48 protein-coding genes (2 of these 48 cut by a window edge) are annotated in these 57,671 nt (G+C 43.6%); 21 read left to right on the top strand and 27 right to left on the bottom strand.

The window, feature by feature from the left end; translation table 11 throughout:
* A protein-coding gene (locus G460_RS0117675) for a hypothetical protein (RefSeq protein WP_026956606.1) crosses the window boundary here: on the bottom strand, positions 1-1,552 show its 5' portion. The gene continues 65 nt to the left of window position 1, outside the view; 1,552 of the gene's 1,617 nt are visible here — the first part of the coding sequence; it begins with the start codon at positions 1,550-1,552; its stop codon lies beyond the left edge, outside the window.
* The gene (locus G460_RS0117670; RefSeq protein ID WP_026956605.1) at positions 1,549-1,947 is read right to left on the bottom strand and encodes an EVE domain-containing protein; all 399 of its coding nucleotides are present in this window, start codon (positions 1,945-1,947) and stop codon (positions 1,549-1,551) included. Before G460_RS0117670 ends, G460_RS0117675 begins: the two co-directional genes overlap by 4 nt.
* Before the next feature lie 144 nt (positions 1,948-2,091).
* On the opposite strand from G460_RS0117670, the gene G460_RS0117665 reads away from it, so the two are divergent.
* The 3 genes from G460_RS0117665 (at position 2,092) to G460_RS0117655 (ending at position 4,683) form a co-directional block, all read left to right on the top strand.
* Entirely contained in the window at positions 2,092-3,783 is a 1,692-nt protein-coding gene (locus G460_RS0117665; RefSeq protein ID WP_026956604.1) for a DNA polymerase/3'-5' exonuclease PolX, read from the top strand.
* Between the two features lie 76 nt (positions 3,784-3,859).
* The gene (locus tag G460_RS0117660; RefSeq protein ID WP_026956603.1) at positions 3,860-4,147 is read left to right on the top strand and encodes a hypothetical protein; all 288 of its coding nucleotides are present in this window, start codon (positions 3,860-3,862) and stop codon (positions 4,145-4,147) included.
* Positions 4,148-4,209: 62 nt separating this feature from the next.
* Entirely contained in the window at positions 4,210-4,683 is a 474-nt protein-coding gene (locus G460_RS0117655; protein WP_026956602.1) for a hypothetical protein, read from the top strand.
* Between the two features lie 63 nt (positions 4,684-4,746).
* Here G460_RS0117655 and G460_RS0117650 read toward each other — a convergent pair whose 3' ends face one another.
* The 4 genes from G460_RS0117650 to G460_RS0117635 form a co-directional block, all read right to left on the bottom strand.
* Positions 4,747-7,281, bottom strand: coding sequence for an ATP-dependent Clp protease ATP-binding subunit (locus tag G460_RS0117650; protein WP_026956601.1), 2,535 nt, complete (start codon positions 7,279-7,281; stop codon positions 4,747-4,749).
* An 80-nt stretch (positions 7,282-7,361) separates the two neighbouring features.
* Positions 7,362-7,985: a WbqC family protein gene (locus G460_RS0117645; protein ID WP_035464655.1), complete on the bottom strand. Its 624-nt coding sequence runs from the start codon at positions 7,983-7,985 to the stop codon at positions 7,362-7,364.
* Positions 7,986-8,079: 94 nt separating this feature from the next.
* Positions 8,080-8,709 carry an L-threonylcarbamoyladenylate synthase gene (locus tag G460_RS0117640; protein ID WP_026956599.1) on the bottom strand — a complete coding sequence of 210 codons (630 nt, stop codon included), beginning with the start codon at positions 8,707-8,709 and terminating at the stop codon, positions 8,080-8,082.
* Positions 8,710-8,720: 11 nt separating this feature from the next.
* The gene (locus G460_RS0117635) at positions 8,721-9,149 is read right to left on the bottom strand and encodes a (deoxy)nucleoside triphosphate pyrophosphohydrolase (RefSeq protein WP_035464722.1); all 429 of its coding nucleotides are present in this window, start codon (positions 9,147-9,149) and stop codon (positions 8,721-8,723) included.
* 70 nt (positions 9,150-9,219) lie between these two features.
* Here G460_RS0117635 and mltG point away from each other — a divergent pair, with 70 nt between their 5' ends.
* The 3 genes from mltG to G460_RS22110 are packed head-to-tail and all read left to right on the top strand — an operon-like array spanning position 9,220 to position 11,655.
* Positions 9,220-10,263 (top strand): endolytic transglycosylase MltG, encoded by a 1,044-nt coding sequence (gene mltG / locus G460_RS0117630; protein ID WP_026956597.1) that lies wholly within the window; start codon positions 9,220-9,222, stop codon positions 10,261-10,263.
* Between the two features lies 1 nt (position 10,264).
* The gene (locus tag G460_RS0117625; RefSeq protein WP_026956596.1) at positions 10,265-10,669 is read left to right on the top strand and encodes an acyl-CoA thioesterase; all 405 of its coding nucleotides are present in this window, start codon (positions 10,265-10,267) and stop codon (positions 10,667-10,669) included.
* A 14-nt stretch (positions 10,670-10,683) separates the two neighbouring features.
* Entirely contained in the window at positions 10,684-11,655 is a 972-nt protein-coding gene (locus G460_RS22110) for a YihY/virulence factor BrkB family protein (RefSeq protein ID WP_051316102.1), read from the top strand.
* Here the strand turns inward: G460_RS22110 and G460_RS0117615 are convergent.
* Positions 11,652-12,848 (bottom strand): DcaP family trimeric outer membrane transporter, encoded by a 1,197-nt coding sequence (locus tag G460_RS0117615; protein ID WP_026956595.1) that lies wholly within the window; start codon positions 12,846-12,848, stop codon positions 11,652-11,654. The two genes, G460_RS22110 and G460_RS0117615, sit on opposite strands and share 4 nt — an antisense overlap.
* A 115-nt stretch (positions 12,849-12,963) precedes the next feature.
* Positions 12,964-14,064: an SGNH/GDSL hydrolase family protein gene (locus tag G460_RS0117610; protein ID WP_026956594.1), complete on the bottom strand. Its 1,101-nt coding sequence runs from the start codon at positions 14,062-14,064 to the stop codon at positions 12,964-12,966.
* A 253-nt stretch (positions 14,065-14,317) separates the two neighbouring features.
* On the opposite strand from G460_RS0117610, the gene G460_RS0117605 reads away from it, so the two are divergent.
* The 4 genes from G460_RS0117605 (at position 14,318) to G460_RS0117590 (ending at position 23,858) form a co-directional block, all read left to right on the top strand.
* The gene (locus tag G460_RS0117605; RefSeq protein ID WP_026956593.1) at positions 14,318-16,993 is read left to right on the top strand and encodes a glycosyl hydrolase; all 2,676 of its coding nucleotides are present in this window, start codon (positions 14,318-14,320) and stop codon (positions 16,991-16,993) included.
* Between the two features lie 375 nt (positions 16,994-17,368).
* Positions 17,369-20,392 carry a SusC/RagA family TonB-linked outer membrane protein gene (locus tag G460_RS0117600; RefSeq protein WP_026956592.1) on the top strand — a complete coding sequence of 1,008 codons (3,024 nt, stop codon included), beginning with the start codon at positions 17,369-17,371 and terminating at the stop codon, positions 20,390-20,392.
* Positions 20,393-20,437: 45 nt separating this feature from the next.
* Positions 20,438-22,186, top strand: coding sequence for a RagB/SusD family nutrient uptake outer membrane protein (locus G460_RS0117595; protein ID WP_026956591.1), 1,749 nt, complete (start codon positions 20,438-20,440; stop codon positions 22,184-22,186).
* A 145-nt stretch (positions 22,187-22,331) separates the two neighbouring features.
* Positions 22,332-23,858, top strand: a complete 1,527-nt coding sequence (locus G460_RS0117590; RefSeq protein WP_026956590.1) for an FG-GAP repeat domain-containing protein — start codon at positions 22,332-22,334, stop codon at positions 23,856-23,858.
* Between the two features lie 4 nt (positions 23,859-23,862).
* Here G460_RS0117590 and G460_RS22105 read toward each other — a convergent pair whose 3' ends face one another.
* The 4 genes from G460_RS22105 to G460_RS0117570 all read right to left on the bottom strand — a co-directional run bounded on the left by G460_RS22105 (position 23,863) and on the right by G460_RS0117570 (position 29,832).
* A complete protein-coding gene (locus G460_RS22105; RefSeq protein WP_035464652.1) occupies positions 23,863-25,254 on the bottom strand; it encodes a sulfatase-like hydrolase/transferase in 1,392 nt (463 codons plus the stop codon).
* An 83-nt stretch (positions 25,255-25,337) separates the two neighbouring features.
* Positions 25,338-26,441 (bottom strand): DUF418 domain-containing protein, encoded by a 1,104-nt coding sequence (locus tag G460_RS0117580; RefSeq protein ID WP_084421414.1) that lies wholly within the window; start codon positions 26,439-26,441, stop codon positions 25,338-25,340.
* A gap of 195 nt (positions 26,442-26,636) precedes the next feature.
* Positions 26,637-29,162 (bottom strand): ABC transporter permease, encoded by a 2,526-nt coding sequence (locus tag G460_RS0117575; protein WP_026956588.1) that lies wholly within the window; start codon positions 29,160-29,162, stop codon positions 26,637-26,639.
* Positions 29,155-29,832, bottom strand: a complete 678-nt coding sequence (locus tag G460_RS0117570) for an ABC transporter ATP-binding protein (protein ID WP_026956587.1) — start codon at positions 29,830-29,832, stop codon at positions 29,155-29,157. The genes G460_RS0117575 and G460_RS0117570 overlap by 8 nt, the downstream gene beginning before the upstream one ends.
* Positions 29,833-30,045: 213 nt before the next feature.
* Between G460_RS0117570 and G460_RS0117565 the strand changes: the two genes are divergently transcribed.
* Positions 30,046-30,729 (top strand): arylesterase, encoded by a 684-nt coding sequence (locus G460_RS0117565; protein ID WP_035464715.1) that lies wholly within the window; start codon positions 30,046-30,048, stop codon positions 30,727-30,729.
* On the opposite strand, the gene G460_RS22100 is transcribed toward G460_RS0117565, so the two are convergent.
* The 4 genes from G460_RS22100 to G460_RS22085 are packed head-to-tail and all read right to left on the bottom strand — an operon-like array spanning position 30,690 to position 34,203.
* Positions 30,690-31,754 (bottom strand): ATP-grasp domain-containing protein, encoded by a 1,065-nt coding sequence (locus tag G460_RS22100; RefSeq protein WP_051316101.1) that lies wholly within the window; start codon positions 31,752-31,754, stop codon positions 30,690-30,692. The genes G460_RS0117565 and G460_RS22100 overlap by 40 nt on opposite strands.
* Positions 31,751-32,455: an LbetaH domain-containing protein gene (locus G460_RS22745; protein WP_051316100.1), complete on the bottom strand. Its 705-nt coding sequence runs from the start codon at positions 32,453-32,455 to the stop codon at positions 31,751-31,753. The genes G460_RS22100 and G460_RS22745 overlap by 4 nt, the downstream gene beginning before the upstream one ends.
* 26 nt (positions 32,456-32,481) lie before the next feature.
* Entirely contained in the window at positions 32,482-33,330 is an 849-nt protein-coding gene (locus G460_RS22740; RefSeq protein ID WP_051316099.1) for a glycosyltransferase family 2 protein, read from the bottom strand.
* 9 nt (positions 33,331-33,339) lie between these two features.
* Positions 33,340-34,203 (bottom strand): beta-keto acid cleavage family enzyme, encoded by an 864-nt coding sequence (locus G460_RS22085; RefSeq protein WP_051316098.1) that lies wholly within the window; start codon positions 34,201-34,203, stop codon positions 33,340-33,342.
* A 128-nt stretch (positions 34,204-34,331) separates the two neighbouring features.
* On the opposite strand from G460_RS22085, the gene G460_RS0117540 reads away from it, so the two are divergent.
* The 7 genes from G460_RS0117540 (at position 34,332) to G460_RS22080 (ending at position 44,200) form a co-directional block, all read left to right on the top strand.
* Positions 34,332-35,378, top strand: a complete 1,047-nt coding sequence (locus G460_RS0117540) for a sugar-transfer associated ATP-grasp domain-containing protein (RefSeq protein ID WP_026956585.1) — start codon at positions 34,332-34,334, stop codon at positions 35,376-35,378.
* Between the two features lie 182 nt (positions 35,379-35,560).
* Positions 35,561-37,306 carry a GMC family oxidoreductase gene (locus G460_RS0117535; protein ID WP_026956584.1) on the top strand — a complete coding sequence of 582 codons (1,746 nt, stop codon included), beginning with the start codon at positions 35,561-35,563 and terminating at the stop codon, positions 37,304-37,306.
* Between the two features lie 3 nt (positions 37,307-37,309).
* On the top strand, positions 37,310-38,017 hold the full coding sequence (locus G460_RS0117530; RefSeq protein WP_026956583.1) for a gluconate 2-dehydrogenase subunit 3 family protein: 708 nt from the start codon (positions 37,310-37,312) through the stop codon (positions 38,015-38,017).
* 89 nt (positions 38,018-38,106) lie between these two features.
* Complete coding sequence (locus G460_RS0117525) at positions 38,107-39,294, top strand: hypothetical protein (protein ID WP_035464649.1); 1,188 nt, start codon at positions 38,107-38,109, stop codon at positions 39,292-39,294.
* Entirely contained in the window at positions 39,291-40,424 is a 1,134-nt protein-coding gene (locus G460_RS0117520; protein WP_026956581.1) for a hypothetical protein, read from the top strand. Before G460_RS0117525 ends, G460_RS0117520 begins: the two co-directional genes overlap by 4 nt.
* Entirely contained in the window at positions 40,421-41,596 is a 1,176-nt protein-coding gene (locus tag G460_RS0117515; protein ID WP_026956580.1) for a hypothetical protein, read from the top strand. Before G460_RS0117520 ends, G460_RS0117515 begins: the two co-directional genes overlap by 4 nt.
* 93 nt (positions 41,597-41,689) lie before the next feature.
* Positions 41,690-44,200, top strand: coding sequence for a WD40/YVTN/BNR-like repeat-containing protein (locus G460_RS22080; protein WP_051316097.1), 2,511 nt, complete (start codon positions 41,690-41,692; stop codon positions 44,198-44,200).
* A 181-nt stretch (positions 44,201-44,381) separates the two neighbouring features.
* Here the strand turns inward: G460_RS22080 and G460_RS0117505 are convergent, their stop codons facing one another.
* The 11 genes from G460_RS0117505 to G460_RS0117455 form a co-directional block, all read right to left on the bottom strand.
* Positions 44,382-44,981: a porin family protein gene (locus tag G460_RS0117505; RefSeq protein ID WP_026956579.1), complete on the bottom strand. Its 600-nt coding sequence runs from the start codon at positions 44,979-44,981 to the stop codon at positions 44,382-44,384.
* A gap of 79 nt (positions 44,982-45,060) precedes the next feature.
* Positions 45,061-45,432, bottom strand: coding sequence for a response regulator (locus G460_RS0117500; RefSeq protein ID WP_026956578.1), 372 nt, complete (start codon positions 45,430-45,432; stop codon positions 45,061-45,063).
* A 118-nt stretch (positions 45,433-45,550) separates the two neighbouring features.
* Entirely contained in the window at positions 45,551-46,936 is a 1,386-nt protein-coding gene (locus G460_RS0117495) for a sodium-dependent transporter (RefSeq protein WP_026956577.1), read from the bottom strand.
* Between the two features lie 41 nt (positions 46,937-46,977).
* A complete protein-coding gene (locus G460_RS0117490) occupies positions 46,978-47,895 on the bottom strand; it encodes an SDR family oxidoreductase (RefSeq protein ID WP_026956576.1) in 918 nt (305 codons plus the stop codon).
* The gene (locus G460_RS0117485; protein ID WP_026956575.1) at positions 47,885-48,730 is read right to left on the bottom strand and encodes a peptidylprolyl isomerase; all 846 of its coding nucleotides are present in this window, start codon (positions 48,728-48,730) and stop codon (positions 47,885-47,887) included. The genes G460_RS0117490 and G460_RS0117485 overlap by 11 nt, the downstream gene beginning before the upstream one ends.
* Complete coding sequence (gene hemC / locus G460_RS0117480) at positions 48,727-49,662, bottom strand: hydroxymethylbilane synthase (protein WP_026956574.1); 936 nt, start codon at positions 49,660-49,662, stop codon at positions 48,727-48,729. The genes G460_RS0117485 and hemC overlap by 4 nt, the downstream gene beginning before the upstream one ends.
* Entirely contained in the window at positions 49,659-50,567 is a 909-nt protein-coding gene (rimK, locus tag G460_RS0117475; RefSeq protein ID WP_026956573.1) for a 30S ribosomal protein S6--L-glutamate ligase, read from the bottom strand. The genes hemC and rimK overlap by 4 nt, the downstream gene beginning before the upstream one ends.
* Before the next feature lie 5 nt (positions 50,568-50,572).
* Positions 50,573-51,007: an ATP-dependent zinc protease family protein gene (locus tag G460_RS0117470; protein ID WP_026956572.1), complete on the bottom strand. Its 435-nt coding sequence runs from the start codon at positions 51,005-51,007 to the stop codon at positions 50,573-50,575.
* A 1-nt stretch (position 51,008) separates the two neighbouring features.
* On the bottom strand, positions 51,009-52,151 hold the full coding sequence (locus G460_RS0117465) for a DNA polymerase III subunit (RefSeq protein ID WP_026956571.1): 1,143 nt from the start codon (positions 52,149-52,151) through the stop codon (positions 51,009-51,011).
* 8 nt (positions 52,152-52,159) lie between these two features.
* Complete coding sequence (locus G460_RS0117460) at positions 52,160-53,356, bottom strand: GlmU family protein (protein ID WP_026956570.1); 1,197 nt, start codon at positions 53,354-53,356, stop codon at positions 52,160-52,162.
* Positions 53,357-53,425: 69 nt separating this feature from the next.
* Positions 53,426-53,671 carry a type B 50S ribosomal protein L31 gene (locus G460_RS0117455; protein WP_026956569.1) on the bottom strand — a complete coding sequence of 82 codons (246 nt, stop codon included), beginning with the start codon at positions 53,669-53,671 and terminating at the stop codon, positions 53,426-53,428.
* 205 nt (positions 53,672-53,876) lie between these two features.
* On the opposite strand from G460_RS0117455, the gene G460_RS0117450 reads away from it, so the two are divergent.
* The 3 genes in view from G460_RS0117450 to G460_RS22075 are tightly spaced (at most 51 nt apart) and all read left to right on the top strand, a layout consistent with a single transcriptional unit that may run on beyond the window.
* A complete protein-coding gene (locus tag G460_RS0117450) occupies positions 53,877-55,601 on the top strand; it encodes a hypothetical protein (RefSeq protein WP_342667615.1) in 1,725 nt (574 codons plus the stop codon).
* A 51-nt stretch (positions 55,602-55,652) separates the two neighbouring features.
* On the top strand, positions 55,653-57,485 hold the full coding sequence (locus G460_RS0117445; RefSeq protein ID WP_026956567.1) for an ABC transporter ATP-binding protein: 1,833 nt from the start codon (positions 55,653-55,655) through the stop codon (positions 57,483-57,485).
* A 30-nt stretch (positions 57,486-57,515) separates the two neighbouring features.
* A protein-coding gene (locus G460_RS22075; RefSeq protein WP_051316096.1) for a hypothetical protein crosses the window boundary here: on the top strand, positions 57,516-57,671 show its 5' portion. 225 nt of this gene lie beyond the right edge of the window; the window shows 156 of its 381 coding nt (coding positions 1-156); its start codon is at positions 57,516-57,518; its stop codon lies beyond the right edge, outside the window.

The raw sequence follows: 57,671 nt of genomic DNA, 5'->3' as shown, positions 1-57,671 counted from the left end.
CCTCTCGGGTAGCTCCTATTCCATCTTCTTTTTGATACCTAATCCGCTGAGTACCACTCAGCAGATAGTAGCGATCATACCAGTGCACCATACTGAGAGTTTCGAGATTATTTTCTGCTATGCGTTCATTTTCATTGATTAGCTCAATATCAAACTGCATGTCATCGAAGACCTTCTCCCCATTTTTGAAGTAAGCCAAGCGAATCTTGTCATTCCTGACATAGGCATGATAAAATTCATCATCCACAATCGCCACATCTCCAAATGGAGTCCCCACCGAGGTATTGAGATTGTCAAGTGAGGCAGAATTATCCCAAATGACCTGCCCTTCAGTACCAATCTTGACAAAATGCGCAGAGATATAGCTGTACTCCGTGAGGATCGTGTAAGAGGTGGGCCCATTATATCTATTGGTAGAAAAAGGGTCTCCAGCCTGGGATGCGTTCATTCTTTCCCACCGATCATAGCGATAAAGGCTCGTCGGAGAATAGGGGCTATTCATCCTGCCTCTATTATTGACTATATTGAAATGGTCGAAATAAACATAGTATCCATCATCCGTTTCAATAGCCTTGCGAATCGAATAGACATTTTGAATACTGGGCACGCGATCTCGTTCTATTTCTTTGAGAATGGCTTGATCCTTTTTCTCTTTGGATCTCTCATTGAGATAGTTGAAAAAGTTAGGAAAATCCTCGAGCGTATACAACTTACTTTGATACTCCCCAAACTCATTGATATCCATCAGATACATGCCTTGATAGGCATCCCGTCTCTCCAATCCAAATGAGCCCACCACAGTCTGACCATATCCTCTCATGGGTAAAATCAAGGCCTCCATGATCTCCTGATCTGGATTTCCAAACTCATCAATCTTTACTTCCCGCAGCAGGTTCCCTGTCAAGTCATAGGTATTGATCAGGATTTCTCTTTCACGATATTGCCCTTTCCTGCTCAAAATCACTTCAAATGCTTCCAGCTCAGGCAGTTTTTGGATCTGAAGGATTTGGGTATTATTGCCATAGATCCCCTGCACCGTATGTAGACTTTTAGACTCCAAATCATAAACCTGCACAGCAGGTCTGGTGTCTGCTGCTCCCATAACGATCACACTATTCCCTTGAACCAGAAACTCAGCCAGCTCCATGGACAGCAAATTTTCTATCCCATATTCAAAGCCCTTCCTGGTATCAAGATTGATTTTGAGGATGTATTTATCAGCATTAAGTGCCGTTCCTTTTTGAAATAAAACATAGAGAAAACGACCATCTTGATCATAGCCAATCATATCAAAGCCCGACTTGACAGGAAGCTCCACGATCCCCTCAGTTTGCAGATTTTGATCACTGATGAAGTATTGAAAAACCCGATCTCCACTAAAAGCTCTTTGTGGAAGCGAGCGGAAGGATACAAGGCCCTCATCCAAACGGACTATTTCAAAAAGTGGGTCAAAATAATCTGACTCCACCTCAAACCGCTCTTCAAATTGGACCTGAGCAGATAGTGAATAAGCTCCAAAAGAGAATAAAAAAACTAATAGTAATCTTTTCATTGCGCCATTTTTTTGATCCAGTCAAATTCGCCTTTGCTCATCGGCAAGACAGAAAGCCTGCTTTGCTTTAGCATAGGCAAGTCAGCCAATTGGTCTTCCGCTTTGATCTGAGTCAGCGTCACTGGGTTGGCCAACTTTTCGGCAACACGCAGATTGACCGCCACCCAAGCTTCATCCTTTGGGTCGGCAAAGGCTGCAGCAGTTACTTGAGCGATGCCGACCACCGCTTTTTCTTTTCCACTATGATAAAACATCACCAAATCTCCGACTTCCATGGCTTTCAGGTAGTTTCTAGCCTGATAGTTTCTCACACCATCCCAGACATCTTCCCCAGCTTTTTCAAAATCCTCCCAAGAGTAGGAGTTCGGTTCACTTTTTACCATCCAATAGTTCATAGCGTATCAATTATGATTCTGAGAGTTTTGCTCTCCTCCTTTGATTATACTTGTGGCTTTTGCCATAAGTTACCTGTTGGTTCTTTAAATTGAAACTTTAATTCCCCACATTTGTCTTAAGGCTAACACGAAAAAGTAACTATTTTGGACCATAAAACCATCCTGAAAAAACTCAAACTGTGCATCCAGCTGATGGAGCTGCATGATGAGAATTCTTTCAAAATAAGAAGCTATCAATCGGCACTCAACTCTCTAGAAAGAGGGGAAGATAATCTTATGGATTTGTCGGATAGTGACTTATCCAAAATCAACGGAGTCGGAAAAAGTATCCAAGAGGCGATCATTTCTCTGAAGGAGACAGACACTTTCCCCTTATTGGATGATTTATTGAGCCGAACACCTGAGGGGATTTTAGAGGTTTTGCAGATCAAAGGCCTTGGTCCAAAAAAAGTAAAAACTCTCTGGCAGGAGGTAGGAATCACCTCTACGCACGAATTGATGGAAGCTTGCCAAAGTGGGAAAGTAGCCAAAATCAAAGGTTTCGGAGAGAAAACCCAAGAAAGTATCATTGCCAATCTGGAATTTAAAGCTTCAAATGCCGGCAAATGGCTTTACGCAGACATTGAAGAAAATCTGCTTGCCTGGACGGCTCAACTACAATCCGACTTACCTGCAGTGAAAATCGCTTTAGTTGGGGATTTTGCCAGGAAAATGGAAATCATTTCCAAAGCTGAATGGCTGATCAATTCTCAATCTTCTGAGACCAAGCAACAGCTCCAAAAAGTAGACTTTTTAGAACTTGATCAATCCCAATCCAGCCCTTATTCTTGGAGTGGAAAAATTCGTGATTTTGATCTGAATTTCTCGATCTATTTTTCAGAGGAGGCTAGCTTCACCGCCAAAAAGTATGCATTCTCAGCCTCTCCCCTCCATTTACAGAGTTTTGTTGACGATCAGAAGACAGTAGGAAGTCTTCTACAAAAGACTTCATTTGAGAGGGAGGAAGAGTTTTTTGAAAATAACCAGCTCCAATACATTCCTATTGAAATGCGGGAGGGAACTGACGAAATCCTATTGGCTAAGGAAAACAAAATCCCTGTGCTTTTAGAAGAAAGCGACCTGAAGGGAATCCTCCACAATCACTCTACATACAGTGACGGCAAGCATTCTCTACGCCAGATGGCTGAGGCATGCAGGGATATGGGCTATGAATACCTCGGCATCTCTGATCACTCCAGGACGGCCTCGTATGCCGGAGGACTGGATATCGAAACAGTAGAGAAACAACATCAAGAGATCGACCTTCTCAATCAAGAGTTGGCTCCATTCAAGATTTTCAAAGGAATAGAATCGGATATCTTGGGCGATGGCAGCTTGGACTATCCTGAAGAAGTGTTGCAGAAATTTGATTTTATCGTGTCTTCTGTTCACTCAATTTTGAATATGGACATCAAGCGAGCTACAAGCAGACTCGTGACAGCGATAGAAAACCCCTACACAACTATTTTGGGACACCCTACCGGCAGATTGCTACTTCGGAGAGAAGGCTACCCTATAGATCACAAGACTGTCATCGACGCTTGCGCAAAGCACGGAGTTGTCATCGAGATCAATGCAAATCCCTGGAGACTGGATCTTGACTGGAGATGGGCTCGCTATGCCATGGACCAGGGAGTGAGACTTTCTATCAACCCTGATGCACATGAAATAGATGGGTATGCAGATATGAACTATGGGGTTTTGACTGGAAGAAAAGGAGGATTGACTAAAGAAATGACGCTAAATGCGATGAACCTTTCTGAGCTGGAAGCTTATTTCAACAGTAGAAAGAAATAACTTCCGGCTTTCCCTTGCCTACCTGATTCCTGAAATATCGAATCCAAAAAGCTAACTTTACCAAAATTGCTAATTCATGAAATGGACTGACAAGCCAAATGGCGTACTCTTGCAACGATCCTTTCTCTTTGGGATCACAGGAATCATCTTGGGTACACTCTCCATTTTAAACACTAATTTGCGACTACTCGAAGCCCCAATGGGACCTCTGAATGGAGTCTCTATCTTTCTCCAATTTTTCGGAATTGGGCTTTCGATCATGGTCTTGAGGAAAAGAAAAGTTCCGAAAGAAGAACAAGAAAAGGCAAAGGTGATGACGATGGTACTAGTGGTCTCTTTACTGTTTTTTATCCTTACGATATAAGCTCTTTTTTTTTCGAACATTTTCTAAAAGTGGGCCGTAAGACTCTAAAAACTAAACCCACTATGAAAAAAACACTCTTGATTTTTGGACTCTGCGTCCTTACTTCTTTGGCAGTATTTGCTCAAGATTCAGAAAGCCAAGCTGCCTATCCAGGTGAATTTAAAATCGTCACTATCGTCGAATCCATCGTTCCTATGGGGCTAGGTAGATCTCGCATCATTGACTCTAAAACAGAGGTAGACGCAAGCCTTTTTGCCACAGATAGAACAGACGGCAAGAAAAGTGATCAAAACGAAATAAGCCGTAAAGACATCAAAGTAGATGAATTGGAAGAGACGAAGTTGCTTAACTTTTTCAGTGCCACTGGTATCAATTTCCAAAATATCGCTTCCAATGACGCTGTGATTTCATCAAAAATCAATGCAATGCTGGCACAGGGATGGAAGCTCTCCTATGTGACTTCTGGAGTAGAGAGCAACTCTGGCTCGGAGGATGGACAGGGGATTTTCATCACCCGACTGTTCTTTTCCAAATAAAAAGCCCAACAAAAAAACCCGAGGAAATATCCTCGGGTTAATTTTTAGTATTCTCAGAAGAATTTACTCTTCAGCCTTTTCTTTTTTCTTGACAGTGATGATAAGTTCCGTACCATTTTCTTCATAGTCGGCCTTGATGACATCACCCTCCGAAAGATCTCCCTTGAGTATCTCCTCTGCGACTGCATCTTCCAGATATTTCTGGATGGCCCGGTTGAGAGGTCTAGCTCCATATTGCTGATCATAACCTTTCTCAGACAAGAATTCCTTGGCTTTCTCGGTCAATTCGATCTTGTATCCCAAATCAGTGATTCGGTGGAAAAGCTTGGCCAAAGAGATATCGATGATCTTGAAGATGTCTTTTTTCTCTAGAGAATTGAAAACTACCACATCATCCAATCGGTTCAAGAACTCAGGACTGAAAGCTTTTTTCAATGCGGACTGGATGGTGCCTTTCATGATCTCATCCATATTTTCCTTCTTCGCCTTGTTGGCAAAACCAATTCCCGCTCCGAAGTCCTTCAAGTCTCGAACACCAATATTGGAAGTCATAATAATGATCGTATTTCTGAAATCTACCCGACGACCGAGGCCATCAGTCAAAATCCCATCATCCAAGACCTGTAAGAGGATATTGAACACATCAGGGTGAGCCTTTTCAATCTCATCCAACAATACAACTGAATACGGTTTTCTACGAACCTTCTCAGTCAATTGTCCTCCTTCTTCATACCCCACATAGCCTGGAGGCGCTCCTACCAATCTAGACACGGAGAATTTTTCCATGTACTCGGACATGTCAATCCGAATCAACGAATCTTCTTTGTCAAAGAGATAGGTAGCCAGCATTTTTGCCAGTTCAGTCTTCCCTACCCCTGTTGGGCCTAGGAAAATAAATGAACCAATTGGCTTTTTAGGATCTTTCAATCCCACTCGGGTTCGCTGGATAGCCTTGGTCAATTTTTTGATGGCTTCCTCCTGACCGATCACCTTTCCTGAGAGCTCTTCGTTCATATTCAGAAGTTTGGCTCCTTCATTCTGGGCGATTCTTTTGGCAGGTATGCCAGTCATCATGGCTATGACCTCAGCGACGTTATCTTCTTCCACTGTAAAACGCTTGGATTTGCTTTCCTCTTCCCAGCGGGTTTTGGCAAGCTCCAATTGTTCGAGAAGTTTCTTTTCCTTATCTCTCAACTGAGCAGCTTCCTCATACTTTTGAGATTTGACTACTCTATTTTTCTCAGTCTTGATATCCTCCACTTCTGCTTCAAGCTTCAGAATATCTTCTGGTACATGAATGTTATTAATGTGGACACGAGCTCCCGCCTCGTCCAAGATATCAATCGCCTTGTCTGGCAAGAATCGATCTGAAATATATCTGTCCGACAGCTTCACACAAGCCTCTATCGCTTCTTCTGTATAGTTGACATTGTGATGGTCCTCGTATTTATCCTTGATATTGTGAAGGATCTGAATGGTTTCTTCCGGCGAAGTCGCATCGACCATGACCATCTGAAATCTTCTTGCCAAAGCTCCATCTTTTTCGATGTATTGACGGTACTCATCCAGCGTGGTCGCGCCGATACATTGGATTTCTCCACGGGCAAGTGCCGGCTTAAACATATTAGACGCATCCAGAGATCCAGATGCTCCGCCAGCTCCTACGATCGTATGCAGCTCATCGATGAACAAGATGACATTCGGAGATTTTTCCAGCTCATTCATTACAGCTTTCATTCTCTCTTCAAATTGTCCTCTATACTTGGTGCCTGCGACCAGAGATGCCAGATCCAAGGTAACCACACGTTTATTAAACAAAACACGGGATACTTTCTTCTGAACAATTCTCAAGGCGAGACCTTCGGCGATGGCTGTCTTACCTACTCCGGGTTCACCGATGAGGATAGGGTTATTTTTCTTTCTTCGGGAAAGAATCTGAGCCACTCGCTCGATTTCTTTTTCTCTCCCTATGATCGGATCAAGCTTGTCATCTTCAGCCATCTTGGTCAGGTCACGACCAAAATTATCCAAGACAGGAGTTCTTGACTTCTCTGCTCCAGGTTTGGAAGAGCCTGATCCTCCACTCGATGAACCAAACAATTTAGACCCGTCTTCATCCGAATCTTCAGCCTCAGCTTTTGACTTGGGACTAGCGCCTGGATCAGACTGCATTTCTAGCATGTCTTTGACAGACTCATAGTTGATATCAAATTTATTCAGAATCTGCGTGGCGATGTTTTCTTCATCTCTTAAAATCGAAAGCAGCAAGTGCTCCGTACCTATCAGTTGACTTTTGAAAATTTTAGCTTCTAGGTATGTAATCTTCAACACCTTCTCAGACTGTCTTGTCAGAGGAATGTTGGCCATATTTTTCACATTGTGATTGGCAGTGCCTTTCACAGCTCGCTCGATAGCGTTTCTCAGCTCATCTAGCGGAACTCCCAATTTCTTTAGAATGGAAACAGCCACACCTTCTCCTTCGCGAATCATTCCGAGTAAGAGGTGCTCCGTACCTATGTAATCATGTCCCAGTCGAAGCGCTTCCTCGCGACTGAGAGAGATCACCTCTTTGACTCTGTTCGAAAATTTTGCTTCCATTTAATTCCTTTCTGGTTGTTAATATATCTGTATGTTATTTACCGATTTTGTTTTAAAAACACAATTGTTTTAACGATTGTTCAATGTTTTTTTAATGACTCTTGGAGAATGTTTTTGGCCATCGGCCCCTCGCAAAACAATAAATCGATAATCGACAGGTTAGGCTCAAAGTCTAAGCCAAAAAGCTGGGTGTAGGCATGTGCCTGATAGTAATTTCGACCCGAAAAGTGCTCTGAGGGCTTAATCTGCCCCCTTATATCTTTATCAAACTGCTGATCCATCTGATTTTCACAGATACTCATTTTGACAGGTTGTTGCAATAATCTCAGACATAATGTCACCAACTCAAGGCTCAACTCCCAGAGAAAATCAGTTTTCCGCATAAATACAGCCTCAAACTCAGGAAAAAAATACTCAAAAAAAGGAGCTTTGCCATATGCGCTTTGTATGCTCTTCAGATGTTTGGAATGCCATTTTTGCCCATAATCAATCCGAATATCCCGCTGAGGAATCCGCGGTCTCCGTCCTACAATTGGCACTGAAAGCGTCTCTACTTTATTGCTCAGTAGAATCTGACTCCGGTTGAAAAAGGATTTCCGCTCGTAGGTGTCATTTGGGAAAAACGCAACCTCATCTGCCGCCCAGATGGCGGCAAAAAATTCCAGATTGGGCAGGTAAAATAAATCTGCAGCTATGGTAGTCAATCGTCGTATTATTTTTAGTCAGAAACAGAACAAATCGATCCCGTGGGTGATATGAGACAGAGCACAAAATTAGAAATTTGGAAGAGACTGCTGCTTAAAGCAAAGAATCGAAATCTCCTAAGCCTTCCCTCAATAGCACTACCTCATCGCCGGTACAATCCAAAATAGTCGAGGCGACATTTTGCCCATAGCCTCCATCGATCACCACGTCTACGAGATGCTGGTATTTTTCAAAAATCAACTCGGGATCTGTGCTATATTCGATCACCTCATCTTCATCATGGATCGATGTCGTCAATATTGGCTGACCAAGCTCCATCACCAGCATTCGAGGCACATTGTGATTGGGTACCCGAATACCTACTGTCTTTTTGTTCATCTGCATGATCTTGGGCACCTGAGAGCTCGCCTCCAAAATAAATGTAAAGGGTCCGGGAAAAGCCTTTTTCATCATCTTAAATACAGTCTTGCTGATCACGCGAGTATAGTTTGCGATATCACTGAGGTCGGCACAGATGAATGAGAAGTTGTGTTTTTTGGGATTGATCCCTTTTATTTTGGCGATTCTTTCGACTGCTCGCTGATTGGTAATATCGCATCCTATCCCATAGACTGTATCGGTGGGGTAGATAATGACTCCCCCATCCCGGAGGATTTCAGCCACTTGCCTGATCTTTTTGGGATCGGGATTTTCCTCATATAATTTTATAAACTCAGCAGGCATAAGCTATCTATTCAAAATGCGACTAATTCAGACCAATTATCGTGCAAAAACTGCACAATGGGAACGTCTGCTGCTGCCCAATTTAACTGAAAAAGTTCTTTTGCCCCTAGCCATCTGACTTCCTCATGCTCTACCAAGTGAACTTCACCCGCTGAGATCTCTGCCAAAAAAGGAATCAATTGAATCAGTTTCCCTTCAGTATAGGAATGCTTAGAGTGAGGCAGTTCTTTCTTGATCTGAATAGTCACTTGGAGCTCTTCCTGGATCTCGCGGACCAGTGACTCGGGTGGACTTTCGCCCTTTTCCACCTTTCCTCCCGGAAATTCCCAAAAACCAGCCAAAGGCATAGATTCTGATCTTTTGACAGCCAGTATGTGATGATCCCGAAGGATAATAGCACAAGAAACAGGAATAGTCTGCATGGAAGAACCTGAAAGCATCCCGAAAAATCCGGGTTCAAAATTTAAGAAACAAAGAATTTGGTCTTCATTTCTTATTTTTGGCCCCACTATGCTAGAAGACAAAAAGAAAAAGCTCCTCCTGATCCTGATTATTACATTTTCAGTGTTGGGGATTTCCCTGACCTTTTATTTTTATCAGGTTTTCTTCAGTCCGAATGTACTGCTGGAATCCGAGCAATCCGTCACATTGAAAATCCCGAGCAATGCAAACTACGCATACGTCTCCAATGAACTTTATGAAAGAAAGATCATCACAGACGCAGTGAGTTTCGGTTTTGTAGCAAAGACACTTGGCTATCAAGACTTAGTCAAGCCTGGACTGTATACGATTCCTCCCAAAATGACCAATCTTGAACTGGTCAGACTGCTTCGATCCGGGAAGCAAACTCCCGTCAAATTGACGTTCAATAATGTACGTACCAAAGAAGATCTAGCAGAAAAAATCACCGCCAATCTTGAGATAGACTCCACGCAATTTCTCACCTTGCTCACAGACTCCGTCTACATCCGCAAGTTTGATTTTGACGAGGAAACTATCATGAGCATGTTTATCCCCAATACCTACGAGGTATGGTGGAACACCACCCCAGAGGCTCTCTTTGACCGGATGTATAGAGAATATGGGGATTTTTGGACTGCAGAAAGAACTCAAAAAGCCAAAGATTTGGGTCTCCAACCCAAAGAAGTAGCTACCCTTGCCAGTATTGTACAGGCCGAAAGTCAAAAATCTGATGAAAGACCCCGAATCGCTGGAGTCTATCTCAATAGACTCCGTCTCAATATGCCCTTGCAGGCTGACCCAACCCTAGTTTTTGCCTTGGGTGATTTCTCACTCAAAAGAGTATTAAATATCCATAAGGAGACCGAAAGTCCATACAATACCTACAAATATGCGGGATTGCCTCCTGGACCGATCAATCTACCGGATATCAATTCGTTGGATGCCGTTTTGAATGCCGAGGATCACAAGTACCTGTACTTCTGCGCCAAGGAGGATTTTTCAGGCTATCATGCATTTGCAACCAGTCTAGCTCAGCACAACGCCAATGCAAGAAGATATCAAGCTGCTCTCAACAAAGCCAGAATCTACTGACATGTACCAAGCTGAAACGCAAATCCGGGTCAGATACGCAGAGACTGATCAGATGAGTTATGTCTACTATGGCAACTACGCCATGTACTTCGAAGTCGCCCGAGTAGAAGCCATGCGAAGCATCGGTTTTTCCTACAAACAGATGGAAGATGAGGGCGTCATGATGCCTGTATTGGAAAGCCACTTTCGCTATATCAAACCCGGAAAATACGATGAGCTGCTCCGAATCAAAACTAGCATCCCTACTTTACCGGGCGTGCGAATCCGGTTTGAATACGAGGTTTATAATGAAGAAAATGAGCTGATTACGGAGGGATGGACCACCTTGGCGTTCCTCAAAAAAGAAAGTCACCAGCCGACGAGACCTCCCCAAAATTTAGTAGCTTTATTGAAACCATACTTTTAGTAATCCCTTTTCCTGTGCTCAAAGAGAGGATCAATAAAATCCAAGATGAAGTAGAGAACCGCCTCAAAGGACTTCGCAAAGTTCATATCGGAGAGCCGGACAAAAATCTATATGATCTGGGACATCTTTTTATTCAGCAGCTCAAAAAAGATGACATCAATGAGCGAGCTGGATCCATGGCTTTCAGTTTTACGATTGCCCTATTTCCCCTGTTGCTTTTCCTGCTCAATACGGTACCATATCTCCAAAATTTCATTCCTTATGTGACTACGGACAATATTCTACTCTTTGTCCAGGAAATATTGCCTGGAGAGATCTACCAGCAGCTAGAGGGGACAGTGATGGATATCGTATCCAAACCACGACAAAGCCTCTTATCCCTGGGTTTTTTCTTCGCCTTATTTGCTTCCACCCAAGGGGTGATTTCGATGATGAATTCCTTCAATTCGGTTTACCAAACCAAGGAAAATCGGGGATTTATCCTAAGCCGAATCATCGCTGTAGCGATCGTAGTTGCGCTGGTAGTGGCCGTATTCTCAGCAAGTACGATCATGATTTTCGGCACTATCGTCATTAATAGAATTGAAGAAATGCAACTCTTCAACTCCGACTTTCTGATTTTTCTATTTCACACCTTAAAATTTTTGGTGCTGCTGATGGTATTCTATTTTGCCAGTGCTTTCATCTTCCGTTTTGCGCCTGTAGTCCATGACAAATGGCACTTTTTCTCCATTGGAGCCAATTTTGCAGGTTTGCTGATTACTCTGGCTTTTTATGGGTTTACTTTCTACCTGAACAATTTCGCCAGCTACAACAAACTTTATGGTTCCATCGGTACACTGATCGCTCTGATGCTGTGGCTTTACATCACATCCATGATCATATTGATTTCTTTTGAGGTCAACGTCACACTCGATCTGATAGATGAGGAGAAAAACAAAAACGAAGATGCAGCCAAGGCTTTTCAAGCCAGCAATGTGGACTAAGGCCTCGTGAAAAGATGGGAGAATTTGTAGCGGAAGGAGAATTGGATTTTCGTAGCCTCACTGCTAAATCCATCTGAAAAATTCTTTCTATTGATATAAATAATCTCTGCTCCGGCTGTCACATTGGGAAATGGATGATATAAGAGATTAGTCGAATAATAATTACCCTCCTCATAGGCACTCGGATGAGACTGATCAGAAAGATGCGCCTGAGAACGCGACCAGCCTATGACGGAAGTAAACTCATCCGACCACTTAAAATCATAGTAAAAAACCAAGCCCAAATGTGGAATCGCCTCTCCCTGATAAGGATTGGAAGTCCCGCCTTCCGGATTGCTAGCTATCCCAATATCTGCCGTCGCATCGTCTAAATAACTCTGAAAACCTTTGCCCAAAGCGATCTGGCCACGAAAAACACCGAAATCTCCGGTCAATAAATTGGTAGAAAGATTGATCCCCCAGCCCCAGGTCTTGCCATCCAGAGCCAAGCCATCATCCAGAACATCATCCCAGACAATCCTTCGCACAATACCAGCTACTTCAGCATGCCCCCAGTCTCGATTGATCCGAAACTCACCCGAAATATCCGGCATAGGAAATCGAAACCTAACTCCCTCTAGCTCCTGTCGATCTGAAAAGACTCCTTCGTCTCCACTTGCTCCGGGTCTTTCAAGCGCAAAAGTCATTTGATTTCTGCCTTGCATCGGCATGTATCGAATCTGGGCATTTCGAAATGCAACCGCACCAGACGGCCCCCAATATTCCACTGTATTTGGAAAGACATCTGGATTGCCAAAAGGAGAATCGTACTGTCCAATCCCGAATTTGCCTAACTCCATGTAGGCATAGCGAAGGTGAAACGCGAACTCACCTGCCTGCTGACCGACTCCAAAAATATCAAATTCAAACATCGTCTTAAGCAATCCTAGCTTAGTCGGGTTGAGTACTTTGAAGCCCAGTTTCGTTTGTCTCACCGAAAAATACACACTCCCGTCTCCACCAAACTCATGAGGATAAGAAGGAAGTTTGCTAGGCCTCATCACATCAAACCATTGCGGATCTAGTTGCCCGAAATTGTAACCGATATCGGTCATCATCTGACCGTAAATCTCCAAACTGGCTTTTTCCTCCTCTTGGGCAAAAGTCAAAAAAGGCATAAAAAACAAAAGAAATCCAAGTTTCCAATTCTTCATTTTCTAAAAATAAGCTACTGGAAATTAGACATTTCATCGAATTAATAAAAGTCAGTCATACGCATTCCATTTCCAGAGTCAATTATTCAATCTTTTTGGAGAGTCCCAAGCGGATTTACTCAAAAATCTGACGGATTTTAAGAGCATAGGCATCTGCATATTTTTTCATACCTCCATCAGTGGGATGCGTACCATCCACAAAATCCCCCTCGTTCATTCCTATTTCATCCATGGTCAACAGATAGATTTCTTGGACCTCCTGAGCGAGTAGTGACTCGTATTCTTGCTGTAAGAGTTGGTTTTTGAAAATAGTGCCTTCATTTCGTTCCGAATCCACCAAACCATCTCCCAATCCTGCATGATAAGTCAGCAAAATCGGTGTATCTGGATGCTTCTCTTTGAGATATTTGACTGAGCTCTGAATTCTATCTCGCATTTCTTCTTCCGACATATTTTTGCCAGGCTGCATATTGGGCAGACAATCGAGGATAAAGAGTCGAGCATCTTGACTACCGATAAACTCTATCAGTTCCTTTTCCAACAATCCATTTCCAGAAAAGCCCAAATTGACCACTGGCTGATTCAAATCACGCATTAAAATCGATGTCCAGGCTAACGCGGGCCTTGAAGCACAAGCTCCCTGTGCAATAGAAGTCCCATAAACGATGATAGGAGGCTCATCACTTACTGGCAGAAAACCAAATTCACTCTGCTGATCCACACCTATCCGCAACTCATCGACCCCGTTGTACAATGGAAGAAAAAGCCGAAAATTCTGATTACTCACTTCAGCTTGCTTTAGTCTGAATATATACCTGATGGTATCCCCAAAAGAATAGGCTCCTCTCACCCAATCCAAATCACCTTGAGCATTTTCCACATAGAGATCCAGTCCACTTACTCCTGTCGCCGGCATATGGGGCAGCTGGACACGAACATTCCCTTTATATTCTACGGTGATCTCGGTGGCGTCCGTCTGAAAATCTAGGTACAGACCCGCTGATTGCTTGGAAAGATTCCATACCGGCTCCCTCACTGCGGCCTGCATGGCCTCTGGCAGACGATGATAGTTTTTCTCATTCATCAGTCTTCCACGGATCAGATTTTCTTCTTGCTCTAAAGGATTATACCAGCGAGTTTGGGAGTAGGCAAGCTGCCCTAGCATCACACTGACAAAAAAGAAAACGAAACTGATGGGATGGAATGGAAAACGCATAATGATTGGATTAAAAAAGAATCAAACCAAAGAAAGTGAAAAAAAGCTACTAGGCCAATCCCTCAGGTTTTTTATCCCCTCGTCTACAAAACACCTCTCCCATCGCGAGGAATCGATGACTTATACATAAAAATCGAGTATTTATCACTTTGGACATACTGTCTTCCTCGTTGAAAACCATTGGTCTCACTTGCATTTTTTAAATCCATCGTACACTTTGTAGTTCCAAGGAAATCTCGAACCCAACCTGACCATGAAAAAGTATTTTTCTTTATTACTTCTATTTTTTATATGCTCCCATTTTGCTCACTCCCAGTCCCCATCTGCAGATTCCAATGCCAAACCTTGGACCCGCTGGTGGTGGCTCGGAAGTATCGTGACGGAGGAAGGGATCACGCATAGTCTGGAGGATCTCAGCAAGTCAGGCTTTGGAGGAGTGGAAATCGTTCCGATCTATGGAGTGGATGGTGAAGAAGGGCAAGAGGTCCCCTATCTTTCTGACAGATGGCTGGAGCTTTTGGACCACACCATTCAGGAAGCTACTCGCCTAGACATGGGCGTGGATATCTCCATCGGCTCCGGATGGCCCATAGGTGGTCCCAATGTGAGTCCAGAGATGGCTGCCAAGAAGTTTGAGATAGAAACTTACCAAGTAAAGGTCGCACCCGATTTGGACAAAATTAAATCCAGTGACGGCAGTATCGCTTGGGCAAAAGCCATAGCCGATCCCAAAACTCAATCTTGGGACATCTTCCTGATCAAAAGCACTTTGACAGGACAAAAGGTCAAACGTGCAGGCCCAGGAGGCGCAGGACTTGTAATGGACCATTTGAACAAAGATGCATTGCAAAAATTGCTGACTCGCTTCGATTCCGCTTTGAATGAAAGCAATTATAGACCTCGTTCCTTTTTCAACGACAGCTATGAAGTCTATGGAGCCAACTGGACCTCTGATTTTTTGGAAGAATTTAAAAAGCGTCGGGGCTATGACTTTGCGGAGCACTTCCACGTATTGGTGCAGTCCCCAGAATCCCTAGATGCAAAACTCATTTATATAGATTATCAGCAGACGATTGCCGACCTGCTTTTGGAGGAATTCACCATTCCACTTCGACAATGGACCGAAAGCAAAGGAATTGCATTCAGCAATCAGGCCCATGGCTCTCCTGGCAACTTGCTTGATTTATATGCCGCAGCTGACCTCCCTCAGACAGAAGCTTTCGGTACCAGCCGATTTGATATTCCTTTGGTCAGAAATGACCCGGATTTTGATGAAAGTCGCTTTGGGAAACCAGAACCATTGACCTACAAATTTGCTTCTTCAGCCGCCAACTTGACGGGAAAAAAGCGAGCTGGCTCAGAAAGTTTTACCTGGCTGGCCGATCATTTCAAAATCGCACTGTCCATGATCAAACCTCAGGTGGACGAACTTCTTTTGAATGGCATCAACCATATTTTTTATCACGGCTTGCCCTACTCTCCCTATGAAGAGGGCTTTCCGGGATGGCAGTTTTATGCTGCGGTCAATTTTGGTCCTCAAGCTGGATTTTGGAATGAAATACCTCTGCTGAACCGCTACATAGCCAATAGTCAGCACCTCCTTCAAAACAGCCTTCCTGATCAGGATGTTCTGCTTTATTTCCCCATCCATGATATCTGGGCGAATTCCAATATTCGAACCGGGATCGTTCAGCTAGATGTCCACCATGCAGAAAGATGGCTTTTGGACACATCGGTGGGTTATTTAGCTAAAGAACTGATGGAGCATGGCTATCAATTTGATTATATCTCTGATAGATTGCTGGAGCAGCTCACCGTAGAAGCCGGAAAAATCCAATCCGGCCAAAGCGAATACAAGGCCATTCTGATTCCTGAAGTGGAGTATATCCCACTAGCGACGCTTCGAAAACTAAAAAAACTTGCAAATCAGGGAGCGCCTATTTTCTTCAATAACAACCTACCCAAATCCGTCGCAGGATGGAAGAATTTTGAAGAAAATCAGCAGGAAATTCTTCAAATCAATGAAGACTTACAAAAGCTAAACGAAGTAAAAATAAGCTCAGATGTCAGGAGAGTTTTGGCTGAATGGTCCATCTCCGCAGAAGAATTTTCAACCAAAGGCTTAAGCTTTTTGAGAAAAAGGCAGAGCAATGGTGACCGGATTTACTTTGTGAGCAATCTTAAGAATGTCTTTCATAGCGACTCTATCGAGCTACCCTTTTCTGCCAAATCCATTCAATTTTATGACCCTAATTCAGGAGAAAAAGGACTGGCCCGATTAAGTCCTAGCAGTGGCCAAACTACCCAGTTTTACCTTCAGCTTGCGCCCGGCCAATCCATTTTCATCCAGGCCTCCACCGCTACCATTGAAAAAGGAGAAAACTGGAACTACGTCATACCCACAGGAGCCCCTCTTCAATTGAATGGAGGTTGGAATTTGAGTTTCCTCCCCAGATATAGCCCACTACCGGAATCGACTACCCTTTCCGAGCTCACCTCATGGACTGAATTAGGCGACGAGAAAGCCACTTTTTTCGGAGGTACGGGTGTCTATGCGACGACATTTGATCTCCCTGCTGACTGGAATGAAAAAGAAGCTCATCTGCTGAAACTCGGTGATGTGAGAGAGTCTGCTGCAGTCTATATCAATGATCAGCTGATCGGAAAAGCTTGGTCCGTTCCTTTTGATTTGAAAATCCCAGATGGGATCCTTCAACCAACCGGAAACAAACTGAGGATAGAAGTGACTAATTTGGCCATCAACCAAATCATTGCCATCGACGGAAAAGGAGAGAAAAATTGGAAAAAATTCAAGGATGCAAATATTGTCAATATCAACTATCAGCCATTCGATGCGTCTGATTACAGCCCAGCGCTGTCTGGTCTATTGGGACCTGTAGAGATCTACCGGCTTCAGCAAGAAGAATAGATTCTTCTCTTTTTCTTAACATGGATGTGTGCTTTTCAGCTAGCCAAGCTTCTGCTTTTTAAAATCTGAAAATCGGGGTCTCAAAAGACTAAAACATTTCTTAATATCTGCCTTCATTTTTTAATCTAAAGGTAATTGTAACTGAACGCCCAACAGTGTCCTATGGACTAAAATTGCGGTCAAATTAACCCCAACACAATTACCACCCACAAAACTTAGTACAATTCGGGCCCTTTTGGAGTGCACTGATTATCTCCTATTCCGAGCAGAAAATCAATACCGAGAACTTGAAGCTTGAAGTCATTTGAGACCCAAGTTCTACAGGCTACTCCGATCCCGACTTCTATTAAAAACTCTCAAAACCAATCACACAGTATGATGAAATTTTTACTTCAAAAAACTATGGCAGTGGTCATCCTTCTTGGATTTTCCTGTCAATTGGCCATTTCGGCTCCCGGAACTCCGGCGAAGCTGGAAGAAATGGTTGAAAATTCCCGAGAAGCTATTGTCAAAGGAATCGTCACGGACGAAACCGGAGAAGCTTTGATCGGCGCTTCTGTGAGTATCAAAGGCACCGTGACAGGAACCATCACAGACATCGATGGCAGCTTTAGTATCAATGCCAGTGAGGGTGACATTTTGGTATTTTCCTACATCGGATATATCTCCAAAGAAATCACTCTAGGCAACCAAACGAATCTCACAGTAGAGCTCGCTGCTGATATCACACAGCTTGACGACGTGGTCGTGGTGGCTTACGGTGTACAGAAAAAATCAGATGTGACCGGAGCGATCAGTTCTACCAAGTCTGAGGATTTCAACAAAGGTGTGGTAGTCAACCCAGGGCAACTTCTTCAAGGTAAAGTAGCCGGTGTCAATGTGACCAATACAAGTGGTGAACCAGGAGCGGCTCAGGATGTAATCATCCGAGGTATCGGCAGTTTGAGATCCGGTACTACTCCTCTTTATGTGGTTGATGGATTTGTATTGGACAATACGACTACCGGTCTCGCCAGTAATCCATTGAACTTCATCAATCCGCAGGATATCGAAAGTATGGATGTCCTAAAGGATGCTTCTGCAGCAGCCATCTACGGTGCCAGAGCCGCTAACGGGGTCATCGTGATCACCACCAAAAGAGGTAAAGAAGGTAAGACAGAGATGAATCTGAATGTATCCACTGCTTGGTCCAATATGGCCAATAAAATCGATGTGTTTTCTGCAGATGAATTCAGGTCTCAAGTCGTTGCCGTCGGAGGAACCCTTTATGATGGAGGCGGAAATACAGATTGGCAGGATGCCCTGACTCAAACTGGTAGATCCAACAATGTCAACTTCTCCATGAGCGGAGCGGCTAGTGAAAAGTTTTCATACTATGCCTCTGCGGGCGTAGAAGATCTAGAAGGCGTACTGGTTAATTCAGAATTGAAGCGCTACTCCGGCAGACTAAATATGTCTCAAAAGGCGCTGAATGGAAGACTGACCATGGACTACAATCTGACCGGGGCACGCACTGAAAATTACCGACCAGACAATGGTTCGCTTGTGACAAGCATGCTTCAATTGAACCCAACCATTCCTGCATATACCAATGGAGAACCTACTCTTTTGGATGATATGATGAATCCATTGGTTCGCAATGAACTCTACTCGGATGTCGCGATCAACAATAGAATTTTGGCGAATATTTCACCTACCATCGAATTATTCAAAGGCTTCACTTACAAGCTCAACTTGGGTGTGGACTTCTCTACCACTAACAGAGATATCCAGATGAAACCCTATGCCTTGCTAGAAGGCAGTGAACTAGGATCTTTGAATTCCTCTACGACCCGAAATTCCAATCAACTGGTAGAAAATATCCTGACATACAAGTTTGAGTCTGGCCTACATGAAGGGACCATTTTGGGAGGGCATTCCTACCAAAAAACTTTCGTTCAGCAGCAAGCCTTCAATTTGACAGGTTTTGCAGACAATGATGTAGATCCGATCTACCAAGACCAAACTAGTACTCAGGAGCAGCCAACAACTGTTTCATCTTATGCTATCGAAAACGAATTGCAGTCTTTCTTCGGAAGACTAAACTATGGCTACGATGGTAGATATCTAGCTACTGCAACTCTTCGTGCAGACGGTTCTTCCAAGTTTGGAGAAAACAACAAATACGGAATCTTCCCTTCTTTTGCTTTGGGCTGGAATATCTCCAGAGAAGGGTTTATGCAAAATAGCTTCTTTGATAATTTGAAGTTGAGAGCGAGCTGGGGACAGACAGGTAACCAAGAAATCCCTTCCAAAATCACCCAATTGAGCTTCACCGAAAGCAAATCTGGAAATGACACTTATCCGCTGGTACCAGGCGCAACTACCTTGGATGGCTATCCATACGGAACCATTTTCACCCGATTGGCCAATCCGGACATTCAGTGGGAAGTTTCTTCACAGACTAACATCGGGATCGACTTTAGCATTTTCGACTTCCGCTTGACTGGTACGGTTGATTACTTCAACAAAGTTTCTGAAAATATCCTTTTAGAAGTGGTACCTGCTGACCCTATTCAGCCGACTGCTACCTACTGGACTAATGTACCCGATATGGAGATCCAAAACCAAGGGATTGAAATCGGTTTAGACTACAACAATGATCCTCAACGTGCATTGCAGTTTAACTTGGGTGGAAATGCCACTTTCATCAAAAACCAAGTGGTCAATTCTCCATTCGCAGTCTTGACAACAGGTGCTGCATCAGGAGCAGGTCAGACTGGAGCTACCATCAATGGCTATATCAATGGAGAGCCTATCGGCGCATTTTATATGAAAGACTTCATCGGAATCGGCGAGGATGGATTGAATGAATTCCGGGATGTCAATGGTGACGGACAGGTGTTGGAAAATGACAGAACTGTAGTTGGCACGGCTCTTCCTGATCTCTTGTATGCTTTCCATACTAACTTGAGATACAATGGATTTGACTTTGGGTTGAACTTCAACGGTGCAGCTGGCAACAAGATTTTCAACCACACTACGATGTCCTTGTTCCAAAAAGGAAGCCTTGCTTCTTCTTTCAACACAACGGATTTCGCAGTACAATATCCTGAGGAAGCGATCACCAATGCCAATGAAGTATCCACCAGGTACTTGGAAAACGGCAGCTTCTTGAGACTTAACAATGCCACGATTGCTTATACACTTCAGCCAGAAGTACTGGGATTGGGCAATGCAGTGCGCAGCATTCGAGTTTCGCTGACTGGACAAAACCTATTTGTGATCACAGATTACTCCGGGTTTGATCCGGAAGTAAACACAGGAAGCTCTTCAGGTGGAGTGCAGACTTTCGGAATAGACCGATTCACGTATCCTACAGCCAGAACATTCCTATTGGGCCTCAATGTCTCCTTTTAAGCATCATTGAAGCCAGAGTTTTTTGGACAAAAAAAATTGAAAAAAATGAAAAAATATATTCAGAACATAGCTTTCACAAGTGCTCTTATGCTTGCAGGAACAGCCTGTACAGATCTAGAAGAGCCTATTTTGGATGAATCACTTACGGGTGCCGGACAGGCAGAAGCCATCAGTGGAGCGATCGCTCCTGCCTACGGACAGATGTCCCAGGTTTGGTACCATACCAACTACTACGGACTTCAGCTTATTGCATCAGATGAAGCCATCCTTCCATACCGAGGAGGTACAGACTGGTTTGATGGTGGTAAATTCCTTGCCACTCACCAGCATTTGATGACTCCGGGAAATGACCTAGTGGGAAGCTCCTGGAATGAACTGACCAAAAATATTTCCCGTGCGATATCCGCCATCGAGGTACTTCGCCCATTGGCAGAGGAAGGCAATCAGCAGGCAACTTCGGCACTCTATGAAATGATCGCCTTGAGAGCTTATCTCAACATGTTGGTGTTGGAAAGCTGGGGAATTGCTTTCGAAAAAGAAGTTTCCAGTGACATCTCCGTCATCCTGAGAGGTGAAGAAGCGATCTCATACATCGAAGAGGAGCTTTCGTCCGTAGCCAGTCTGATCAGCCCTGATTTGGGTCCAGGTCGCCTCAATCAAGCAGCGGTTTATGGATTTTTGGCTAGACTCCACCTGAATGCAGCTGTCTATAGAGATCCATACGGCACGCCAAATTTCAGTACAGAAGACATGAACAAGGTGATCGAATACACTAACCAAATCATCAATTCTGGCAAATACAGCTTCTCTGAAGAATACTTCGAACTCTTCAATGACAGCAACGACAGCAATGCTGAGATCATTTTCTCACTGGATCAAAGAGGCGTTTTAAGCAACGAGCATAGCCGTTGGGCATATTGGTCCATCGCAGGCTCTATGTTCCCAAGACCTGAGTATCCGAGTGCCGATGGTACAGATGGACCAGCATTTACTTCTGATTTTATCCAAACTTGGATGGACGCTTACGAAGTAGATCCAGCGGAAGTGGATGCGAGATTTTATCAGCAAAACAATTTCATCCCGGAAGATATCCAAGATCTCACTGGTCTAAATGCACTCAATGACGAGGACAACTACTACTGCATCACAGACACGGATTTCGAAATGGATCGTGGAGTCTTGAGAGGTGTACAATGGGGACCGAGAAAAGGATCTGACGGAGCATTTTTCCGATGTGGAGATGGCACCGTGAGAATCTACCCCGTAGTACAGACCAAAGGAAATGCCGCGGACAAAGACATAGGCTATGTCAATCACACCATGGAGGTCAATTTCACCAACGAAGGAAGACTTCACAATACAGGCTACAGATGCTCCAAATATCAGTTTAGTCATACTTCTCCAAATGGTAACAACTACAGCAGTGTGGACTTGGTCTTGATGAGATTGGCAGAAATCTACCTGATGAGAGCCGAGGCAAAACTTAGAACAGGCGATCAAGCCGGAGCATTGGCAGATATCAATGCTGTCAGAACTTCCAGAACTGCCCGTCCTGCTCAAACTCCAGCCGCACTGACTGAAGTAGATCTGGACATCCTTTTCCGTGAGAGAGGATTTGAATTGTACTGGGAAGGATTCAGAAGAGGCGATCAGATCCGATTCGGAAAATATGAAGACTCTTGGACTGAAAAGACGGATTCTGATGTGAACAAGCGATTGTTCCCAATCCCTCAAAGTGCGATCGATGGTGCTTCCAACATTGAAGGATTCTTGGTTCAAAACCCAGGCTATTAATCAATAGCTCAGTTTAATTTTTATGAGGCTGTTTCAATTGGTATGCTAAATACTAGTTGAAGCAGCCTCATTTTTTTGATTCATTTTTATCCAAAAACATAATAATTTCAGACTTTCAATTTCCTGATATCAATTGAGTTCTGAAATGTCCCTGCGCTTCTTTCTTTGTCTATCCCTGATCGGGATTTTCCGGCCTGGCCATGCTCAAACTTCAAGCGAAACAATTCTCAAGGGAAAAACTCTAGCTAAAACCTATTGCGCTGCTTGCCATGCTTACCCTGATCCTGAGCTTTTACCCAAAGAAATCTGGAAAAAGCAGGTCTTGCCTCAAATGGCTGCTTTCATGGGAGATGCCGCAGCACAAGACTCACTCAAGATCTGGGAAAATAAAAGTGAAAAAGAGATAGCCCAAGTCAAAAAGCTGGGAGTTTACCCATCTCAAGCTATGCTAAGCGGGGAAGACTTTCAGGCCATCATCGACTTTTACACTGCCTCCGCTCCCGAAAAACTACCTGCGCAAAACTCAAAAGAAACCACAATGCCTCTGGCAGGTTTTGAGAGCAAAAAACTATTCATAGACGGCATCAAAGGTCCTCAAACCAGCATGGTTGCGATCAATGAAGAGCGATCTGAGCTTTTCATCGGAGAAGCTTCAGGTCAGCAACTGTATGTCAAAGTCCCGACTGACGAACTTTTCACCCTCCCCCAAACCAGCAGCCCTGTCGTCCATTTTGCACCAAAAGCCCCTAATGAGTACAGTTTCATCAGCGTTGGTTCCATCGCGCCCAGTGACCTTTCAGAAGGGGCTATGTATGAAATGAACTTGTCCACCAATGCCTGGCAAGAATCTCTTACCCAGTTGTCTAGACCTGTTTTTGCGATTTGGTCCGATTTGGAGAATGATGGCAAAGCAGATTTCATTCTATGCAATTATGGAAATCACGGTGGTAATGTATCAATCTATAGAGATGGAGACTTCCAGACACCTCCGCTGATTTTGGGAGGAGCTGGAGCGAGAAAAGTGGAAGTCCACGACCTCAATCAAGACGGAAAGCTGGACATCGTGGCTCTATTTTGTCAGGGAAATGAGCGGCTATCAGTCTTTTACAATCAAGGAAATGGAAGCTTTGGTCCCGAGGAGATTTTACTAAGGTTTTCGCCAGTAATGGGCTCCAGCTATTTTGAAATGCGAGATCTTGATGGAGATGGAGCTTTGGAAATTTTGCTGAGCAATGGAGACAATTGGGATTATTCATCGACCCTAAAGCCGTACCATGGCTTCAGAATCTATAAAAATCAAAACGGCTCGTATGAAGAGGCTTGGTTTTATCCACAATACGGCGCTGCCAAAGCGATGTGCTTGGATTTTGACCAAGATGGCGACTTGGACTTCGCTACGATTGCTTTTTACGACGAACTGGAAAACCCAAGTGAACAGTTTTTACTATTTGAAAACTTGGGAAACATGACTTTTTCACCCAAATATCTATCTGAATCTGCCTTGGGCAAATGGCTCACCATGGATGTCGGTGATCTCGACGGAGATGGAGACCCGGACATCGTACTGGGAGCCTATTCGCACAACACACTGGAATACACCAAATTACTCCTCAGAGGAATCGAAGAAATCCCGAGCGTGTTGATATTGGAAAATCAACTACGTCAACCTTAAAGGATCATTGATCAAATCTATCTGGATGGATCTTATTGTATTCGGCACCTTCTGAAAGTCCCATAAAAATCGGATCCATCAGAGTTGACTCCCACTCTTTGACGATTCTTCGAAGTTTCTCTACCCTGCTGAGTTGCTCAGATGCTAGATTGACTTTCTCAGAGATGTCCTTTTGGATGTCAAAAAGCTCCACCTTTTCACCGACTGTAATCTGCTTGCTATCAGCTGTTCTCACAGCGAATTTCGCATTGTTATAGTTTCTCCAAAACAATTCCTCGTGTGGAACATCCTGGATAGCTCCCGTAAGATAGGGCACCAGATTGACTCCGTCCAGAGAGTTTTTTGGAGTCGCTTTGGAAACGGCAGCGGCTGTGGAGAATATATCCAGTGAAATCACAGGGTGATCGTATTTGATCCCAGCGGGAATCACTCCTTTCCACTGCACTGCAAAAGGAACCCGGATTCCCCCTTCATAAAAATCTCCTTTGAATCCACGAAGAGGTGCATTATCTGATGAATTATGAGGGCTTGGGCCGCCATTATCCGAGAGAAAGAAAACAAGTGTGTTCTCATCGATCTCCAGCTCTTCCAGCTTGTCCAGCAAAGCTCCCACTCCATCATCTACTGCGCTCACCATAGCCGCATAAGTACGGCGCTTTTTATCTTCTATGTGTGAAAACCTTTTGAGATACTTCTCGGTAGCTTGAAGCGGAGTGTGAGGTGCATTGTATGAAAGATAGATAAAAAACGGCTCTTCATGATGTCTCTCCACAAAGTCCACTGCCTCTCTTGATAAAGCATCTGTGAGATATTCAGTTTCCTCTACTCGTGTGGTGTTTCTGAGTAGTTTGGTCCTGTAACCGTCTATTTGGGTTTTGGCCTCAGTAAGATCTTGCAACACATATTCCTCTGGAAAATATCGATGCCCTCCAGAAAGGAATCCGTAAAACTCATCAAATCCTCTTTTATTTGGAATAAGATCTGGGTGAGCTCCCATATGCCACTTCCCAAAGACTCCAGTGGTATATCCTACATTTTTCAACAAGTCAGCCATCGTTTCCTCACTAAGTGGCAAGCCCATTTGAGGATCTTTAGGGGCCAAAAGCGGATTTTTGGAAAAGCCGAATCTGTCTTGATACCTTCCGGTCAGCAATCCCGCACGACTGGGACCACAAACAGCATACGATACGTATCCAGAGGTAAACACGACGCCATTGTTGGCGATTCTGTCTATTTCCGGCGTGGGTATTTCGGTACTGCCATTGAAACCTACATCTGCATAGCCCTGATCATCTGTCAGGATGATGATGACATTAGGACGGTCGTTAGCTGGTCGGGTTTGGGACAGAGCCGCAAAAGGCAATATTCCAAGTAAAAAGAAAGAAAGAAACTTCATTAATTCGGTGATCTAAAACTGGGTTTGATAAAGAGCTTTGAATATAAAAACAAAAGTCAACTTATAGTCCAATTGGACCAATTCTATTTGTTTTTCTTCCAAACTAGCCGCTTGGAGTACGTCAATTTTCTCCAAAGCCATTCTAAAGGACCAAATCGAAAATAGCTCAACCAGAGTCTGCTAAAAATTACTTGACCGCCGAAAACAACAAATGCCAACAGCGTCATTTGAAAAGGACTCAAAGTTTCAAACATCCCCAAACCAACCGAAGTAAACACAAGCATACCAATGAGGCTTTGTAACAGGTAATTGGTCAGGGCCATCCGTCCTACAAAGCGGAGAGGACTGATTGTTTTTTGCAAAGAAGAAAAATACCACAACCAAGCTATGAACCAAAGATAGAATAATCCAAAGGCTACATCTGAAATCACCATCAACTTGACAAAAACTACCCTACCCCATTCGGTCCGATAAAGCTCTGTCTCCGGCAATAGAAAAAGAAAGAGCAGCCGATAAGCATTGCTGACCATTAGGACCCAAATCATCGGCTTTCTGATCCGTAAAACCCATTTATCCATAGATGCATATACTTCCTTTCTACCCAAGTAAATCCCCAAAAGAAACATGGCAAATGCCAAAGGCATAAGATATCCAACAAGCAATGGAATATTAGAGACATATTCTCTCCACCTAAATAAAATCATATCTCCATAGCTCCCCTGACGCATCAAACCTCTTATAGATTCCACGGAATAGCTCGCTAAAAAACCATAGGGATCAATGCTCAAAACCCTCAAGACAAAACCTAAAACCTGATCATAAAAGGGGAAAAGCAAGAAGAAGAATATTCCAGTGAGGAGAAAAGAGTCTGACCGTGAGACCATCCAGACACTAAGCAGTCCCAAAATCGCATAGATATGAAGCACATCTCCAGACCATAAGAATGTGATATGCATCCATCCAAACAGAAACAACACAGCCATTCTCCTGCTAAAAAATGTCGATGACTTTTCTCCCAAGTCCCTCAACTTCTTTGCTTGCATGGCAATGCCGACACCGAATAAGAGTGAAAAAATCGGAAAGAATTTGGTATAGAAAAATAATTGGAGAAAGCGCTCTGTCCAATAATCCAAGGAGGATGTCCACTGCCTCGCAAAAGCATCCATGGTAAAATAAGTCGAATTCATAGCTCCGATGTTGACCACAAAGATCCCCAAAATGGCAAATCCTCGAAAGACATCCAGTAGCTCTATTCTATTACTTTCCTAGGTAGGTCTGTGCATTTCGCAATTTAGGGCGTGTCTTGAGGAGCTTTAGGCTTCCCAAGACATGCCTTATTTCATCTTTATTCTTTGAATTTGATCATGAATTAAGTCTTTTAATCAGCTATTTCCCCTCAAAATCTCCATAGGCGGTCGATTGATGATTCTTCGGCCATTCAGCCAGCCTAATACGATGGTCAGTCCAGTGATTGCGAGATACATGATCAGTCCCTCTTTCCAAGCGAGGCTAAAGTTCATCTCAAAGACAAATTCTCCCAAAAGATAGGTGGCCGCAAAAGACAAGAGTATTCCAGAAAGAGAAGCCAAACTGCCCAAAAAGAAGTATTCCAAGGTATTGATCTTGCTGACCGTCCCTGAGTCCGCTCCGAGTGTTCTCAACAATATACTTTCCCGCATCCGCTGATACTTACTGATAATCAGCGAACTGATCAAAACCAAAATCCCTGTAGCGATACTAAAAAAGGCCATAAACTGAATCACAAAGCTGATTTTGCCCATGATATCTTCCAGTGTCTCCACGATGGTTCCGAGATTGATCACAGAAATATTCGGGAACGCCCTTACCACTTCTGACTGCAAATCAGCCGCCTCTCTATCGTTTTTGGTTTTCGTGATCAGGACATGAAACTTGGGAGCCTGATCCAGAACTTTCTCAGGAAATAAAACCAAAAAATTCGTCGAAACCTGATTGAATTTCACATCTCTGAAACTTCCAATATAGGTCATGATCGGCCTTCCCTGCACGTTGAACTCCACCGCATCTCCCAGCTTGAGTCCATTTCCTTCTGCAAATCCTTTCTCAAAACTTACAAAGATCGAGTCTCCACGAGCTCCAACCGGGATCAATTCTCCATCGGTCAAAGTTTCGGAAGAAATCAAAGTATCCCGGTAAGTAACACGAAACTCCCGATTGTAGAGCCATCTACTGTAATCCTCCTCTTCTGGCAATTCTTCATTCGCTTGCTTGTCTATCCCGTTGATCTCATTGAGCTGCATGGTCACGATAGGTACTTCCTGCATGATTGGAAGTTCTCTCCCAGAAATTTTTGCTTTGACATCTTCCAGTTGAGCAGTCTGAATATCAAACATCAGCATATTGGGCTGATCCTCTTTATCTGCAAATCGCGCTTCTTCGAGTAGTTGATTTTGGAGGAAAAACAAGGTAGAAATCATCGCCGTCCCTAGTCCTATTGTCGCTATGAGTGATATTGTTTGATTGTTGGGTCGATAGAGATTAGCAAGAGCCTGTCTCATGGTATAGCGCAGGGAAATAGGTAGAAATTTCCGAACCGCCCACATGATCAATTGGCCAACGCTCCAAAGAATTCCGAAGGCAAAAACCACAAACCCTGTAAAACCTAATGCCAACATCGGAGAATCCAGTAGGTAGAAACTAAATCCCCAGATAAACAGCAAAATCCCCACAATCACCAACCATCTCAATGGATCTTTCAGAAGGGTAGAATCGGCAGTCTCAGGTCTCAATGTAGCCATTGGAGAGACATTCCTAACTTTAAGCAAAGGCAAAAGAGCAAAGAGTACCGAAACAAAAAGTCCTGTGACAATACCAAAGCCTACCGAAAGCCAAGATACTCCTATCGTCACCTCAACTGGCAAAAAGTCGGCAAAAACAACCGGCAATACAAACTGGAGCAATGTACCCAGCGTAGCGCCCAGTATTGCTCCGACCAAGCCCATGATCTTAATTTCGGTCAGGTAAATAAATAAGACATCCCGAGACGAAACTCCCAAACATCTCAAAACCGCCACCGAAGCTAATTTCTCTTTCACAAATACATTGACTGCGGAGGCTACTCCCACACATCCCAATAGCAAAGCAATAAATGCGACCAAGCTGAGGAAACTGGACATATTGCCAAACGAGCGTCCCGTGGATCGCTTTCGGTCCTCCACTGTGTCGGCATCGACCCGGTCCACCTCCCACTGATCTTCAAATGGCTCAATCAAAGCCTCTACATCCGTCCCTTCGGCAAACTGGAAATAGCGATTGTACTCCACACGGCTTCCGTACTGGACCAAGCCTGTTTCTTCCAAATAAGCCATTGGGATATACACCGCCGGAGCAACCGTAGCCGTGATTCCGGTCTGACCTGGGACTTTCTGTAGCTCTCCGACGACTTCAAACTCTACCTCTCCGACTTTGATCTGGTCGCCCACTTCTGCATTGAACTGTGCCATCAAGGTCTTTTCGACCAATGCTTTTTTCCCTCCACTTCGAAAGTCCTCAACTCCAGCCACTGGGATCGTCTCTAAAATACCATAAAATGGGAACCCTCCTTCCAAAGCCCGAACTTGCGTCAATCGACTCGCTCCAGTCTGAGGGAAGGCAACCATACTGGCAAAGTTGACTTCAGAAGCTGTCTGCAAAGCCAAGGAATCGATCGGCTGATCTCCTATAGGATTCCTGTTTTCCAAAACCAAATCAGCCCCCAATAGCTCTTTCGCTTGGTTGTCAATGTCTGCAGTCAGGTTTTCACCAAAAGAACTGATCGCCACCAGAGCGGCAATTCCCACCACGATGGAGGAAACAAAAAGCAAAAGTCTTGAAATGTTTTTTCGGAAATCCCGAAAAGCCATTTTGATGATCCAGGACAAATCAGGCATGGGCTTCCTCCTGTATTTTTCCACCTTTGATATGGATGATTCGCTGGGTTTTGGCAGCTAGTTCGAGATCATGCGTCACGAGTACCAAGGTTGTTCCTTCTTCTTTGTTTAGATCAAAAATCAACTTCTCGATCATTTCACCGGTTTCTGTATCCAAGTTGCCCGTAGGCTCATCAGCAAATAAGATTTTGGGTTCGTTGGCGAAAGCTCTGGCTATAGAAACCCGCTGCTGCTCTCCTCCAGAAAGCTGAGTCGGGTAGTGTGTAGCTCGGTCTCCCAAGCCTACCTTTTCCAACAATTCTTGGGCTTTCTTGCGCGCATCTTTTCTCTTTTTCAGTTCCAAAGGGACCATGACATTTTCCAATGCTGTCAGTGTTGGAAGCAGTTGGAAATTCTGAAAAATAAATCCAACATGTTGATTTCTGACTTTGGCTCGCTGATCCTCATTGAGGCTTTGGAGGTTCTCTCCATTTAGCGTCACTGAACCCGTACTGGCCGAGTCCAAACCAGCACACAGTCCTAGCAAGGTAGTTTTACCGCTTCCCGAAGGCCCTACGATGGAAATGGTTTCTCCTGCTATGATGTCAAAATTGACGGAGTCCAAGACAGTCAGCTTCCTGCTTCCGCTTTGGTAAGTTTTACTGAGATTTTGGATAGAAAGTATATTCATCGAGTGATATTTTGACAAGTATTAGGAAGTACAAACGAGTTGGAAATGTATTGGTTAGAAAACCACATGCATATGTCGAAAATAGAAGGAAAACTTCAGAACATTGATCCATCAGTCAAAAAATCGAGTTTGAGCTAGAATGAAGATTGATTTTCAAGCCTATTCCGAACTTTTTCCTGCGAAATCCATTAATTAGTGGTAGAATCTCAAACTATGAACAAGGCTCGAATATCCATATCCCTCTTATTAGTTCTGATTGGAATCCTCACTTTCTCCTGCTCTGAATCCAAGAAGGAAGAAAGCGCTCAAGTAGAAACCCATTCAGAAGTAGAATCCTCCACAGAGAAAAAGCAAACAATTCTTTTCTTTGGCAACAGTCTGACGGCTGGATACGGGATCGATCAGGAAGTTTCATTTTCTGGATTGATTCAGGACAAGATCGACAGTCTCGGACTTGACTACCGGGTCATCAATGGCGGACTAAGTGGGGAAACTACCGCCGGCGGTTTGAGTCGGCTGGATTGGTTTCTGGAAGAGCAGCCGGAAATTTTTGTTTTGGAACTGGGCGGAAACGACGGTCTTAGAGGAATCCAGCTCAGCGAGACCAAAAGCAACTTGGAGAAAATCATCGATAAGGTCAGAGCGAAATTCCCAGATACCAAAATCATCTTGGCAGGCATGCAGATTCCGCCCAATATGGGGCAGGAATACACCGACGAATTCAAGGAAATTTACCCCAAGGTAGCTCAAGAAAAAGAGGTAACTTTGATTCCTTTTCTGCTGGAAGGAGTGGCCGGAGATCCAGATTTAAATTTGCCAGATGGCATCCATCCTACGGAGGAGGGACATAAAATTGTCTACAAAACAGTTTGGCCTTTTATTGAGTCCAACCTTTGAGTTTCCTTTTTGTTTGCAGAAATCATGGATATACCTTTTAAGGAAACAGTTCCTATTGTAGGACTTAGAAACTCTTTAGGATCAAAATTTTCTTGTTTCAACCACTTAATCATTGCCTTTGGCAAATGAACTCCAGAAAGGTGTGAAAATGGATATCCCCCACTAAACCTTGGATTAAATTCCAACACAAAAATCCCACCTTCATTGACAAAAACATCCGCATCAATCACGAAGGAATGTCGCGTCAATGAAGCTATTCTTCTACCTAATATTCTCAATTGAGGATTATCAACAGTCTCAGCACCTTCTGTCTCCCCTCCTTTTCTTAGGATTTTTCTATTGACTACTGTTGTTTGGTGATTCCCTTCTAAATCGTTGATGATATCCAGCATATATTCTTCGCCGGACAATTTTTCCATGATCAAAATAGCCCCTTCAATATCTTGGCTACTTTCAAACCTTAGAATAGAGCTTTCAACTTCCTTTCTAAGTTTATTATAATAAAAACTGAGTTCTTCCTCATTTTCGGCAACATAGACACCAATAGATCCCATCCCCCATCTGGGTTTTATCACTACTGGAAAATCAATGGAGCCTGCTAATTTTGCCGCATAAAACTGCCCCTGAGATAAAAACAGTGGAACGGTCTGAAATCCAAACTCTTCCAGGAACTGATAAGTTTTGAATTTATCATTGGAAAGAAGAGCTAACTCAAGGCTGGATACAAAAACATAAATACCTAATTCTAAAAACTCCTCTTTTGCTCTAGCCAATACAGGCAACTCTAAATCAAGAAGTGGAACAATTAGCTGAATCTCTCTTTCTAAACAGAACTGTTTCAGGAAAGGAATATAATCCTCAGAAATAATAGGAGGTGCTATATCCATACCATCTGCTACATAAAGAGCAGGTGAATTCGAGTGGCTATTGACAGCATAGACCTTTCCATTATAAGGCAAAACCGCTTCTTTAAAATAGTCCACGAGGTAGTTTCTTCTACCTACACTTGTTAATAGAACATTCATCCTAATGAAAAATCAGGTTCAAGTACTACTCCATTCCATCTTTCATTCTCACGAATAACTTTACAGGGGTTTCCATAGGCGATTACTCCATCTGGAATATCCCTAGTAACTACGCTTCCAGCCCCAATTAGGCATCTTTTCCCGACACTGACATTATTTGATATAGTTACCCCTGTCCCTATTTCTGTCCCCATTCCAATATTCACAAAACCTGACAAAACAGCTCCTGGATTGATATTTACAAAATCACCAAGAACTGCATGGTGACCAACAGAAGCCGATCTTTTAATTGTAACCCCAAACCCTATTTGGCACATCGATGATACTAGAGCCATGGGTTCTATCAAAATTCCCCCTGCATGGACAGAACTTGGACCAAAATAGGTAGTACTGGAATGAATTATATCCGCGTACCTAGTATTGCCAATGCCATGTGTTTTTCTAAAAAAATGATAAAGTAAATACTTGACATTTGAATGATGAACTCCAAACTGTACAGGTAAAATCAGATTTTGGGAAAACATATATTCCTTTTCAAAAAAATGAGAGGCGGAATATCTGCTTGAAATGACGCAGTCAGGTCTATCAACATTCTTCACAATATCATATTGATTGATACCCAAAAGCTCAGAGGCTAAATCCATGACCACTGCAACTCCGCCGTCACTATGGCCCAAAAGTATCATTTTGTCTTCTTTCATAGGTGAGATAACTGCTATCGAAAATCTTATTTTAAGAGAAAATTAGCGTAAAATCTTTTCAAGGAATAGACAACAGACCGCGTGAAAAGAACAGGATCATGATGAATGTACCGAAACAAAAACCAATTGTTCCTAAGTTGTGCCTGATGGTTCTTTTTCTTAGACTTACTTAAGTATAAGCCATTTGGATTATAGCGATAAAAGCTTGTGGTATCAGGCAAATAAATGAGGTTTCCTTTCTTTTTGTAAAAAGAAAAAAGTACCTGATCCAAGGGGATTGGCTTTTGGACTATTGGATTTTTCAATAATTCATCCATTCTATTTCGAATCATCCAACTGGAGATATGCCCCATGTAAAAAGATTTTTTCAAATCTCCTTTGTTGAAAATTTTGAAACCTTCTGGAACTCCAGGTGGTTTTTTTCCGGGTTGTTGATCGAGAACTGTATTGGTAATACAAATAGAGCAATCGCCATTTTCCTCCAATAGTTCTACCTGCTTTTGAAGTTTATAAGGATCTAACCAATAATCATCTCCATCACATATACAGATATATTTACCCAGGGCATCTTTATAGAGACCTAAATGATTGAATCTGCCCGCCCTACGTCCATACATGATTGCCTTCTCTTCTTCCTTCCTTAAAAAGAGTCGGATTTTCATGGGGTATTTTTCAGCAAACTCAGTAACAATTTCCCGAGTTTTATCAGTACTGGCATCCTCACCTACAAGGATTTCGAATGGAAAATCCGTTTTCTGGGAAATAATACTTTCAAGACATTCAGCGATAAAATCTTCATGTTGGAAAGTGGGTACACAGACACTGACAAGAGGTGTATTTGAGCCCGGAGGCTGTTGTCCTTGCTGGGAATTCATTGCCTGAATTTAATTGGACTGTAAGACCTGCGATTTTGCTGCAAGTCTGTTTGAATTATAGAACCCCAATTCCCCCATTTCTTTAGGTTTCAGAAATTCTTTCCCATTCATTTCAATTAAATCATGAATTCGTTTTACCAATTCTACATTGGAACAAAGTCTTGATTTTTTTGAATCCCAATAAATATTATCCTCCAACCCTATTCTCACACCATAACCCATTGCAATGGCTATTGAATTAACTTGCAATTGATACTCTCCCAGACCAGCAAGAGTGATCCAATTGTCTTGAGATATTTCTTGAATGGCTTGACCAATATGAGCTAGGCTTGCCTGGTATCCAGCGATATTACCAAACAGCAAATTCCAATAAATAGGCCCTTGGATCACCTTCTTTTTTATTAAGTAGTTCCCATAGTTTATCATTCCTAAATCAAAGGCTTCTAATTCTGGAACTACTCCATAGGAATTCATTTTTTCCGCGAGAGAAATAATCATCTCAGGGGCATTGACAGACGCCTGTCTCAAAAAGTTAAGTGAAGAAAGAGTCAGTGAACACATATCAGGTTTTAACTCAATTACTTCTGACCTTTTTTCAAATTCCGGAAAATTTCTACCAGAGGTACTCCCACAAATGATCAAATCCGGGCAGTATTTCCTTACCCCTTCAAAAATCTCTTGGTAAATAGATTTTTTATACGTGGGTACACCATTCTTTTCTCTTGCATGAAGATGGGCAATGGTAATTCCCAATTCATAGGCCTCATGGGTTTGTTCAATAATTTCTTGAGGTGAAATAGGAACAAAAGGAGTTTGACCCTTTTGAGGGATCATCCCTGTTGGACAAAAATTCACCAAAACCTTATTATTCATGGTATATCTAGAGTGTTAAAAATTTTTGAATCATTGGTATATAAATACCAAATTTAATGATGAAATTCAATTTTTAATATTCAAAAGTGATTTTAGCTAAATTTTGGCCACTATAAAACTTTCTAAAAATGTCACTCAAAAACTTGGTCAGAAAATTACTGGTCTCTTGGAACCGGCATAAGCATTACAAGAATTGGCATCGCTATGATCATTACACAGGATTAAAAAGTAAAAACGAAAAACTGCTTATTGAAAATGGGTTTTACCCCAGTGATTCCATTATTTACGATTTCGATAGATTTGGATTTGATGCATTTCTGAATCAAAGGGATTATAAAATTCTTAATCATCTAAATGGAGTAACTTCCCAACTGATAGACAATAAAGCATTCTTGCCAATTATTCTCCAAGGGATGCCCGAATTCCTACCTGATTTTTTTGCTTTTGTTTCTAAGGGAGTCCCAAAATTTACCAGAGGAGGAAACACCTTACAAAGCAATTCGGAAGACCTTTTGAAGAACGCTCTTGAAGTACATGATAAAATCATTATCAAACCTGCTTCCGATTATGGCGGCAAAAACATCTTAATAGTCGGAAGAGAAAATTTGCTCGAAGGGATTCAAAAAATTAAAAAAGGAGACCATGTAATCAATAATTATTTGGAAAATGAAGCCTATATCAAGGCTATTCATTCAGGCTCACTGAACACTTTCAGGGTGGTTTTTTTTAAAAATAAAACAGGAAAAAATGAGATTCTGATGATCGCTCATAGGTTTGGGAACTCACTCACCAAATCCGTGGATAATATTTCCAGGGGAGGCCTTGCATGTAGCATAGATTTAAAATCAGGAAGATTTTCAAAGGCTTGTTCTTATGTCAATCCTTCCCATATTGGATGGTATGACAGACATATGGAATCAGAAGCATTAATTGAAGGTATAACTGTCCCAAACTGGGATAAAACGAAAGCAGATATCCAAAAAATAGTGGATGCTTTAGACTTTATAGAATTTGCAGGCTTGGATCTAGCATTCACTACAAATGGGCTTAAGGTTATTGAAATAAACTCTAAACCTCAGGCTCAATTAATGCAGGTTGGGGGTCCTGCTTTTAATAATCAAGGCTTTAAAGAATTCATGTTTTCGAAAGGTTATAATCCCAAAGGGAAGAGTTGATTCTTCCCAATTTTGGTACTGAAACTCATTCTATCTAAGTAAAATTCACCTTATAATTTTTAATGATTTTAAATTAGCTCAATTCCACTCCATTCGCCATGATTTTTTGCTTTTGGACACTTTTATTTTCTTTCAACTTTTTTTTTGTTTTAAATTTTGAACTTCATTAAAAAATTTTGGAAATGAGTTTTCAGATCAAAGAAACTCCTGACAATTACGATGTGATCATCGTAGGATCTGGAGCAGGTGGAGGAATGGCCTCCAAGATCCTTTCCGAAGCTGGCCTTTCTGTAGCTGTAGTTGAGGCGGGCGGAGACTTCGACCCAGCAAAGGACGAGGACAGGACGCAATTGAGGCCACCATGGGAATCTCCAAGAAGAGGCGCCGGCACCAGAATCAGACCTTTTGGCGATTTTGACCAGGCTATCGGCGGCTGGGATATCGAAGGAGAACCCTATACCCATAAAGACGGAACCAAATTCGACTGGTTCCGATCCAGAATGGTCGGCGGCCGTACCAATCACTGGGGAAGAATTTCCCTGAGATTCGGTCCCAATGACTTCAAAAGAGCAAGTATAGACGGTTTGGGAACTGACTGGCCTATCGGCTACGAGGATCTGAAGCCGTATTACGATAAAGTGGATAAACTGATCGGGGTGTTTGGTTCCAAAGAAGGAATCTACAATGAGCCGGATGGATTTTTCCTTCCTCCTCCCAAGCCTCGACTGCATGAGCTTTTCCTCAAAAAAGGAGCTGACAAGGCTGGTATGCCGATGATCCCAGGTCGTCTTTCTATGCTGACCAGACCGATCAACAATGAGCGTGGATCTTGTTTCTTCTGTGCCCAATGTAACAGAGCATGTATGGCCTATGCGGATTTCTCCGCTGGAACCTGTCTCGTACACCCAGCGATGAAAAAAGGCAAGGTGGATCTTTTCACTCATTCAATGGTAAGAAAAGTCACCACTGACGCAGCTGGGAAAGCAACTGGTGTTTCTTTCGTATCCAAAATCGATATGAAAGAATACAAGCTGAGATCCCGAGTCGTGGTCTTAGGTGCTTCTGCCTGTGAGTCTGCCCGTATCATGATGAACTCAAAGTCCACCACCCATCCAAATGGAATCGGTGCGGACTCAGGAGCCTTGGGGAGATATCTACATGACTCCACCGGTGCGGATCGTATGGGAATCATTCCTGATCTTTTCGAGCGTGAGCGCTACAATGAAGACGGTGTAGGCGGCATGCACATGTACACTCCGTGGTGGCTAGACAATAAGAAACTAGACTTTGCCAGAGGATACCACATCGAGTATTGGGGTGGTATGGGCCAGCCATCTTATGGCGCTGGCGGCGGCATGGACACCATGAGAAAATACCTCAAGGATGAGTTTGGCAACCCAAGTCCAAATGGTGGCTATGGGGAAGGTTTGAAAAAAGACATCAAACGTATCTATGGATCGACCTTGGGTATGTCAGGTCGTGGAGAAAGCGTACCTCGCTACGAAAACTACTGTGAGATCGATCCTAATGGAACGGTCGATAAATATGGTATTCCTGTTTTGAGATTCAACTACAACTGGACTGACCAGGAACTCAAGCAAGCCAAGCACATGCATGATACCTTTGAGGAAATCTTGACCAATGCAGGGGCTATCCTTTTGGGATCTAAGCCAGGTCCTGAATCAAATTATGGATTGCATGCACCGGGTCGAATTATTCACGAAGTAGGTACCACCCGTATGGGGAGCAGTCCAAAAGGATCTGTCCTGAACTCCAACTGTCAGGCACATGACTGTAAAAATCTATTTGTAGTGGATGCAGGTTCATTTGTCTCTCAAGCAGATAAAAACCCAACTTGGACCATTTTGGCCTTGTCCTGGAGAACCTCAGATTACATAGTCGAGCAATTGAAACAAAAAAACATCTAAGCCATGAACAGAAGAGAAAATCTCAAACTACTCTTTACAGGCTCTATTGGAGCGGGCTTGTTGATGACCGGATGCGAGCCTGAGCAGACTCAGATCGCTCAGACTCCCATTGCCTCAGGCGGCACGATCGGCGGCAGGACTGAAGAGGAGAAAATCCGGGATGCCAAGTTGCTTTCTGAGAAATTTTTCACAGAAGAAGAACGAAAAAAACTGGATACACTGGCAGATATCATTTGTCCTGCTGACAGCGAGTCTCCGGCAGCTACCGAGCTGAAAGTGACAGATTTCATCGACTTCATGATGGTGGATCAGCCGGGCAATCAAACTCGTATGAGAGGAGGATTGATGTGGCTGGATTTTGAAGCTGACGAGAAATTCGGCAAGCTTTTCAATGATCTATCCAAAGATCAAGTCATGGAAATCGTGGATTTGGTAGCCTGGCCTGACAAGGCTGCACCTGAATATGAAGGTGGTGTGCGTTGGTTTAACTTGGTAAGAAACATGGTTTGCTCGGGATATTTTTCTACCGAAGCAGGCTGGAAATACTTGGACTACCGTGGCAACACCCCCAATCAGTGGGATGGCGTACCGCAGGAAGTTTTGGATAAGCACGGACTCGCAAATCCAGAAAAATACAAGGATCTCTATCCGACGGCCGAAAACCGCTCCAAAATCGCAGAGTGGGACGAAGACGGCAATCTGCTAGGATAAACATCAAAAACTCAGTCATTTCGGCTGAGTTTTTTTTTATTGTTTCAGTTGGATCACTATATTTCTTCTTCCAACTATTGCCTTCTTGTATGAAAACTACTTTTTCCTGCTTTGCTATTCTCCTTCTATTTTTTTGCGCCTGTAGTGCTCCGGAAGAAAAACAGGAAACTACTCCCTCCATCATCCAGTTTGAGCTCCGCGATTCACTGGATCTTGATTTCTTGGGGTCGCCAATTTTAGCATCTGTCAATCCAAATGGAAACCGCTTGGCCTTTTTCGATTATCCTTCCCGAAAAATTATCATCTCAAATGGTACCGGAGAAATTCTTGACACCCTCTCCAAACAAGGTGATACCCCAGATTCTTACGGCTTTATGATCGACCTTCCTGTGATTTATGAAAATGACAAACTCATTCAGGTTGGGATGAATGGAGTTTTCATCTACACTCAGCAAGGCGAAATGCTCAAAAAAATCAAGCATCCTGAAGATATGGGCGGAGCCGCTTTTATGTCAATGACTGGAAAGACCTCTAAACTTGTTCAGTTTGACGGAACTCCTTATCTGCTGATGGGCTCTATCCGAACTCGCGACACCTATGCCGGGGAGCAGAAATTCTACGACACCCACAAAGCTGTGGAACTGGTCAACTTGGAGACAGGCGAGGCCCAGGACTTCGGTCCTTTTGAGGAAGGAAGTATGTTTCTCAATGGAAAAGGCTACATCCAAAGTGACTATCTCCCAGCCTTTGCAGAAAATAATGGGAAGCTTTACCTCTCCCATGGCGGGGAACCCAAGGTGTGGATTTATGATTTTTCACCGACTGAGGCAGTACTAGACACCGCGATTTCACTGGATATCCCCAATTTATTTCCGATCGAGGGAGTGGATCGGCAAGAGCTTTCGAAGGGAAGCTATTCTATCAATGGAGGCAAAGCTGCAATCCGAAACATATTCGTTCTAGAGAACAAACTGCTTGTTTTGTACAATCCAGGTATAGACCCTATAAAAATGGAAGAAGCGGAAAAGCTATGGATGGCAGGAGAAGAAGAAGAAGCGGAAGCTTTTTATGAAAGGCTCGAAAAGGAAACACCTCCGGGTATCTTGATCTATGATATCCAAACCCTCGAATACCTAGGAAAAATAAATTTCCCAGAACCCACCCAAACAGGTGGATTTACAGCAGATGAGCAATACCTCTATTTTCAAAAAAAGCCCAATCCAGAAGTTGAAGAGGACTTTTTGAGAGTTTACAAATACAAACTGACACAAGAATGAAACAAAGCTACTTTTTAGCAATCGGGATTATACTGACATTTTTATCCTGCTCCTCTCCCAATTCCGACTCTTCAAAAAGCAACTCAAACGAATGGGAGTTGGTAATAGTGGATTCGATCCAAGTTGATCATTTGGGAAGTGTAGATGGTGGTGAGTTCCGAAATGGTAAGGGGGCAATTTTTGACTTTAAAATAAATAGTATAGTTGAGTTTGATGAAACTGGAAAAATCCTAAATCAGCAATCATATCCGCATGAAGGTCCAGGAGCGGTAGTATATCCCACAACCCTTCGATATGACGAATCGGGAAAATTATTTGGGATGAGCTTCTTAAGCTGGCTTTATGAATTCAATTCTGACCTTACGCTTAAAAAACAAATAGACATGCCTTTTTTATCTATATCAAATGATGGTATGTCATTCGGCCGAAACTTTGAACCGTGGAACAACCACATCATCGCATGGTACCCTGGGCGTGATGGAGCAAATCAATATGACCCTTTTTTCTTTAGAGATCATTTTCTATTAGAAAAACTAAACCTCACGACAGGCGAAGCAGAACCAATCGTAAAGCTGCCCAATACTTCTCGATATTCCACTGACACCTATTATGAAAGAGCTCATTTGCGATTTGGTATAGAAGACAATATTCTCTATCTGGTATTGAATAATGAGCCATTAATTCATAGCTACGATTTGTCAGACGGAGTCAGGTACATCAAAACTATTACTTTTTCTCCTTCAGTTTTCTATGACAACGGAGAGCATACGAAGGCTTATGAGTACATTTCCATGAATCGCATGCTCGATGCTCGGATTTCAGGATTCTATCCTCGCCATGACGGAATTTTTGTCACATACACCGAAGGAATTAGCGAAGAGATTTTTACTCAGAATGAATTAAAATTCCCCAAAAACTTCCCCAAATATGGTGAATTCCAAAGGCATATTTTGAAGTTCATGAATACCGATTCTATTTGGTCCAATGAAATAATCATTCCAAATACAATTGACCAGATTCTGAATATTGAATCATTAGCTAAACCATTTTATGCCCTCCGAAACGATGAATACATCGGCGAAGAGCAGGATTATCTCACTTTTTACAAACTAAAACTGGTACAGAAATGAAAAACTACCTTGGACTAATACTTTGCAGTCTCACACTTTTCTCCTGCGGAAAATCAGATTCGGAACAGGCAAAATCCAGCACTCCCCTTTCAGAGCAAAATCTCAAATTTGAAATCTACGATTCCTTGGTTGTAGATTATCTGGGAAATCTGGTCTTGATGGATATCAGTCCAAATCTGGAGTCTTTTCTGCTGTACGATCAAAGTTCCGATTCAATCTTCGTCACTGATAAATCTGGAAGCATTCTCTATCAATTTCAAAAGTCAGGCGAAGGGCCAGGAAATTACAACGATGGACGGTACGGAAAAGCGGTTTTTATGGATAACTCCAATTTTCTGATTCCCGCCACATCCGGGATTTTCCAATATTCTCTGGATGGAACTTTCGAAAGACAAATCAATCCTGAATTCAAGTACCTTCCAAGTTTAATCATTTCATCTGGGAATAGCCTTACCCTAAAAGATGGCCAAGGATATACTAATTATGGAGGGAGATATTCGGATGAGTACGGACGACAGGGAATAGAATACCAGCAAAACGCCACCCTGCTGGAGAGGGTGGATCTGGAAACAGGAGAGTTCACACCAGTCCTGCCTATACCCAAAGAGTCAAAATTCTCAAGCTCAGAACTCGCGTATAATAATTTCTTCTTTTATCCGCTGTGGCAAATTCAGGATGACTCCCTTCATCTGACTTTCAAAAATGAGCCTAAAGTTTTCAGCTATTCATTGGAAGATCTTTCAGCTCCTAAAAACGTAAAAACCATCCCTCTGCCCACTTTTTTGGAATCAACACCAACAGGTAACACAGTAGAAAACAGTTTCAATCTTGAAGATCTATTTCTAGGAACTATCAATAGTCTAAATTTGACAGAAGACAATGAGTTTCTAATTGATTACCTCTCCGGTCTAAGCAAGGAGGAGTATAATCAATCTATGGAGGCAGTTGGAGGAGACATCAATAAGATCTGGGGAGAAGCAGAAAAACTAAATACCGGTGGCTACATCGTTTTTGATGGCAGATACATCAGCCCCATCATAGAAAAACCTGAGCTTTTGGGTCAGTTGAGTAAGTTTGTCTCAAAAGATGAAATCTGGTTTTCGTTGGACTTTGAATCAGCCGAAAACGACTACTCTGTCATCTACAAAACCCGGATAGTTCCAGTCGATTAAACCATTCTTCTATACTTGCATCCTCCCAGCGGGCATTTCCATCCAGATTTGCCCGCTATTGGTTATATTCCACTTCTCATCAATCCATCACTTATGAACAAACGCTCTACTTACCTGATTTTGGCTGCGGCAGGTCTTTTTTCCTTAGGAAATCTGCAAGCCCAAAGCATCAAAGCCACTTCCGAAAAAGCACTGCTAGAATCTGTCGAAAAACACAATCAACTACTTGCCTCAAGCCCTTTGGTAGATTTCAAAGCCAAAAACGTGGGACCTACCAATATGTCGGGCAGGATCGTGGATATAGAAGTAGCCCAAAATCCAAATACCTTTTATATCGCTGCTGCCTCTGGGGGTGTCTGGAAAACTGAGGACAACGGTCAATCCTTCACTCCGATTTTTGATGGGCAAAGCGCTCTGGGGATCGGTGACATGGCTCTTTCTCCATCTGACAATTCTATTCTTTGGGTAGGAACCGGCGAAAACAACTCCAGCCGATCCACCTACGCAGGGTCGGGGGTTTACAAATCCACCGATGCCGGCAAGACCTGGGAATTTATGGGCCTTCCCAACACACATCACATTGGACAGATTCAGATTCACCCAACCAATCCGGATATCGTGTGGGTTGGAGCTATGGGCGGACTTTATTCAAAAAACAAAGAGCGCGGGCTTTTCATGACGACTGACGGAGGAAAATCCTGGAAAAAAGTCCTCTACGTGGATGATAATACCGGGGTCATTGACATCAAAGTTCATCCGGAAAATCCGGACATTCTCTTGGCGTCTACCTGGGAGAGATTTAGACAGGCTCATGATTTCATCGGAAATGGAAAAGGTTCCGCCATCTGGAGATCTGAGGATGGAGGGAAGAACTGGAAAAAAGCCGTAAGTGGATTTCCGCAAGATGAATTTGTAGGAAGAATCGGGTTTGATTTCGCACAGAGCAATCCCGATGTAGTATACGCCCTACACGATAGTCAAAAACCAAGCGAGGGAAGCTCTTCTTCTGGGTTCCGACGCAGAGGCCAGCAAGAGGAAAATCCTTTAAAATTTGAAGATTTCAAAGATCTCTCAGTAGCAGATGCAATGGGGCTGGAAGACGACCGCTTGAATTCCTTCCTAAGAAGAAATCAATTTGCCAGCAAATACACAGCTGCTGAAATCAAAAGGCAGCTCAAAACTGGCAAGATCAACACCACTCAAATCGCCAACTACAACGGGGATTTGGAAAATGCCAACGAAGCCCTTTTCAATGGATCGGTAGTCGGAGCAGAAGTCTATCGCTCAGAAGACGCTGGTAAGTCTTGGACGAAAGTCTCCGAATCAGATATCAGCAGACTTTACAATACCTACGGCTACTACTTTGGTGAGATCCGGGTAAACACACAAAATGAAGATGAAATTTTCGTATTGGGTGTACCGCTTTTGGTTTCTAGAGACGGTGGTAAAAACTTTTCAAGAACAGACTCCATCGGCCGTCCACACTCTGATCACCAATCCATGTGGATCAATCCAAATGATGGCAAACATATCCTTTTGGGTAATGATGGGGGTCTCTATAGAAGTTATGGAGGGGGTTCTCGCTGGGACCATTTGAACACCCAAATGCCTATTTCCCAGTTTTACTCCATCATCACCGATAATGCTGCTCCATACAATATCTATGGTGGCATGCAGGATAATGGGGTTTGGTTTGGCAGCTCAGCCAATGATCCGGCAGATCCTTGGGAGTCCCTGATGGGAGGCGATGGCATGGTCGTAGCGGTGGATACACGAGACAACAATATCGTCTACACTGGATTTCAGTTTGGAAACTATTTCAGAATCAACAAGGAAACCGGAGATCGCAAGGGCATAACACCTGGGCATGACATCGGCAAAGAGCCTAATAGATGGAATTGGAGAACACCGGCTCGTCTCAGCCATCACAATCAGGACATCATTTACATGGGTTCCCAATACGTGTATCAAAGTTTGGATCAGGGAAGCACATGGACAACGATCTCACCTGACCTGACCAAGAATGAAAAGAGTGGAAATGTACCTTTCGCTACACTTACAGTGGTAGAAGAATCACCTTTTGAGTTTGGGACTATCTATGCTGGCTCGGACGACGGCAATGTCTGGATTACAAGAAACAATGGTGGAAGCTGGGAATCATTGAACGCAGGACTCCCGGAAGATCGTTGGGTAAGCTCCATTGCGCCATCCAAACATGTAGAGGGAGAGGTTTACATCACTTTGAATGGATATCGCTATGATGAGTTCAACACCTATGTTTACAAAAGCTCTGATTATGGAAAAACCTGGACATCGATCAAAGGAAATCTTCCTGATGAATCTACCAACATCATTTTAGAAGATGCCACAAACGCAAATATCTTGTATCTGGGCACAGATCATGGACTCTATGTGACTATCGATGGAGGCAGCCACTGGAATCTATTCCAGGGAGAAATCCCCAATGTAGCCATCTACGATATGGTGATTCAAAAGCAGGAAAACGACTTGGTAATCGGCACCCATGGCAGGAGCGTCTATGTGGTCGAGCTGGAGCAAATTCATCAATGGGCAAATCCAGAACTAAAAGTAATGGAGAAATAAAACAAGGTGACTATCCGCATCTGCACCCCCCAGCTTTCTTCCTGTGATAGTGAGTTTGGATGTCCGATGACTGAAGTTTCCATGACCGGATCTTCTAAGCTTATTCAGAAGTCATTTTATTCTGTTGGACTTGCAGGTATATTAAACAAAAAGGGCTGTCATTAGTGACAGCCATTTTTGTTTAGAATAGTCTGAACCCTACCGAAAGCACCCATTGGTTAAGCCGGTTGTCTGTATTGTAGGAGCCAATATTATCTGTCACTTTACTCAAGCCTCCTTCGTATTTTCCCTCCACAGACAGATTTCCGATGTCGACACCCAATCCTGCTTGGTAGCCAAAAGTAGCTCCTTTGAAATCAGCCTCATCCACTGTATCCACAGCATCCTCGAGCTTGGAATTGATATTCACACTGGCTATCGGTCCTGCCATTAGTCTGAGAACTTTGAAAAAGCGAAAACCTACCATGACCGGAATATCTAAACGGTTGAATGTCGCTTCGTAGTTTTCAGGCGCAGAGCCACCGGATACATCTCCCGGTACATAGGCAAACTCTCCTTTTGTCTGGGTGAAAAGCATCTCGGGCTGGACAAAGAACCCAGCACCTCCAAATCGTCCAAAAAGACCGATATGATACCCCGTTTGGGCGTCGGAAGGCACAAAATCCTCGTTGTCAAAATCGATTTTGGTACTGCTGAGGCCAGCTTTGATCCCGATGCCATTCTGGGAAAAGACAGGAATACTCAGACACAAGGCGAGAATAATCAGCGACAGTTTTTTCATAGTGTTGTTATAGTTGGTTAGAATTTAGTAACGAAGCGATTTCGAAAAAATTAGCAAAACTCCTGCCACCTATTCACACTCAATTCATCAGAGCGATCGCCTTTCTCTTAGCCAGCTCATGCAAATCCCAAAAATCTAGTGGCTTAGGCACCAAGGAGTCAAATGGGATTTGAGTCTTTTTCCTGTAAAATTCCACATCGCCGGAAGTAAAGCCAATCACCGGAATTCTCATAGTTCGCAAGCTGGTCTTCACTTTGAGCAGTAGCTCTACTCCATCCATCTCCGGCATCATGATATCTGTCAAGATGATCTGAAATGAAGTATCACGCTCCAAGAGCTCCAATGCCTCTACCCCATTATGTGCTAATACGACTTCGTCCTCAGACTTTTCAAAAATTTTCTTGAGGATCAACAGATGAACTGCGTCATCATCTACTACCAAAACTTTCATAAGTAAAAATATTACCTTTTAATATAGGAACTTTGGCAAAAAATCCACGCATCAAAAAAATCAAATCAACAAAAAAGGGAGTATTTCTACTCCCTTTTTTTGTTTTTCACGGTTGTTTTTATGCAGCTTGTGGCGCTCCAAACAATCCGATCATATTCAAAATCAACAAAATGATCACCACTGGACAGACCCATTTGATGAAAAACATCCAACCACTGCGGTAGACACCTGTGAAGCCAGGTGCTCCAAACTTCAGCTCATCCGCATAGTCCGAAATCTTCTGAGCCCATCCTGTGTATAGCGACAGCATCAAACAGATGACAATCACCGCAAACGTACCGAAGATAAAGTCCATTGCCCCGAAAAAGCCCTGGATAGGATTGCTAAGGAAATTGAAACTCAACTCAGCAAAGAAATTACCCTTGATATTGGACAAAGCAGATGGGATAGAAAGCAACATTGCAGCGATCCCAACGATCCAAGTTGCCTTTTTTCTACTCCATTTTCTATCATCAATTAAGTAAGCTACCGGCACCTCAAGCATTGAAATCGTAGATGTCAAAGCAGCTACCATCAATAGCAAGAAGAACAATCCTCCGATGATATTGCCGCCTGGCATAGCGTCAAATACTTTCGGTAATACGTCAAAAACTAAAGCTGGGCCTGCTGCAGGATCTTTACCCGGCAAAAGCGCAAACAAAGCTGGAAACACCATCAAACCACCCAATAGGGCTACCATGGTATCCATCCCTGCAATCCAAGCTGATGATTGGATGATATTGGATTCCTTAGGAAGATAAGACCCAAACGTAATCATCAATCCCCATCCCACTGACATGGAAAAGAAAGCCTGCCCCAATGCCTGTAATACTACAGTGGCATTGATTTTAGAGAAGTCCGGATTTAGATAATACTGAATACCTGCTTCTGCTCCCTCCAAGGTCACGGAGCGACCTGCTATGAAGATAATGATGATGAATAAGACAGGCATCAAAAACTTGGCAGCTTTCTCAATACCCCCAGAAACACCTCCTAATACAATCAATACTGTAAACAGAATAAAGATGAATGTAAGTGGAATTACATATTCTGGTGTCTGTACAAAGACTTCAAAGTCTACGGGAAGATTAATGATTTCTGTAAAAATATACCCGACGGTCCACCCTGCGATGACCGAATAGTAGCTAAACACAAAAAAGCAAACGACGACGCAAAGTACGCCAGCCAATTGCCAAAACTTGTTTCCGCCTGTTTCACGGATGGCCCCGATTGGGTTTTTCCCAGACCTTCTACCTAGCGCTATCTCATTGAATAGCAAAGGAATACCGATAAATAAGACACATATAATGTAGACGAACACAAAGGCTCCTCCACCATTTTCACCGGTTAGGTATGGAAATCTCCAAATATTCCCAAGTCCAACTGCAGAACCTGCCGCGGCCATAATAAAACCGAGACTGGATCCCCATTGTCCTCTACCTTCGGGGGTTGCACTAGCTGCCATAAATTGATGCTAAAGTTAAATTAAAGGGTATAAACTGCTTTTCACGAACGGGCTAAGATAATTTGTTTTGATAAAATACCAATTGCCGTTCGAAAAGTTTTAGGTTCAAAACCAAGGTCTTTTCTCGCTTTTTCGATGACAAATCCCGTCTTCAGGGGTCTTTTTGCAGGCTGAGTAAAGCGCGTAGAGTCAGTTTGCTTGATCAGTGCTTTATTCAATGCAAAAAAGTCAGCAACCTCCAGAGCCATTTCATAGGGAGTCATCATCTCAGCACCTGAAATGTGATAGATTCCAGTAGCAGTCTGCTCTGCTATCAGGATGCATCCTTTGGCGAGATCCTCAGCAAGCGTAGGAGTTCGATATTGATCGTCTACCACTTGAATTTCTTTTCCCGCCTCCAGGTTTTCTTTCACCCAAAGTACAATATTGGATCTGCTTAAGTCATGTGCTATTCCAAAAACCAGCACTGTTCGGGCTATAGACCAGAGACCTTTCATCCCTCTCACTATGGCCTCGGCCTCTAGCTTTGTCTCCCCGTAGTAGTTGACAGGATCAGCCTCCGCTTCCTCTGCCAGTGGGCCTTCCTCTCCTGAAAAAATAAAATCAGTAGAAACAAAAATGAAATGGCTTCCGGTATTCTCGGCGGCTTCGACCAAAGTTTTTGTAGCTAGAACATTGGCTCGGTAGCATGCCTCCTGATTGAGTTCGCACTGATCGACATGCGTCATGGCTGCACCATGGATAATCACATCAGGGGAGATATTCCGAATCTTCGCATCGACCTCTTCGGTATTTTCCAGATCCAAAGAGACATAAGTAAATCCATCTCCTGGCAACCTGCACTCTCCTCTTCCAGATGCAATCACCTCAAACTTCCCTTCTTCCACCAGCTGCTGGACCAGTTTCTGGCCCAATAGCCCATTTGCTCCTGTGAGGAAGAGTTTTTTCTTATTGCTCATCGCTGTATTGGTATCCGAACTCAGACTCTACTTTTTTTCTGGACATCTTTTCCACGCTGACTTTCATGTAGATCGGATCGAGCGGCTTATCTCTAGAGCCGGTTTGTGCCTCTGAGATTTTCTCAGCCACTTCCAAGCCAGAAATCACCTCTCCAAAAACCGTATACTCCCCATCTAGATGAGGGGTGCCCCCCACAGTAGTATAGGCCTCTTTTTCCGCCTCTGTGATCTCTTTGGTAAGGTTCAGCTTCAAAGCATCCTCGATTTCTATTCTCTTAGAGTACATCAGAGCCGTCAATGAGTCATACTCCCCCGCTTCGTACAGACGAATGTATTCGTCCCTGAGTGCTTCCTGACTCTTCAACTGCACATATTGCATAAAAGCCCTCTGAAGCTGCTCCATCTCTGTCACCAGCATCTCTTCGGTATAGACTTCGCCTAATACAATGTAAAACTGCGAACCGCTGGATCTCTTTTCAGGATTGATCCCGTTCCCTTGTCTAGCGGCTGCAATCATCCCTTTCTTGTGAAAATGATGAGGCAAAATCTCCGCTGGCAAGGTAGGCCATTCTTCAGCTGGCATTTCTTCTTTAGAGAAAACGTCTCCGCCCTGAACCATAAAATTACGGATCACTCTATGAAACTCCGTGCTATCAAATCTACCCTCCTCGGCCAGTTCGATAAAATTACTTTTGTGAGCGGGTGTATCATCGAAAAGCAACGCGACTATCTCGCCATAGCGCGTATCAATTCGGATCACCTGTTCTTTTTGACCGGCGCAAGAGCCCAACAAGAGCAAGCCAACCATTAAAAAGGAGAACAATCTTACTTTCATTTGTTCAATGTCAATTTAATCTGATCTAATATTTCTTTTCCTCCCGCAGCAAATACCTGAGAAGCTAATTCTTTCCCCAATTCCTCAGGATTTTCCGCACTTCCTTTGATCTCAAAAGAAATCCGCTTTTTACCATCCAGCGACACGATTCCTCCTTTGAGAGTCAACAACTGCTCATCCAGTGTCGCCAGAGCAAAAACCGGAATACTGCATCCTCCCTCCAGCACTCGCAGGTAGGCTCGCTCAGCCCGTAGTTTTAGAGATGTAGCTAGATGATTGCATGCCTCGATGATCTGATCTTTGATCTGAATGTCGAGTTTTTTAGCCACCTCAATCGCCACTGATCCCTGACCTACTGCCGGAGTAAACTCATCCAAAGATAGTTTCTCGACGATCTGATCATCATAACCCATCCGGTGTACGCCCGCATAGGCCAAAAGAAGCGCATCACAAAGCCCCTCTTCCATCTTTCGGATACGAGTTTGCAGGTTCCCTCTCACTTCTACTGTTTTCACATGAGGATAAAAATGCTTCAAGGTAGCCACCCTTCTAGTAGAAGAAGTCCCTAAAAGTAATGGTCTCGTAGCGTCAGCGATAGAAATATCTTTTCTAGATGAGAGCAAAACGTCATTTTCCATCTCTCTTTCTGTAAATGCAATGATTTCAAAATCCTCTGGCAGATTGGATTGCATGTCTTTGGCTGAGTGCACTGCGATGTCTATCCTGCCATCCAGCAGCTGATCTTCCAATTCCTGGGTAAAAACCCCCTTGCTCCCTATCTTGGAAATAGAGACATCCAGAATCTGGTCTCCCTTGGTATCAATGATCACGATCTCTGATTCCAGCCCAGCTTTTTGAAGCAATTCCTCTACATGATAGGCTTGCCAAAGTGCCAGCTTACTCCCTCTCGTACCGATTTTTATCTTTCTCATTGTTCATTGACCCTCCTGCTCGGGTTCTTTTTGGCTTTTTCTTCGATAAACCGAATGATCTCTCCGGCTATATTGATTCCTGTGGCTTTTTCTATTCCTTCTAGGCCTGGAGAGCTGTTCACCTCCAAAATCAAAGGCCCTCTATCCGACTGTAGCATATCGACGCCGGCCACTTCCAGCCCCAATGCTTTCGCGGCTCCGAGTGCCGCCAGCCTCTCTGCACGACTCAATTTGATCACAGTAGCCTTGCCTCCCCGATGGAGATTGGAGCGAAACTCTCCCTCCGCGCCTTGTCTCTTCATCGCTCCCACCACTTTGCCATTGACGATGAAAGCACGGATATCTGCCCCTTTGGCTTCTTTGATGAATTCCTGAACAATTATCCTTGCTTTCAATCCATGGAAAGCCTCGATGACAGACTGTCCTGCTTTTTTGGTCTCTGCCAGTACTACACCCAGACCCTGGGTTCCCTCGAGCAGTTTGATGATCAATGGAGCACCCCCTACGTGTTCGATGAGCTGCTTTTCACCACCTTTTGAAAAATTAGTAAAAGCCGTTTTAGGCATACCAAGTCCGGCTTTGGAGAGAATCTGCAAAGATCGAAGCTTGTCACGACTCCTGACGATCGCCTGGGAGCTCACAGAGGACACTGCCCCCATCAACTCAAACTGACGAACCACGGCAGTCCCATAAAAAGTGACCGAAGCTCCAATACGGGGAATGATCGCGTCGATCCCCGCCAGCTTGGTCCCTTTGTAAATAATCGACGGCCCATCTTGCTCGATGATCAGGTCACAGATACTGTGATCCACAATGATCGCCTCATGACCGGCTTCTTTGATCGCCTCCAATAGTCTCTTGGTCGAGTAGAGTTGGGGATTCCTGGATAGGATGGCAATTTTCATAAGAGTTACTTTCTGTAAGCTTTTGCAAGATTGATACCTGTCACATCCACCAAAAACCGTTTTCGGAGGATTTTTCTACCCAGTAAGATCGCATTTTTCATACTGGACCGATCCGTCAATGTCACTTCAGCCAAAAATCGCTCCCCAGCAAGTTCCATAGGAGTCTCTATCAGATAGCGGACTTCCCCCTGACCAAAGGAATTTTTGACTTTTTTTTCTCTATACCGGTCAAAAACCAGTTCATCTCCCGTATAGGCTTTGTGTCCGGGCAGCAGTAGTTGAAAAACCAAAACCGTCTTCCCATCACGAACCTCCGTACGGATATTTTCAGCATGGACAGAGCTCGTATAAGCTCCGGTATCCACTTTGGCCCAAACCAAGTGAAGCCCCAGTTCCGGCAAAGTGATTTTCTCTTTTCTTCCGATGATTTTCTTTTCCATCTCAGTCGATTTTGGCCATGAGCAGCACGATCTCCATGGAGAGGTCCGTAAAGATCAACTTGGCATTTCCATTTCTTTCCAGATGATAGTGAGCCTTGTTGAATAGCTCAAACAAGCCCGGAATATGATCCTCTGTAAGGACATTTCCACTGATTTTATTGATAAACTGACGATCATCTCCTTTCGTACGCAAGAGGGATTCTACCTCCACATTCTTGAGCATGATCTCTCTAAGAACATTGACACCTGTCTGCAAGATGGATTTTTGAGCCTCCTTGTCAAACTTGTGAAAGGCATCCGAGAGGGCAAAGATATCCTTGAATTGCTTCCCGTGGCAAAGTCTAAACCAATTTCTGATCCATACGACTTGCTGATCTTCTACTTGGTTGACCAGCCTGAGTGCCTCCCGTAGATTGCCATCCGCAATCATGGAGATCTGTGCAGCAGTCTGCTCATCCGCCAACCCTGCTTCCACCAAATAGTCGTGAATCTCCTGATCAGAAAAACCGCGAACCATGACCTTTTGAGTACGTGACAGGATCGTCGTCAGCAGTTGTTCTGCCTGAGTTGTGACAAGAATAAAAATGGTTTTCGGCTGAGGCTCTTCCAAGATTTTCAGCAAAGCATTGGCAGCCTGCTGATTGAGAAATTCCGCCCCCCAGATCATCATGATTTTATACCCTCCTTCAAAGGAAACCAAAGATAATGTCTGAATGATCTGCCGAGCAGCCCCCACAGAGATGTTCAACTGCTTCTTCTCAAATCCATTGAAATAGATATAATCATGAACGTTGCCATAGGGCTGTTCCAAAGCAAACTTTCTCCAATTGGCCAGATGATCGACTTTCTGATCCTTGTCATCCCCCTTATCGGACTCTTTGGCTTTCGCTATGACGGGAAATGCAAAATTCAAATCCGGCATCACCAGCTTAGCCATCCGCTGGCAGGCAGCACAAGTACCACAGGAATCCGTCTCACCGGGATTTTGACAGTAGAGATAGGTGGCCAAAGCCAGTGAGAGAGTCAAATTAGCAGAACCCTCCGGCCCATGAAATAGGAGTGCATGCGCCAAATGATTGTTTTTGACAGCATTGATCAGATGGGCTTTGGTCTCAGGCAAGCCTGGAATATCGGCAAATTGCATAACTCAGATCAGGTGTTTTTTTCCCAAATTCTATAGTTTTTGGAAGATTCAAAGAGCCGTTGATACAATTCCTCTTCCAGCTCTGTCCATTCCAGTTTGCGACGGGCCATGACAGCCTGGGCAGTTTCTTTGAATTTTGGGAATTGAAAGGTAGAAAATCCAGCCGCACCTCCCCAAGCAAAGGAAGGAATAAAATTGCGAGGATAGCCATCTCCGAAAATATTGGCTCCCACCCCCACTACCGTTCCGGTATTAAACATCGTGTTGATTCCACATTTAGAATGATCCCCCATCATCAGTCCGCAAAACTGCAAGCCTGTATTGGAAAATCCTCCCTTGATATAATCCCAGACTTTGACTGGGGCATAGTTATTTTTCAAATTTGACGTATTGGTATCAGCCCCGAGATTACACCACTCACCGAGGACCGAATTACCCAAAAAGCCTTCATGGCCTTTGTTGCTATACCCAAAAATCACTGAGTTAGACACCTCCCCCCCCACTTTGGAATGCGGGCCGACAGTGGTATCCCCTCGGAGCTTTGCTCCCATATTGACGGTACTGCCTTCGCAGAGAGCAAATGGTCCACGGATCAAGGCTCCTTCTTGGATTTCTGTGTTTTTGCCGATGTAGATCGGACCGGATTCCGCATTGAGCACGGCGGCACGTATGACAGCCCCTTCTTCCACAAAGATATTGTCGGGAGCGTAGATTTTGGTGTGAGGATCACCGATTGGCGCAGACTCCCGCTGAGCAGTAAGGAGTTCAAAATCCTCCCTGATCTGAGCGCCGTTGTATTGGAAAATATTCCAGCTTTTCTGCAAAAGCACAGGCTCAAATGAAATCTGAACCACCTCTTTTTCAGCCGCTTTGGATAGATTTTTTTCAGTCTCACCTATGTAGCTCGCCAATAAGACTTTGCCATAAAACAGAGACTGATTAGGCTGAAGTTTCGCTACACTTTCCCAAGATGCCGCATCTGGCAGCCAAGCTCCATTGATGGCGATATGCTCTCCTTTGGCACGGGGAAATTTTGCTTGGAGATAGTCTTGTGTCAAAAAAGAAACCGACCCTTGACTTCGTTTTGCCCATTTTTCCGAAATCTTCAGGATACCTACCCGGATATCCGCCACTGGACGTGTAAAAGTGAAAGGCAACAAGGATCCCCTGAAGGAAGGATCATCAAACAAAAGAATATTTTCCATGTGGCAAAAATAAAAAAGTCTCCCGGAATCCATGCTCCGGGAGACTTTTTAGCTGAAGAGCTGCAAGAATTACTTCTTCGCGTATCTTCTGTTGAATTTCTCCACTCGACCAGCAGTATCGAGCAACATTTTCTTACCAGTGTAGAACGGATGAGATTCAGAGCTCACCTCGATTTTGTACACAGGATATTCTTTGCCATCTTCCCACACGATAGTCTCGTCTGTTTCGATAGTAGATTTTGTCAAGAATTTAAACTCAGAAGAAGTGTCATAAAACACAACGTCTCTGTAGTTTGGATGAATATCAGCTTTCATATCACTAAGTATTTTTGGAGTAGCTTTTTCAAATGAGGCACAAAGTTACCCTTTTTCACAAAACTCACCAAATGTTTGTAAAAAATTATATTCCGATTTGGCAGGATCCTCATCGAGCACAAAGATAAGGTTTTCAATTATTTAATTTTTCTTTGGACAGAGATTCACTTTCAAATAGGGAAAATCCCCGCTACAAGCTATTTTCATGCATCAAATGCACGATTGTCACCTTCCGTCTGTGAGTATGCCCACTACCCAAAAACTATCGCTTTGTCTTCTTCTTTTGATTTTCGCTCCATTGATTGGATACTCACAAGGAAGCTATATTCCTTTTGACAGAGATTACTATCATCGATTTGAGCGCTACGAAATCCTTCAAGGCCAAAACAATCCCTTTTTCCAGTCTGCTTACAAGCCGCAGCGAAGAGACCTACTCGCCAAGTATCTGGACTCTTTGGCACAGGACTCTGTCATCAGCACCGCAGTGGATCGGTTCAACCTAGCCTATCTTGCGCAAGACAACTGGGAGTTTGTAGAGCAGGAGACTCCCGACTCTAACAAACCATTTCTCAAAAAACTCTATCGAAAGCCGGGTGATTTTGCCCACCATCATAGCGAGGATTTTGACATTCACTTAAGCCCTGTGATTTATCTGGCAGGAGGGCTGGAAACCGATAATGAACAAAATCCCGCTCAATTGAGTCGCGGGATTGTTCTTCGGGGAGCAATTGACAAAAAAGTCAGCTTCTTCACCTATATGACTACCACTGAGCTTTTCTTCCCTACTTGGGTCAAAGACTATGCAGCATACAATGGTGCAGTACCCGGCGAGGGGTTTTGGAAAGAATACAACACGGACGGTTATAGCTTTTTTTCTGCCAGGGGCCATGTAAACTTCAATCTGACCAAAAGCATACAGGCCCAAGTAGGTCATGACCGCAACTTCATCGGGGAAGGCTATCGCTCCTTTTTGCTCTCTGACTTTTCCAATCCTTATATGTTTGTCAAGCTCAACACCAAAGTTTGGAAATTTCAACTGACCAATCTCTGGACCCAGATGACAGCAGATGTGTTTTATGACAGAGGTCGGCCTACAGATGGACGATATCCGCAGAAGTATTTTTCCATGCATCGCTTGGGATTCAATATTGGAAAAAACATCAACTTGGGCTTTTTTGAGTCAGTCATGACAGACAAGGTCAACTTCAATTACTTCAACCCAATTGTGTTTTTCAGATGGGTGGAGCAATCTTTGGGCACTCCTGACAAAGTCATGCTGGGAATAGACGGAAAATGGATTTTCTACCCGGGCATGGAAGTATATGGACAGTTTGCCTTAGATGAATTTGTATTCAATGAATTCTTCGGAATAGACGGCAAAGGCTCTAAGAGAAATAAATTCGGTGCGCAGGCAGGCTATAAATACATCAATGCTTTTGGACTTTCCAATCTAGATCTTCAGCTGGAATTCAATGCCGCAAGACCTTATACCTTTCAGGAAAAGTTTGAACATCAATCCTATTCCAACTGGCGCAATCCGCTTACTCATCCGCGAGGAGCAAACTTCCGAGAATTCATCAGCATCATTCGCTATCAACCTATTCCCAAATTAAACATCAGCCTGCAGGGCATGTATCAGTTGTACGGAACTGACCCGGATGCCGAGACCAACTACGGCGGTGATGTCCTCAAAAACCGGTTGGAAGGAAGTCCAACAGGGCTCTTTGGCAACTACATCGGGCAAGGGATAGAAAATAAGGTCGTTCAGACCAATCTGGTGGCGAGCTACATGCTCAAGCACAATCTGTTTATCGATGCCAACCACACCTTCAGAAGAAGAACTGCGCAAGATCTAGATGCTCCGGAAAGCAGCCAATTTGTTCAAGTGGGTGTGAGATGGAACTTTATTCGTCCGGATTACAATTTCTAGCCTAAGATCAATTTTCTGTAACTTGCCGGGCGGAATTCCGAATACCAACACATGAAAACCTACTTGCGGATACTTTCCTACGCCAAACCCTTTGGCAGGTTTGTCCCTACCTATATCGTTTACACCCTCTTTTCCATCATTTTTGGGTTGGTCAATTTCACCTTGCTCAAACCGCTTTTTGATGTGATTTTTGAGCAGGTGGACCCTCAGTCTCTGGAGCAGTACCGTAGTCTGCCGGAGTTTTCTCTGAGTATCGAATATTTTTCCGGCTTGTTCAACCACTATTTTCTTCAGGTCACTGACAGCTATGGCAAAGTCGGCACCTTGGTATTTGTCTGTATCATCATCGTCTGTTCGGTATTTCTTTCCAATCTCTTCACCTACCTATCCGGGGTGGTTTTGGCGCAGGTCAGAGCGGTGGTAATCAAAAAAATGCGCGCAGATATCTTTGGCAAAGTGACTCAGTTTCACATCGGCTACTTCTCCAATGAGCGCAAGGGAGACCTGATGTCCAAGATGACCAATGATGTGCAGGAAGTAGAAAACACCATCGTGCAGTCACTGAGGGTCGTTTTTCGGGAACCGGCGACTATTATCTTGTATTTCGCGGTACTCTTTTTTATGTCTGTCAAGCTGACTCTTTTCACGATTTTGATCATCCCGATTTCGGGGGCCATTATCGGTGGGATCACCAGAAGGCTCAAGAAAAAAGCAATTCAAAGCCAGCAATCCTTAGGCCGCATCGTCAACATCTTGGATGAAACATTGGGCGGTATGCGGGTCATCAAAGCCTTCAATGCCGAGAAGTTTATGTTTGGCAAATTTGACCGCGAGACAGACCACTACGCTTCTGTCAATGTCAATATGGCCCGCAAAAATGAATTGGCTTCTCCGATTTCGCAGTTTCTCGGAGTCAGCGTGGTAGCGGGAATCCTTGTCTATGGCGGCAGCTTGGTACTGAGTGGCAACTCGGATCTGAGCGCTTCGGATTTCATTACATACATTATTATTTTCACACAGGTGCTCAATCCTGCCAAGGAAATCTCCCGAGCAGTCAGCAGTATTCAGCGAGGAATCGCCTCGGCCGAGCGGGTATTTGAAGTAGTCGATACCCCAACTCAGATACAGAGTCCGGCAAATGCCATTTCCCCAACCGATTTTCAGGACGCCATTGAGTTCAAGCAGGTCAATTTCGCCTATCAGGACAAGGCTGTTTTGCAAAACATTGACTTTAGGCTTTCGAGGGGAAAAACAATCGCGCTGGTAGGTCCTTCCGGGGGAGGCAAATCTACATTGGCAGATTTGGTGCCGAGATTTTACGATCCTACTCAGGGAAAGATCCTCATGGATGGCAAAGACCTCAGACAACTGGATTTGGGTGCAATGCGAAGACTAATGGGAATTGTCACCCAGGAATCTATCCTTTTCAATGACACTGTTTTCAACAACATCGCCTTCGGCATGGAAGATGTCACAGAGGAGCAAGTGATCGAAGCTGCCAAAATCGCCAATGCGCATGAGTTTATCATCAAAATGGAAAATGGCTATCAGAGCAGCATCGGAGAGCGCGGCTCTTTGCTATCCGGCGGACAAAGGCAAAGACTGAGTATAGCCCGTGCTGTGCTGAAAAACCCTCCGATCTTGATTCTGGATGAGGCAACAAGTGCCTTGGACTCCGAATCAGAATTACTGGTACAGGAAGCACTCACCAAACTGATGCACAACCGTACTACCCTAGTGATCGCGCATCGCCTGAGTACGATTCAGCATGCAGACCAAATCCTCGTTATCGAACATGGTCGGATCGTTCAGAGCGGGACGCATCAGGAACTGATTCAAGCAGAAGGTCTCTATCAAAAGCTTTCCAGTATTCAGTCCGTTTAGTATATTCGAAAAACTTAATTGATTTTAAATATGAAAAAGTTTCATGACATCATGCAAATAGTCCTGTTGGTCTATTTCGTGGCTTATCTGATTTTTTTTATCACTTTTGACACCTTGGGAAATCTATTTGGAATGGATGAAGTCACTTCCCAATCCATGGTAACGATCTTCTTGGTAGGCCTGGGG

The sequence above is a fragment of the Algoriphagus vanfongensis DSM 17529 genome (assembly GCF_000429465.1).
Classification (GTDB): Bacteria; Bacteroidota; Bacteroidia; order Cytophagales; family Cyclobacteriaceae; genus Algoriphagus; species Algoriphagus vanfongensis.
Note: the sequence above shows the minus strand (reverse complement) of the source record. Positions and strands in the feature narration are given on the sequence as shown.

Excerpts from the sequence above, each read along its gene's own strand:
- G460_RS0117520 (WP_026956581.1), top strand. The coding sequence starts at position 39,291 with ATGAAACAAAGCTACTTTTTAGCAATCGGGATTATACTGACATTTTTA.
- G460_RS0117650 (WP_026956601.1), bottom strand. The coding sequence starts at position 7,281 with ATGGAAGCAAAATTTTCGAACAGAGTCAAAGAGGTGATCTCTCTCAGT.
- G460_RS0117570 (WP_026956587.1), bottom strand. The coding sequence starts at position 29,832 with ATGAATATACTTTCTATCCAAAATCTCAGTAAAACTTACCAAAGCGGA.
- G460_RS0117515 (WP_026956580.1), top strand. The coding sequence starts at position 40,421 with ATGAAAAACTACCTTGGACTAATACTTTGCAGTCTCACACTTTTCTCC.
- G460_RS0117635 (WP_035464722.1), bottom strand. The coding sequence starts at position 9,149 with ATGCTTTCAGGTTCTTCCATGCAGACTATTCCTGTTTCTTGTGCTATT.
- G460_RS0117615 (WP_026956595.1), bottom strand. The coding sequence starts at position 12,848 with ATGAAGAATTGGAAACTTGGATTTCTTTTGTTTTTTATGCCTTTTTTG.
- G460_RS0117535 (WP_026956584.1), top strand. The coding sequence starts at position 35,561 with ATGAGTTTTCAGATCAAAGAAACTCCTGACAATTACGATGTGATCATC.
- G460_RS0117625 (WP_026956596.1), top strand. The coding sequence starts at position 10,265 with ATGTACCAAGCTGAAACGCAAATCCGGGTCAGATACGCAGAGACTGAT.
- G460_RS0117470 (WP_026956572.1), bottom strand. The coding sequence starts at position 51,007 with ATGGAAAAGAAAATCATCGGAAGAAAAGAGAAAATCACTTTGCCGGAA.
- G460_RS0117460 (WP_026956570.1), bottom strand. The coding sequence starts at position 53,356 with ATGGAAAATATTCTTTTGTTTGATGATCCTTCCTTCAGGGGATCCTTG.
- G460_RS0117605 (WP_026956593.1), top strand. The coding sequence starts at position 14,318 with ATGAAAAAGTATTTTTCTTTATTACTTCTATTTTTTATATGCTCCCAT.
- G460_RS0117600 (WP_026956592.1), top strand. The coding sequence starts at position 17,369 with ATGATGAAATTTTTACTTCAAAAAACTATGGCAGTGGTCATCCTTCTT.
- G460_RS0117445 (WP_026956567.1), top strand. The coding sequence starts at position 55,653 with ATGAAAACCTACTTGCGGATACTTTCCTACGCCAAACCCTTTGGCAGG.
- G460_RS0117500 (WP_026956578.1), bottom strand. The coding sequence starts at position 45,432 with ATGAAAGTTTTGGTAGTAGATGATGACGCAGTTCATCTGTTGATCCTC.
- mltG (WP_026956597.1), top strand. The coding sequence starts at position 9,220 with ATGCTAGAAGACAAAAAGAAAAAGCTCCTCCTGATCCTGATTATTACA.
- G460_RS0117485 (WP_026956575.1), bottom strand. The coding sequence starts at position 48,730 with ATGAAAGTAAGATTGTTCTCCTTTTTAATGGTTGGCTTGCTCTTGTTG.
- G460_RS0117610 (WP_026956594.1), bottom strand. The coding sequence starts at position 14,064 with ATGCGTTTTCCATTCCATCCCATCAGTTTCGTTTTCTTTTTTGTCAGT.
- G460_RS22105 (WP_035464652.1), bottom strand. The coding sequence starts at position 25,254 with ATGAAGTTTCTTTCTTTCTTTTTACTTGGAATATTGCCTTTTGCGGCT.
- G460_RS0117490 (WP_026956576.1), bottom strand. The coding sequence starts at position 47,895 with ATGAGCAATAAGAAAAAACTCTTCCTCACAGGAGCAAATGGGCTATTG.
- G460_RS22740 (WP_051316099.1), bottom strand. The coding sequence starts at position 33,330 with ATGAATTCCCAGCAAGGACAACAGCCTCCGGGCTCAAATACACCTCTT.
- G460_RS0117660 (WP_026956603.1), top strand. The coding sequence starts at position 3,860 with ATGAAATGGACTGACAAGCCAAATGGCGTACTCTTGCAACGATCCTTT.
- G460_RS0117455 (WP_026956569.1), bottom strand. The coding sequence starts at position 53,671 with ATGAAAGCTGATATTCATCCAAACTACAGAGACGTTGTGTTTTATGAC.
- G460_RS0117450 (WP_342667615.1), top strand. The coding sequence starts at position 53,877 with ATGCATCAAATGCACGATTGTCACCTTCCGTCTGTGAGTATGCCCACT.
- G460_RS22085 (WP_051316098.1), bottom strand. The coding sequence starts at position 34,203 with ATGAATAATAAGGTTTTGGTGAATTTTTGTCCAACAGGGATGATCCCT.
- G460_RS0117580 (WP_084421414.1), bottom strand. The coding sequence starts at position 26,441 with ATGAATTCGACTTATTTTACCATGGATGCTTTTGCGAGGCAGTGGACA.
- G460_RS0117505 (WP_026956579.1), bottom strand. The coding sequence starts at position 44,981 with ATGAAAAAACTGTCGCTGATTATTCTCGCCTTGTGTCTGAGTATTCCT.
- rimK (WP_026956573.1), bottom strand. The coding sequence starts at position 50,567 with ATGAAAATTGCCATCCTATCCAGGAATCCCCAACTCTACTCGACCAAG.
- G460_RS0117465 (WP_026956571.1), bottom strand. The coding sequence starts at position 52,151 with ATGCAATTTGCCGATATTCCAGGCTTGCCTGAGACCAAAGCCCATCTG.
- G460_RS0117590 (WP_026956590.1), top strand. The coding sequence starts at position 22,332 with ATGTCCCTGCGCTTCTTTCTTTGTCTATCCCTGATCGGGATTTTCCGG.
- G460_RS0117525 (WP_035464649.1), top strand. The coding sequence starts at position 38,107 with ATGAAAACTACTTTTTCCTGCTTTGCTATTCTCCTTCTATTTTTTTGC.
- hemC (WP_026956574.1), bottom strand. The coding sequence starts at position 49,662 with ATGAGAAAGATAAAAATCGGTACGAGAGGGAGTAAGCTGGCACTTTGG.
- G460_RS0117540 (WP_026956585.1), top strand. The coding sequence starts at position 34,332 with ATGTCACTCAAAAACTTGGTCAGAAAATTACTGGTCTCTTGGAACCGG.
- G460_RS22080 (WP_051316097.1), top strand. The coding sequence starts at position 41,690 with ATGAACAAACGCTCTACTTACCTGATTTTGGCTGCGGCAGGTCTTTTT.
- G460_RS0117655 (WP_026956602.1), top strand. The coding sequence starts at position 4,210 with ATGAAAAAAACACTCTTGATTTTTGGACTCTGCGTCCTTACTTCTTTG.
- G460_RS0117530 (WP_026956583.1), top strand. The coding sequence starts at position 37,310 with ATGAACAGAAGAGAAAATCTCAAACTACTCTTTACAGGCTCTATTGGA.
- G460_RS0117595 (WP_026956591.1), top strand. The coding sequence starts at position 20,438 with ATGAAAAAATATATTCAGAACATAGCTTTCACAAGTGCTCTTATGCTT.
- G460_RS0117575 (WP_026956588.1), bottom strand. The coding sequence starts at position 29,162 with ATGCCTGATTTGTCCTGGATCATCAAAATGGCTTTTCGGGATTTCCGA.
- G460_RS22745 (WP_051316100.1), bottom strand. The coding sequence starts at position 32,455 with ATGAAAGAAGACAAAATGATACTTTTGGGCCATAGTGACGGCGGAGTT.
- G460_RS0117640 (WP_026956599.1), bottom strand. The coding sequence starts at position 8,709 with ATGCCTGCTGAGTTTATAAAATTATATGAGGAAAATCCCGATCCCAAA.
- G460_RS0117495 (WP_026956577.1), bottom strand. The coding sequence starts at position 46,936 with ATGGCAGCTAGTGCAACCCCCGAAGGTAGAGGACAATGGGGATCCAGT.
- G460_RS22100 (WP_051316101.1), bottom strand. The coding sequence starts at position 31,754 with ATGAATGTTCTATTAACAAGTGTAGGTAGAAGAAACTACCTCGTGGAC.
- G460_RS0117565 (WP_035464715.1), top strand. The coding sequence starts at position 30,046 with ATGAACAAGGCTCGAATATCCATATCCCTCTTATTAGTTCTGATTGGA.
- G460_RS0117670 (WP_026956605.1), bottom strand. The coding sequence starts at position 1,947 with ATGAACTATTGGATGGTAAAAAGTGAACCGAACTCCTACTCTTGGGAG.